This window comes from Vibrio hyugaensis, from assembly GCF_002906655.1.
GTDB lineage: Bacteria > Pseudomonadota > Gammaproteobacteria > Enterobacterales > Vibrionaceae > Vibrio > Vibrio hyugaensis.
On record NZ_CP025794.1, the window covers coordinates 3,339,928 to 3,397,598 of the forward strand.

At 46.2% G+C, this 57,671-nt stretch carries 46 protein-coding genes (1 of these 46 running past the window's edge); 22 read left to right on the forward strand and 24 right to left on the reverse strand.

Annotation, left to right across the window (positions count from 1 at the left end; all coding sequences use genetic code 11):
• The first annotated feature begins 99 nt into the window (after positions 1-99).
• Together cydH and C1S74_RS16415 are read left to right on the forward strand one after the other, a co-directional pair.
• Positions 100-192: a cytochrome bd-I oxidase subunit CydH gene (gene cydH, locus C1S74_RS16410; protein WP_005444835.1), complete on the forward strand. Its 93-nt coding sequence runs from the start codon at positions 100-102 to the stop codon at positions 190-192.
• Positions 193-214: 22 nt separating this feature from the next.
• Entirely contained in the window at positions 215-1,360 is a 1,146-nt protein-coding gene (locus C1S74_RS16415) for a patatin-like phospholipase family protein (RefSeq protein ID WP_038881635.1), read from the forward strand.
• A 60-nt stretch (positions 1,361-1,420) separates the two neighbouring features.
• On the opposite strand, the gene C1S74_RS16420 is transcribed toward C1S74_RS16415, so the two are convergent.
• A complete protein-coding gene (locus C1S74_RS16420) occupies positions 1,421-2,800 on the reverse strand; it encodes an IS4 family transposase (RefSeq protein WP_103415304.1) in 1,380 nt (459 codons plus the stop codon).
• 145 nt (positions 2,801-2,945) lie between these two features.
• Positions 2,946-4,388 (reverse strand): pyruvate kinase, encoded by a 1,443-nt coding sequence (gene pyk, locus C1S74_RS16425; protein ID WP_038881636.1) that lies wholly within the window; start codon positions 4,386-4,388, stop codon positions 2,946-2,948.
• Between the two features lie 319 nt (positions 4,389-4,707).
• Between pyk and mlc the strand changes: the two genes are divergently transcribed.
• On the forward strand, positions 4,708-5,925 hold the full coding sequence (gene mlc / locus C1S74_RS16430) for a sugar metabolism global transcriptional regulator Mlc (RefSeq protein WP_038869476.1): 1,218 nt from the start codon (positions 4,708-4,710) through the stop codon (positions 5,923-5,925).
• 214 nt (positions 5,926-6,139) lie between these two features.
• A complete protein-coding gene (locus C1S74_RS16435) occupies positions 6,140-7,081 on the forward strand; it encodes a chemotaxis protein CheV (protein WP_038869478.1) in 942 nt (313 codons plus the stop codon).
• Positions 7,082-7,437: 356 nt separating this feature from the next.
• Here the strand turns inward: C1S74_RS16435 and C1S74_RS16440 are convergent, their stop codons facing one another.
• The 4 genes from C1S74_RS16440 to C1S74_RS16455 form a co-directional block, all read right to left on the reverse strand.
• The gene (locus C1S74_RS16440) at positions 7,438-10,512 is read right to left on the reverse strand and encodes an error-prone DNA polymerase (protein WP_045395644.1); all 3,075 of its coding nucleotides are present in this window, start codon (positions 10,510-10,512) and stop codon (positions 7,438-7,440) included.
• 27 nt (positions 10,513-10,539) lie between these two features.
• Positions 10,540-11,943, reverse strand: a complete 1,404-nt coding sequence (locus tag C1S74_RS16445) for a Y-family DNA polymerase (protein WP_045395647.1) — start codon at positions 11,941-11,943, stop codon at positions 10,540-10,542.
• Positions 11,944-11,947: 4 nt separating this feature from the next.
• Complete coding sequence (imuA, locus tag C1S74_RS16450; RefSeq protein ID WP_038869483.1) at positions 11,948-12,640, reverse strand: translesion DNA synthesis-associated protein ImuA; 693 nt, start codon at positions 12,638-12,640, stop codon at positions 11,948-11,950.
• Between the two features lie 130 nt (positions 12,641-12,770).
• Positions 12,771-13,517: a YciK family oxidoreductase gene (locus tag C1S74_RS16455; protein ID WP_045395650.1), complete on the reverse strand. Its 747-nt coding sequence runs from the start codon at positions 13,515-13,517 to the stop codon at positions 12,771-12,773.
• 274 nt (positions 13,518-13,791) lie between these two features.
• Between C1S74_RS16455 and sohB the strand changes: the two genes are divergently transcribed.
• Positions 13,792-14,853, forward strand: a complete 1,062-nt coding sequence (sohB, locus tag C1S74_RS16460; RefSeq protein ID WP_045395653.1) for a protease SohB — start codon at positions 13,792-13,794, stop codon at positions 14,851-14,853.
• 82 nt (positions 14,854-14,935) lie between these two features.
• Here sohB and C1S74_RS16465 read toward each other — a convergent pair whose 3' ends face one another.
• Positions 14,936-15,979 carry a polysaccharide lyase family 7 protein gene (locus C1S74_RS16465; RefSeq protein ID WP_045395656.1) on the reverse strand — a complete coding sequence of 348 codons (1,044 nt, stop codon included), beginning with the start codon at positions 15,977-15,979 and terminating at the stop codon, positions 14,936-14,938.
• Positions 15,980-16,271: 292 nt separating this feature from the next.
• Here C1S74_RS16465 and cmk point away from each other — a divergent pair, with 292 nt between their 5' ends.
• The 7 genes from cmk (at position 16,272) to C1S74_RS16500 (ending at position 23,922) form a co-directional block, all read left to right on the forward strand.
• A complete protein-coding gene (gene cmk / locus C1S74_RS16470) occupies positions 16,272-16,952 on the forward strand; it encodes a (d)CMP kinase (protein WP_038869490.1) in 681 nt (226 codons plus the stop codon).
• Between the two features lie 110 nt (positions 16,953-17,062).
• The gene (rpsA, locus tag C1S74_RS16475; RefSeq protein ID WP_005533588.1) at positions 17,063-18,733 is read left to right on the forward strand and encodes a 30S ribosomal protein S1; all 1,671 of its coding nucleotides are present in this window, start codon (positions 17,063-17,065) and stop codon (positions 18,731-18,733) included.
• Between the two features lie 213 nt (positions 18,734-18,946).
• Positions 18,947-19,231, forward strand: a complete 285-nt coding sequence (ihfB, locus tag C1S74_RS16480; RefSeq protein ID WP_038869491.1) for an integration host factor subunit beta — start codon at positions 18,947-18,949, stop codon at positions 19,229-19,231.
• 140 nt (positions 19,232-19,371) lie between these two features.
• Entirely contained in the window at positions 19,372-19,665 is a 294-nt protein-coding gene (locus C1S74_RS16485; RefSeq protein WP_045395658.1) for a LapA family protein, read from the forward strand.
• Between the two features lie 18 nt (positions 19,666-19,683).
• Positions 19,684-20,859 (forward strand): lipopolysaccharide assembly protein LapB, encoded by a 1,176-nt coding sequence (lapB, locus tag C1S74_RS16490; RefSeq protein WP_045395661.1) that lies wholly within the window; start codon positions 19,684-19,686, stop codon positions 20,857-20,859.
• A gap of 84 nt (positions 20,860-20,943) precedes the next feature.
• Positions 20,944-21,645 carry an orotidine-5'-phosphate decarboxylase gene (gene pyrF, locus C1S74_RS16495; RefSeq protein WP_045395664.1) on the forward strand — a complete coding sequence of 234 codons (702 nt, stop codon included), beginning with the start codon at positions 20,944-20,946 and terminating at the stop codon, positions 21,643-21,645.
• A 429-nt stretch (positions 21,646-22,074) separates the two neighbouring features.
• A complete protein-coding gene (locus C1S74_RS16500; protein ID WP_045395667.1) occupies positions 22,075-23,922 on the forward strand; it encodes an extracellular solute-binding protein in 1,848 nt (615 codons plus the stop codon).
• A gap of 70 nt (positions 23,923-23,992) precedes the next feature.
• Here the strand turns inward: C1S74_RS16500 and C1S74_RS16505 are convergent, their stop codons facing one another.
• The 3 genes from C1S74_RS16505 to C1S74_RS16515 form a co-directional block, all read right to left on the reverse strand.
• Complete coding sequence (locus tag C1S74_RS16505) at positions 23,993-24,232, reverse strand: hypothetical protein (protein ID WP_045395670.1); 240 nt, start codon at positions 24,230-24,232, stop codon at positions 23,993-23,995.
• Positions 24,233-24,391: 159 nt separating this feature from the next.
• On the reverse strand, positions 24,392-24,865 hold the full coding sequence (locus C1S74_RS16510; RefSeq protein ID WP_045395673.1) for an SRPBCC domain-containing protein: 474 nt from the start codon (positions 24,863-24,865) through the stop codon (positions 24,392-24,394).
• 80 nt (positions 24,866-24,945) lie between these two features.
• The gene (locus C1S74_RS16515; protein WP_045395676.1) at positions 24,946-25,725 is read right to left on the reverse strand and encodes a hypothetical protein; all 780 of its coding nucleotides are present in this window, start codon (positions 25,723-25,725) and stop codon (positions 24,946-24,948) included.
• A gap of 440 nt (positions 25,726-26,165) precedes the next feature.
• Between C1S74_RS16515 and C1S74_RS16520 the strand changes: the two genes are divergently transcribed.
• Together C1S74_RS16520 and C1S74_RS16525 are read left to right on the forward strand one after the other, a co-directional pair.
• On the forward strand, positions 26,166-26,552 hold the full coding sequence (locus tag C1S74_RS16520; protein WP_020197185.1) for a DUF4345 domain-containing protein: 387 nt from the start codon (positions 26,166-26,168) through the stop codon (positions 26,550-26,552).
• A gap of 9 nt (positions 26,553-26,561) precedes the next feature.
• Positions 26,562-28,064 (forward strand): arylsulfatase, encoded by a 1,503-nt coding sequence (locus tag C1S74_RS16525; protein ID WP_038895312.1) that lies wholly within the window; start codon positions 26,562-26,564, stop codon positions 28,062-28,064.
• A 114-nt stretch (positions 28,065-28,178) separates the two neighbouring features.
• Here the strand turns inward: C1S74_RS16525 and C1S74_RS16530 are convergent, their stop codons facing one another.
• From C1S74_RS16530 to dsrO, 10 genes are all read right to left on the reverse strand, one after another.
• Positions 28,179-28,751, reverse strand: coding sequence for a TetR/AcrR family transcriptional regulator (locus tag C1S74_RS16530; protein ID WP_045395679.1), 573 nt, complete (start codon positions 28,749-28,751; stop codon positions 28,179-28,181).
• Between the two features lie 95 nt (positions 28,752-28,846).
• Positions 28,847-29,416 carry a PqiC family protein gene (locus C1S74_RS16535; protein ID WP_045395681.1) on the reverse strand — a complete coding sequence of 190 codons (570 nt, stop codon included), beginning with the start codon at positions 29,414-29,416 and terminating at the stop codon, positions 28,847-28,849.
• The gene (gene pqiB, locus C1S74_RS16540; protein WP_045395683.1) at positions 29,416-31,062 is read right to left on the reverse strand and encodes an intermembrane transport protein PqiB; all 1,647 of its coding nucleotides are present in this window, start codon (positions 31,060-31,062) and stop codon (positions 29,416-29,418) included. The genes C1S74_RS16535 and pqiB overlap by 1 nt, the downstream gene beginning before the upstream one ends.
• Positions 31,055-32,386 (reverse strand): paraquat-inducible protein A, encoded by a 1,332-nt coding sequence (locus C1S74_RS16545; protein WP_045395684.1) that lies wholly within the window; start codon positions 32,384-32,386, stop codon positions 31,055-31,057. Before C1S74_RS16545 ends, pqiB begins: the two co-directional genes overlap by 8 nt.
• Positions 32,387-32,518: 132 nt before the next feature.
• Positions 32,519-33,523 carry a substrate-binding domain-containing protein gene (locus tag C1S74_RS16550; RefSeq protein WP_045395783.1) on the reverse strand — a complete coding sequence of 335 codons (1,005 nt, stop codon included), beginning with the start codon at positions 33,521-33,523 and terminating at the stop codon, positions 32,519-32,521.
• A 150-nt stretch (positions 33,524-33,673) separates the two neighbouring features.
• Positions 33,674-34,735, reverse strand: coding sequence for a c-type cytochrome (locus C1S74_RS16555; RefSeq protein ID WP_103415305.1), 1,062 nt, complete (start codon positions 34,733-34,735; stop codon positions 33,674-33,676).
• The gene (locus C1S74_RS16560) at positions 34,732-35,355 is read right to left on the reverse strand and encodes a c-type cytochrome (RefSeq protein WP_045395685.1); all 624 of its coding nucleotides are present in this window, start codon (positions 35,353-35,355) and stop codon (positions 34,732-34,734) included. The genes C1S74_RS16555 and C1S74_RS16560 overlap by 4 nt, the downstream gene beginning before the upstream one ends.
• 181 nt (positions 35,356-35,536) lie before the next feature.
• The gene (locus C1S74_RS16565; protein WP_045395688.1) at positions 35,537-38,629 is read right to left on the reverse strand and encodes a tetrathionate reductase subunit A; all 3,093 of its coding nucleotides are present in this window, start codon (positions 38,627-38,629) and stop codon (positions 35,537-35,539) included.
• Positions 38,630-38,646: 17 nt separating this feature from the next.
• A complete protein-coding gene (gene nrfD / locus C1S74_RS16570; protein WP_045395690.1) occupies positions 38,647-39,744 on the reverse strand; it encodes an NrfD/PsrC family molybdoenzyme membrane anchor subunit in 1,098 nt (365 codons plus the stop codon).
• The gene (gene dsrO / locus C1S74_RS16575) at positions 39,741-40,508 is read right to left on the reverse strand and encodes a sulfate reduction electron transfer complex DsrMKJOP subunit DsrO (protein WP_045395693.1); all 768 of its coding nucleotides are present in this window, start codon (positions 40,506-40,508) and stop codon (positions 39,741-39,743) included. The genes nrfD and dsrO overlap by 4 nt, the downstream gene beginning before the upstream one ends.
• Positions 40,509-40,679: 171 nt before the next feature.
• Between dsrO and C1S74_RS16580 the strand changes: the two genes are divergently transcribed.
• Both C1S74_RS16580 and C1S74_RS16585 read left to right on the forward strand, forming a co-directional pair.
• Positions 40,680-42,572, forward strand: a complete 1,893-nt coding sequence (locus C1S74_RS16580) for a sensor histidine kinase (RefSeq protein WP_045395696.1) — start codon at positions 40,680-40,682, stop codon at positions 42,570-42,572.
• Positions 42,565-43,164: a response regulator transcription factor gene (locus C1S74_RS16585; protein WP_045395699.1), complete on the forward strand. Its 600-nt coding sequence runs from the start codon at positions 42,565-42,567 to the stop codon at positions 43,162-43,164. Before C1S74_RS16580 ends, C1S74_RS16585 begins: the two co-directional genes overlap by 8 nt.
• A 96-nt stretch (positions 43,165-43,260) precedes the next feature.
• Here the strand turns inward: C1S74_RS16585 and C1S74_RS16590 are convergent, their stop codons facing one another.
• From C1S74_RS16590 to C1S74_RS16600, 3 genes are all read right to left on the reverse strand, one after another.
• Entirely contained in the window at positions 43,261-46,353 is a 3,093-nt protein-coding gene (locus C1S74_RS16590) for a beta-galactosidase (protein WP_045395702.1), read from the reverse strand.
• Positions 46,354-46,443: 90 nt separating this feature from the next.
• Entirely contained in the window at positions 46,444-47,319 is an 876-nt protein-coding gene (locus tag C1S74_RS16595) for a MalM family protein (RefSeq protein ID WP_045395705.1), read from the reverse strand.
• Between the two features lie 69 nt (positions 47,320-47,388).
• Positions 47,389-48,630: a carbohydrate porin gene (locus C1S74_RS16600; protein WP_045395707.1), complete on the reverse strand. Its 1,242-nt coding sequence runs from the start codon at positions 48,628-48,630 to the stop codon at positions 47,389-47,391.
• 838 nt (positions 48,631-49,468) lie between these two features.
• Here C1S74_RS16600 and C1S74_RS16605 point away from each other — a divergent pair.
• Complete coding sequence (locus C1S74_RS16605; protein ID WP_045395710.1) at positions 49,469-51,586, forward strand: alpha-galactosidase; 2,118 nt, start codon at positions 49,469-49,471, stop codon at positions 51,584-51,586.
• 363 nt (positions 51,587-51,949) lie between these two features.
• The gene (melB, locus tag C1S74_RS16610) at positions 51,950-53,323 is read left to right on the forward strand and encodes a melibiose:sodium transporter MelB (RefSeq protein ID WP_005438913.1); all 1,374 of its coding nucleotides are present in this window, start codon (positions 51,950-51,952) and stop codon (positions 53,321-53,323) included.
• A gap of 103 nt (positions 53,324-53,426) precedes the next feature.
• Here melB and C1S74_RS16615 read toward each other — a convergent pair whose 3' ends face one another.
• Positions 53,427-54,326 carry a LysR family transcriptional regulator gene (locus C1S74_RS16615; RefSeq protein WP_045395713.1) on the reverse strand — a complete coding sequence of 300 codons (900 nt, stop codon included), beginning with the start codon at positions 54,324-54,326 and terminating at the stop codon, positions 53,427-53,429.
• 139 nt (positions 54,327-54,465) lie between these two features.
• Here C1S74_RS16615 and C1S74_RS16620 point away from each other — a divergent pair, with 139 nt between their 5' ends.
• The 4 genes from C1S74_RS16620 to C1S74_RS16635 all read left to right on the forward strand — a co-directional run.
• Complete coding sequence (locus C1S74_RS16620; protein WP_045395716.1) at positions 54,466-54,864, forward strand: hypothetical protein; 399 nt, start codon at positions 54,466-54,468, stop codon at positions 54,862-54,864.
• 67 nt (positions 54,865-54,931) lie between these two features.
• The gene (locus tag C1S74_RS16625; RefSeq protein ID WP_045395719.1) at positions 54,932-57,043 is read left to right on the forward strand and encodes a protein-disulfide reductase DsbD family protein; all 2,112 of its coding nucleotides are present in this window, start codon (positions 54,932-54,934) and stop codon (positions 57,041-57,043) included.
• Positions 57,040-57,552: a protein disulfide oxidoreductase gene (locus C1S74_RS16630; RefSeq protein ID WP_045395721.1), complete on the forward strand. Its 513-nt coding sequence runs from the start codon at positions 57,040-57,042 to the stop codon at positions 57,550-57,552. The genes C1S74_RS16625 and C1S74_RS16630 overlap by 4 nt, the downstream gene beginning before the upstream one ends.
• A gap of 106 nt (positions 57,553-57,658) precedes the next feature.
• Positions 57,659-57,671, forward strand: partial view of a class I SAM-dependent DNA methyltransferase gene (locus tag C1S74_RS16635; RefSeq protein WP_045395724.1) — the 5' portion only. The gene runs 617 nt beyond the window's last position; the window shows 13 of its 630 coding nt (coding positions 1-13); the start codon lies at positions 57,659-57,661; the stop codon falls past the right edge of the window.

Below are 57,671 nucleotides of genomic sequence, written 5' to 3' on the forward strand. Positions count from 1 at the left end.
ATTGTGATGCCTTAGTCAAAATCGTGCGACTAAATTAGGCAATTCTTGAACATAATTCACACTGGTGTTATTAATTTGTTACAACTAAAGGAGGTGTCTATGGAACACGATCTAAAATCCGCCCTACTCATTGTCGTCACGGTGTTCGCAGTTTTACTGTCTTTTGGCATAATTGCGATTACTACGGCTTAACTAACATACTGGCATTACGCCTATGATACGTAACAGCGGTATAATCACCGACAGCCATGCAGAGCTTGATGTAGATGTTTACGAGCGCTTTAGAAATGGCAAAACTGCCCTTGTCGCACAAGGTGGAGGGCAGAGAGGGATTTTTACCGCTGGTGTATTGGATGCATTTCTTCTTTCCAATTTCGACCCGTTTGATGAGTTCTATGGTACTTCAGCCGGCGCGCTTAACCTCTGTGCTTATCTCTGCCGACAACACGGAATGGGGAAAGCTTTCATTACTGATCTCACGACATCTGACGAATTCTTCAATCTCTTCCGCTACATCCGTAAAAAGCAGTATTTGGGGCTAGAATGGGCCTTAGAGCGGATTCAGGATTACCCTTACAAACTTGACTTAGATATGGGGAAAAGTGTGTTAGGAGCCCGTAACGCCTTCGCAGCGGTCACTAACGCCGACACTCTCTCAGATCAATACCTGCCGATTTTGAGCCAAAATTGGGTTAATACCATGGTAGCGACGTGCGCCATACCAAAATTGTACCAAAGCCCTGTGAGCATTAATGGTCAGCAGTTTGTGGATGGAGGTGTGTCTGCGTCTATCCCAGTGCAAGAAGCATGGCGACAAAATGCACGTAATATTATTGTGATTCGTACCGAGCCTTTTTCTGAATCAGAAGCTAAAGCGCAAAGTGAGATTGGTGATGGTGGCGTTGAGTGGTATCGAGAATCTATTAATTCAGTACAAGAATCTTGGCAACAAAAAGTTACTCAATGGAAAGATGATTGGAGTGACTTCCTTCAACAAAAAATCAATGCCGCTCATGACTCTAAGTTAACTGGCCACAAACTGCTGAATGGCGGACGTTGGTTGTTTGGGGCGGACAATTTGTATCGTTTGAGTCATTTGATCGGGGAGAACTTCGACTCCGGGCTGGCAGATATGTTGATGATTCACTATCAAACGTTCGAACTGACACAAGCTTTCTTGTCTGCACCACCGGATGATACCTTTATCCTCCAGTTGGCTCCTAAAGAAGAGCTCCAATCCTCTTCGCTACTTAGTGACCCAGAAGCGCTAGAGCATGACTACCAACTCGGACTACAAGCGGGTTTTAACCTGATTCAGCTCTATGATAAGTTAAACGTAGATGGCCGAGAGACCGCTTAGGTTTGAATCCGTAATTCGATAAAAGAAAAGGCTCCGTTTGGCTGTCTCTTGATCACAAGTCTAGTGATCAAGAGACATTGCGAGTTCGTAGCCTTCAAGGATGGTTTGTAGTTTAAACCATCCTTCCCAAAGCACCTTTATTGAAGCTCTACCCGTCCTCTTGGTATCTTTCCAACCGCCTAATTTAGCGAGATTTTTGTACGCCCAGCTCATATCGGGCACTTCTTTAGGTAATGTCTTACTTTCTAGTTTCAACCACAGTAGCTTCCAAGCTTTTTTGCCCAATACCTTTTCACAACTTTCTTTCGTTAGCTCATCAACTTCTTTAATGAAGCGTAACGCCAATAAACGCGTAGCAACAAAGGCATAGATGACACTTAATCTCTCTAAGTTATCTTTACTTTGTAGCCTGAGTGACTCCACATCTGTCCCTTCACTTTTCCAGACTTTATGGAAATCTTCAATCAGCCATCGGCGCTCGTAATAACCGATAATTCTCATAGCGTCTTCAACGTTGTTTATTGGCTCCGACGTCAAGAGGTGCCATGCTAACTTGTCTTTTGATGTCCCTTGCTCAAGGCAACCAACATAATAAACAGGTATGCCTGCGTGCTCTTTTTTGTTTGCCGGAGCCTTTAATGTCACCTGACCATATTTAACATCAAGCTTTACATCTCTCGCTTTTCTCCCTCCTTTTTGGGGGATGGTAAGCTCTTTTGTCTCGACGCTTGGTAACGCTTGCGCATAGTCGTAAAGCTTTTGATGATGAGCTTCTAGGCAGCGACTTTGCATTGAGCGAACGACAAAGCGCTGCTGATGTTGACGTTTATAAGTCAAGTATTCGAATAGGTCAGCTTCTCGGTCACAGACCGAGATAACATCTAACATTTTATCCCCTAGGCGTTCAACGACACGGCGAGAAGCTTGCTCCCATTTGTAACTCTCTTTCTCCTTATAAGGACGAGTCGCGTGTTGGTGCTTTTGCCCACGCTTAGTAATATCTCGGCTCCATCGTTGTTGCTCTATAAGCCCAACAATGGTCTGACTTTGTGGAGCGAAAAGTAGAGTTGAATGTACGTGGAGCGCTCGGGTTCTGTCACCTTGATTCGTGTGCCCGAGCTCCTCTTTTATACTTCGATGCGGGAAACTAAGCGTTGTTGTATCTTCAATCGCGAGTAACTCCTCATGCTCGTTAGCTCGAGATACAGTTGATTGAAAACCTGCTTCAGCGATGTCTTTTGCATCAATGTTTTCATTGCGGATAAAGCGATATGCACCTTCCATATCAGCGGGAGAAAAAGGAAGTTTAGCCACGGAAACTCCTGGTTGATTAGCAATGGAAGTCGCTAAACTGATAAGGCGTTGTGTTCTTCGAGGGTCTTTAAGTTGTGCTTGTCCAAATTGTTCTTGTGCCCAAAGCTTAGCGTCTGAATGTGTCATCTTAGTGTTTCAGTAAGGATTACTAAGTGATCAGATCACACACACGTGAAAGAGTTCAAAAAAAAAATCCCCAAGCTACAAGCTTGGGGATTTGTGTATAAGAGACAGCCGAGCTGGAGCCTTTGTCATGTATTCGAGTCAAATGCTACGCAGATAGGATTCGCATACAGTTCGTTGAACCAACCACATCCATGACATCACCTTGAGTGAAGATCACGAGATCCCCTTCATCGAGCAATCCTTGTTCTTTAAGCGTTACAATTGCCGCATGAGCGGTCGTCAATCCAGCGCCACCCTTAGAATCAAAGAACACTGGTGTTACACCACGGTATAGTGCAGCACGGTTCAATGTGGACTCGTTACGAGAGAGTGCGAAAATCGGTAGACCAGAACTCAAACGTGACATCATCAATGCTGTGCGGCCTGATTCTGTTAATGAAATCATCGCTTTTACGCCTTCCATATGATTGGCAGCATACATGGTCGACATTGCAATGGTCTCTTCTGCGGTCGCAAACGTGCGGTCCAATCGGTAAGTCGAGAGGCTTGCTTCTGACATTTTTTCTGCGCCCATACAGACTTCTGCCATGGATTTAACGGTTTCTACTGGGTATAAACCCGCAGCTGTTTCACCTGAAAGCATCACGGCGTCTGTACCATCAAGCACGGCGTTGGCAACGTCCATCACTTCTGCACGAGTTGGCATCGGTGCGGCCATCATAGATTCCATCATTTGGGTTGCAGTGATAACAATGCGGTTTAAGCTACGCGCACGGCGGATCAGCTTTTTCTGTACGCCGATAAGCTCTGGATCGCCAATTTCTACCCCTAAGTCACCACGAGCCACCATCACCACATCGGAAGCGAGGATGATGTCATCAATTGATTCATTGTTCGCTACCGTCTCTGCTCGCTCGACTTTAGCGACAAGCTTCGCTTCTAAGCCAGCGTCACGCGCTAAACGACGTGCGTAGTTCATGTCTTCCCCGTTGCGAGGGAATGAGATGGCTAAGTAATCCACTTTGATTTCTGCTGCGGTTAGGATGTCGGCCTTATCTTTTTCTGTTAGAGCATCCGCAGAAAGACCGCCACCTTTTTTGTTGATGCCTTTGTTGTTGGACAATGGACCACCAACAGTGACTCGGGTGTGAACTTTATTTCCTTCAACGCTGGTAACTTGGAGCTGCACTCGGCCATCATCGAGTAACAGGATGTCGTTGGTTGAGACGTCCTGTGGAAGTTCTTTGTAATCTAAGCCAACCGATTCTTGGTTGCCTTCGCCTTTAGGTAAGTCACTATCTAAAGTGAACTTGTCTCCGACACTGAGGATGATCTTACCATCTTGGAAAGTTGAGACTCGTATTTTAGGACCTTGTAAATCGCCGAGAATAGCAACTTGTCGACCCAGTTTAGCCGCAATCGCACGGACTTTATTGGCTCGTTGAATATGGTCTTCGCTCGTACCGTGGGAAAAGTTCATACGTACGACGTTTGCGCCAGCTTTGATGATTTCTTCAAGGACATTGTCTTTGTCGGTTGAAGGGCCTAGCGTTGTGACGATTTTTGTTCTTCTCAATATAGAAGTCATAGATTCTCCGAAGAATGCAGGTGTAGGACGAGATAACTGGAATTCTATTCTCGCTAAGTATATGCACACTATGTACATATTGTTCGTATTTAGGTCAAAGTGCTGAAAAAACGCTGAGTCTCAGGCTTTGCTTCCTAATTTGATGAATAAAATAAGTCAATTTTCAAACAATTTAACAGGAGTAGATTTCTCGTTATTTGATTGAATACACAAACAAACATGTTTATACGTGATGCTTGTCACGGGGATTTATCAATTCACTTCACAATTACTTCGCAAAGTAAAAAAATTATCCCGTTATAGAATTTCGGAGTGCAAGATGTACATGGCTCAACCGGGCCATATTGATCATATCAAACAGGTCAATGCTGGTCGTGTATACAAACTAATTGACCTGAAGGGTCCAATTTCTCGAATCGATTTATCCAAGAAAAGTGAGCTCGCACCTGCGAGTATCACTAAGATCACCCGAGAGTTGATTGAAGCACATCTGATTCATGAAACTACCGTGCAAGAGGCGACCAGTCGTGGCCGTCCAGCGGTAGGTTTGCAAGTCAATAATGAAGGCTGGCAATTCTTATCGATGCGTTTAGGGCGAGGGTATTTGACCATTGCTTTGCATGAACTTGGTGGGGATGTGCTTATCGATACCAAAATCGATATCCATGAACGCGACCAAGACGATGTACTTGAACGCTTACTCTATGAAATTGATGAATTCTTCCAAACCTACGCCGATCAACTTGATCGTGTGACTAGTATTGCTATCACGTTGCCTGGTCTGGTGAACTCAGAGCAGGGTATTGTGCTGCAAATGCCGCATTACAATGTTGAGAACCTTGCTCTAGGGCCTGAGATCTACAAAGCAACAGGTTTACCAGTGTTTATTGCCAACGATACACGTGCGTGGGCATTGGCTGAGAAGCTGTTTGGTCACTCACAAGAGAACGATAACTCGGTTCTGATTTCGATTCACCACGGCTTGGGGGCCGGTATCATCTTAGATGGGCGTGTCCTACAAGGCCGTCATGGTAACATTGGTGAACTTGGCCATATTCAAATTGACCCGAATGGTAAGCGTTGTCACTGTGGTAACATTGGCTGCTTAGAGACCGTTGCGAGTTCACAAGCTATTCGTGAAGAAGTGGTGACTCGTATTGCTGATGGCGAACCCTCGATTCTTGCTGATCAGGAAGAAATGAGCATCGAAAGTATTTGTGAGGCGGCGGCAAATGGCGATCCTTTGGCTGTCGATGTTATCGAGAAGCTTGGTCGTTACTTGGGATCTGCAATTGCTATTGTGATCAACTTGTTTAACCCAGAGAAGATTTTGATTGGTGGGGTAATCAACCAAGCGAAAGAGGTGCTTTATCCTGCCGTTCGCCGCTGCATTGAAGAGCAGAGTTTACCGGTCTACCACCAAGATCTTGAGCTGGTGGAATCTCGTTTCTACAAACAAGCGACCATGCCGGGTGCCGCGCTTATCAAACAAGCTTTGTATGATGGTCAGTTACTGATGAAGGTAATTGAAGGCTAATTTCCCGCATTGTTGTGGTGTAGTTTTAAAGGGTGAGCTCTAAGAGTTCACCCTTTTTTGATCGCCAATCTGAGCTTTGCTTCATTGCTATATCAATAGCATTAATGTAATTTCCCTAAGTAATGTAAAACACTCATACAAAAGTTTTACTTTGTTGTTTCAGCACGGTTTTCTTTAAAGAGTGAAGGATAGTTATTCAGAGTTAGGTAGTGGTATGTCCGGAGTGTTAAATACAGTGGATCAGCGTACGAATCTAGTGGGTGAGAACCGACTGGAGCTTTTGCTGTTCACATTAAATAGTCGCCAGTTATTTGCGATCAACGTTTTCAAAGTGAAAGAGGTGATCAAACTGCCGCCACTGACCAAGCTACCTGGTTCACACTACAATATTCGTGGTGTCGCTTCTCTCCGTGGTGAAGCAGTACCTGTGATTGATTTGCGTGGTTCAATTGGCTTTCCCCCTTTGCGTGGTGAAGCGGAAGAAGAAAACCTGATCATCACGGAATATAACCGCTCAGTTCAAGGCTTCCTTGTTGGGCCTGTACGAAACATCATCAATACAGCTTGGACCGAAATTCAGCCTCCACCTTCCACATCTGGCCGCTCTAACTACCTCACGGCAATTACCCAAGTGAAAGAAGGGGATAGCTCTCAAATCGTCGAAATCATCGATGTAGAAAAGGTGTTAGCGGAAATCATCCATTACGATGTCACGATTTCTGAAGGCGTGTTAGACCACGAACTTGCTCAAGCTATGATTGGTCGTAATGTGCTGATTGTGGATGACTCCTCAACAGCTCGTAACCAAGTACGTGATACCTTGTCTCAATTAGGTTTGAATATTATTGAGTGCCGAGATGGCCTTGAAGCATTGACGGTATTAAAACGTTGGTGTGACGAAGGTAAAGATGTCGCGAACGAGTTACTGATGATGATTACTGATGCTGAAATGCCGGAAATGGATGGCTATCGACTGACGCATGAAGTCCGTAGTGATCCGAGAATGTCCAAACTGTTCATCACGCTAAATACTTCTTTAAGTGGGAGTTTTAATGAAGCCATGGTGCAAAAGGTGGGCTGTGACCGCTTTATATCTAAGTTTCAACCAGATCTTCTTGTTGAAGTCGCACAAGAACGTTTGCGTCAGGTGGTTTAGGTTATCCAAGGTATAATTATCTTGTTACAAACTCATTCATAAGTTTTGATGATGTCTGCTTCATGAGTTGCTATACTTTAATGACATATTTTTTACAGTGAAATATGTCAGGTATATCACGTTACTTTTCACCTACGAGTCAACTCGACTCATTAGTATAGGGTACTTCCTTTTAATGATATGGCTAACATCTAAAGTTATTATGACTTTATCCTTGTTACTGTATAGGGAATACAAGAAAAAACGTACGGAAGCGGAAGCTGATGACTAATTTCAGCGGAATTGAAAAGGGAGGGTCGACCTCCCTTTATTTTATTCAGTTTACCCTGTGTCAATCTGTCTCTATTCTCATTTTTTTAATGAAAATCCCGCGATTTATTTTGCAGTCCCGCAAGGTGTTGAGTGCAATCAATGAGCCTACCTGCAATGATGTGCGTGACTTCTCCCTCTCTTTCTAAAATTCCTTTTACCATTAACACCTTTGAGGTGAGATAAGCTTGTTTCTGCGCGCGTGCTGTTGCTCGCCATACAACCACATTAATGTTACCAGTGTCGTCTTCTAACGTGAAAAAGGTGACGCCAGCTGCAGTGCCAGGGGATTGCCTGCCTGTGACGACGCCGACAACCGTCACCAAGGACTTGTGTTCTTTTTCTACGAGCTGCTTCATACGAGTAAAGCGTGGTAGTTTGCCAGCTTCCTCCAGTAGGGTAATTGGGTGACGGCTAAGTGATAACCCTGTACTGGCGTAATCTTCAATGAGATTTTCGTACTCAGAAGGCTGAGGTTGATAGCTCACCTCAGGCTCTTCAATTTGATTAAATAAGGGCAAGTCTGATAACGAATCCATAGCTGACCAACGTGCGTTATATCGGTTACCTGAGAGTATTTGAAAAGCATTCGCAGAAGCTAATAACTCAATATCACGACGACTTCTCAGAATTTGTTTTACCTCTTGGATAGAACGATAACCATGAGTTGGGCGGTGTTCAACCAAGCGGATAGCGTTTTCTTCATTAAGGCTTTTGACTAACCGCAAGCCTAGTTGGATACCAAGGCGTCCATTGGGACGTTTCACCAAGTGATGCTGGTAGTGTGAGTGGTTCACGCAAGTAGGCAGTACTTCCACTCCGTGTCGACGTGCATCCTGAACCAACTGTGAAGGGCTATAAAAGCCCATGGGTTGGCTATTCAGTAGCGAAGTATAGAACTCAGCGGGATAGTAGAACTTTAGCCATGCAGAGCAATAAGCCAGTACCGCGAAAGAGGCGGAATGGCTCTCAGGAAAACCATACTCACCAAAGCCACAAATCTGATCAAAGATACGTTCGGCAAACTCAAGATCGTAGCCGCGTTCAAGCATCCCATCGATAAGCTTCGGTTTGAATTTAGCGAGATCGCCGTTCTTCTTCCATGCTGCCATTGCTCTACGCAATTGATCCGCTTCACCGCCGCTAAAACCAGCCGCTACCATTGCCAACTTGATCACTTGTTCTTGGAAAATCGGTACGCCCATGGTGCGCTCTAGTACGTTTTTCACTTCTTCCGATGGGTAGCTGATCGGTTCTTCACCATTTCGTCTTTTTAAAAACGGGTGCACCATATCTCCTTGGATTGGGCCCGGACGAACAATGGCAATCTGTACGACTAAGTCGTAGTAACGCGCGGGTTTTAAACGTGGCAGCATGCTCATTTGAGCGCGCGACTCAATTTGGAATACCCCCACTGTATCGGCTTTTTGGATCATTCGGTACACATGCGGATCATCTTGCAAACGCGTGATCTCGGCAATAGAGAGTGATCGTTGGTGGTGTTTTTCAACCAGTTGAAAGCACTTACGGATTGCATTCAACATGCCTAGCGCGAGTACATCGACTTTCAATAGTTTTAAGCTTTCTAAATCGTCTTTGTCCCATTGAATAATGGTTCGATCGATCATTGAAGCATTTTCGACGGGCACCAGTTCATACAAAGGACCAGATGAAATAACAAAGCCCCCAACATGCTGAGATAAATGGCGTGGAAACCCAATGATCTCGTTCACTAACTGGATAAACTGCTGTCCCTTCAAGGAATCCGGTTGTAATCCCAGCTCAATGATTTGTGCTTGCCAGCCTTGGCTTCGATCGCGGCGATTGACGTTTTTAATGAAAAAGTCGAGTTGAGTTTCTTCAATCCCCAACGCTTTCCCTACTTCACGCACCGCACTTTTAAAGCGATAACTGATCACGGTGGCTGCCAGAGCAGCACGTTCGCGCCCGTATTTTTTGTAGATGTATTGAATCACTTCTTCACGACGCTCGTGCTCGAAATCCACGTCGATATCTGGCGGCTCGTCTCGCTCTTTACTAATAAAACGCTCGAACAAGACAGAGATTTGCCTCGGGTCAACCGCGGTGATTTCTAAGCAGTAGCACACCACGGAGTTAGCCGCGGATCCACGTCCTTGATAGAGGATGCCTTGCTGCTTAGCGAACATCACAATGTCGTGAATGGTTAGAAAATAATAATGGTACTCCAGCTCTTTAATGAGTGTGAGTTCACGCTCAATCGTTTGATTGATGTCTGTTGGAGCCCCTTCGGGAAAGCGTCGTTGCTTACCTCGATCAACTAAAAAACGTAAGTAAGAGTCTGGTGTGTAACCATCTGGAATGAGTTCGGTTGGGTATTCGTATTTCAGGTCAGACAGCTCGAATTCGCACAAATCTGCGATGGTTTTGCTTTCTGCAAGCCACTCTGGTTTATAGATGCGGAGTAGCTTATTCATTGGGCGCAACGCTCTTTCTGCATTGGATAGGCGATCAAAACCAAGTTTATCGACATTGCATCCATGCTTAACGGCAGTGAGCACATGCTGTAGAGGTAGGCGTTCGACAGCATGCATCAAAACACCACCACAAGCGGTAATAGGAAGCTGAAATTCATTAGCCAATAACTCACAATGAGTTGTGTATGCTTCATCACTTCCACTGAGGTGACGTTGAATCGCGACCCATAATCGTTCGGAATGGTGTTGATTAAGCCAACGTCCCCAGTAGTGATCACTTTCCTGATGTGCAGGTAACCACAGCACGAAACAGTGACGAATCGACATTAAATCCCATTCGGAAAGTTGGTAGCTGCCTTTCTCGCTGCGTCTTCTTGAATTGGTGATGATACGGCACAGCTCAGCGTAGGCTTTTCGACAAGGGCAAAGCAGCACGACTTGGCATTCCTCGTTCAACCAAAACATGCTGCCGACGATTTGTTTAATATCAAGCTTGTGCTGTTTAATGGTCGCGTACGCTTTGACGACACCGGCAACAGAGCATTCATCAGTAATCGCAATAGCTTGATAACGATAAAAAGCGGCTTGCAGTACTAACTCTTCCGCATGAGAAGCCCCAGTGAGAAAGGAAAAATTGGACTGACAAAATAGTTCTGCGTAACTCATAACGACCTAACAAAAATAACTGCCGATTTAACAAAAATAGCCATGAAGAAACCAATGCTTGTGTTGATCGCGAAAGACCCATAACCAGCGCCCTTGCTTGGTATGTGCTACGTAGTAATCACGCATGATTTCATCGCCATCCCACCATCCAGAGACAATTCGCTCTGGTCCATGAATGAGAGATACTTGCTCTTGTAGCGCGATAGGTTCGGGTAATTGCATCGCTGGGCGTAACAACGCAGGGATGGCGTTAATCGACACATCCGGCTCATCGGCTGGGCGATATTGACTGGCTTTCTCTGGTCTTGGGTCGCAGGCGATATTCGGTTTGAGTACTGCGCTTTTACCCAATTTAGCTTGCAGTAGAGAGAGCAACTCTAATGCATTCATTTGGCCCTTTTGCCCAGCAAAGAGATCACGTGTTGCGCTTAAAGGCTCTCCTTGACGGACGATTTTTAACGTTAAGCCCATCACTGGGCCGTTTAAGGTCAGTGATTCCAGATTCAAACTGGCCAGTTGTTGCCAACGCTGACATAAGTAATCGCCCTGCGCTGAAGTCAATTGAAGATGTTGTTCTTGCTTATCTCGCTGGTGGAGCGTCAAGCACAGCTCAAACGCGACTTTATCGCGCAGCTTGAGGAAGGTTTCGAGCTGCTGAAGGAGCTTGGCTAACGGTCTTTCCACCCATTGCACGTTTTCAATTTCAAACAGCAATTCTAGATATACTTGGAATGATTCCGTTGGATGATAAAAATCAACAGGATGTTTGAACTGGCCTGTTAACCGCCCAACGTAGTTGACTAAATCGATATCAAATCGGCGTGCAATATCTTGCAACGGCAACTCAAGCAAACTTTCGAGTGTTGTAACTCCAACGCGCTGTAGCTTATCGACAGTTGAGGTCGACAAATCGGTCAATGTCAGTGGCAAAGGTTGTAACGCTTGTAGCATGAAGGCTTTATCTTCACTCAAACAATTACTGCCAGATAAGGCCATCAATTTGGCTGATAAGGGTGAAAAGCCGCAGCCGAACTGAAAGCTCAGCTTGAGCGTTGCTAGGTGAGTCGTGACTTTTTGCCAGTAATTTTGCAGCCCTTCATATAAGTTAAGCATAGGGGTTGCACGTAGTAGAATCCCTTGGCTTGGCATCAAGACAACATCAGAGGTAATCAAATACAGCCATTGAGCGATTTCTTGTAACTTATTTAATTCGGTTTGTGGATGATAAGGGTGCACTTGTAAATCTCGGCATAATGACGCAGCGCTGCCTAAGCCCATATCCGGCTTAATACCTTGTTGCTCGGCAATCTCGTTGTATTGAATGATCCGACAACGTTGGCTTTCTACAATCACCACGGGCTGCTCTTGGTTATCACCAAAGAGTGCATCTAACTGTAGGCGAGGGAAGTGCAAGTATATCCACAAAGCCATATCACTAACCTTGATTCGCCAATGGGAAATTGACCACCGTGGATGGAATACGAGTTGTGCTTGGCATCACCAGTTGCGGGTAGTGGTGCTGGAAGTTGATATCGACGCTGCCTTTGCTCCAACCGCCTTTTCTTTTAAGCACTTCCACGCTGACACCTTGCTCGTGACCGTGAAGTTTTAAGCTGAGTGATACAGGCAAAGACAAGCGATTTGTCATGTTAGGTTTGAGCATAAACAGAGGGCAAGCGCCTTGCTCACTCGCCACTTGCAGACGCTTAACCTGATGGATTTCTAACTCATCTTGCCATAACAATACATTGGTGCAGACGCCGCTTTTGAGGCATTGCTCTGCTGCCCATAAGGCATCGCGTTGATGTTCCGGTGTGACAACCCATACTTGGTTTATGTCCAACCCAATGCTGTGTAGGAACAATGAATTCATCAATGCGGGAGGCTGAATGAATGCCGTTACTCCTCTTGCCAGAGAAGCTTTTAAATAAGGCGCTAAAAGACGCAATTCACCAATACTGCCAACGGACTCCATTTCCACGACGCCATGAGGAGGAAAACCGCCCCCAAGCAAGGTATCTAACTCGGGAAAACCTGAGCTATGGAGAGTCTGGTGTGTATCAGCTTTGGTTAAATTTGCTTGCCAAACAAGATGTTGGCTTTTTAAATTCTGGATAATGTCTTGCATAATAAAATACCTGTATATATGTACAGTATATTTCTGTGATGGAAAGTCGCAAGATTTTTATAGGCAGAAATACGAAAAAAGGCAGCGTTTGCTGCCTTTTCAATCGATTATGCGAGGTCGTGAGAATTTATCACTTACGCTTTGGTTGTGCATCAATACACTGACCGTTGACATCAGTGACGGCTGGATCCATTAAATGCAGGTACAACGGCATAATATCTAAAGGTGTTTTTAATGTATTTGAATCTTCACCAGGGTAGGCTTTTTCACGCATACGAGTACGGGTTGCACCAGGGTTAATGGCATTAACTCGCATTGGTGTGTCACTCAGTTCGTCGGCGAGAACCTGCATCATGCCTTCGACGGCAAATTTAGAAATAGCGTAGGAACCCCAGAAAGCGCGGCCTGAATGGCCAACCGTTGAAGAGGTAAAGACAATACGACCAGCATCTGATTTGCGCATGATAGGCAGCAGTGCCTGAGTCATCAAGACTTCTGCTTTCACGTTGATTTGCATGATGTCGTCAAAATCTTCTTCATTGATTTGCTCAAACGGACACAGAGTGCTTAAAACACCGGCGTTGTGCAGCAGACCATCCAAACGACCAAACTGACCTTCGATGGTTTCTGCCATATCGATGTAGTGCTGCTTAGTTGCGCCTTTTAGATCAAGTGGAATGATCGCGGGTTGAGGGTAACCTGCAGATTCGATTTCATCGTAGATGGATTCAAGGTTTTGAACGTTTCGACCAAGTAGAATCACAGTCGCACCGTGCTGAGCGTAAGAAAGTGCCGCTTGGCGACCAATACCATTGCCTGCACCAGTGACAAGAATGACTTTACCTTTTAGGGCATCTGCTGAAACGGAGTAGTTCACGGTAGTTAATCCTTATTATTGTATCTAATTCCGACGAACAGACGTCATCTTGGTGTAGAAATGCGCCTGTTTCTCAATGGAAAATCTTGGTAATCGTGACAAGTTGGTTACAATACACCAATTCATGTGTTATACCAATTCCAGAACGGTTGTCCGGTATGTTATTTGAACACCATCAATCAGAACAAGAGGTTACTGATTTTCTTGCCTTCTCTCTGATTTTTCTACGTAACATATTGATGACTATTACTGGTATGAGATAGAGGAACTCTCATTGGAATTTTTATTAGATTATGGTCTGTTTTTAGCCAAGATTATCACCGTTGTTGCGGCCGTGGTTGTGCTGCTGATTATTGCAAAATCGGCGGGTGGTAAATCGGGTGCTGCGAAAGGCGAATTGGAAGTCACCAATCTTTCTGAGCGTCATAAAGATGCAATCGAACAGTTAGAACATCACCTGCACGATGACGCTTTCATCAAAGCTCGTGATAAAGCGGCTAAGAAGGAAGAGAAAGAAAAGAACAAATCTCGTGGGAAAGAAATCAAACAAGCGAGCAAAGAAGGTTCTCTTGATAGCAAGCGCGAACCGCATCTGTTCGTGTTGGACTTCAACGGAAGTATTGATGCAAAAGAAGTGGGCTCTCTACGTGAAGAGATCACTGCAGTATTAGCGGTAGCTCGTGAAGGCGATGAAGTGCTGCTTCGTCTAGAGTCTGGTGGTGGTATGGTCCATGGCTATGGCTTAGCATCTTCTCAACTTGATCGAATCAAAGCTGCAGGTCTGCCTCTGACGATTTCTGTCGACAAAGTGGCAGCAAGTGGTGGCTACATGATGGCATGTGTGGCAGACAAGATTGTGTCTGCGCCGTTTGCGATTGTAGGTTCTATCGGCGTTATCGCGCAGATCCCTAACTTCAACAAACTGTTGAAAAAACACGATATCGAATATGAGCAGCTAACAGCTGGTGAGTACAAGCGTACACTAACGATGTTTGGTGAGAACACCGACAAAGCGCGTGATAAGTTCAAACAAGAACTTGAAGGAACACACGTACTGTTCAAAGATTTCATCAGTGAACGTCGCCCAGCGCTAGAACTTGAAAAAGTCGCAACCGGTGAGCACTGGTTTGGTACGCAAGCGAAAGAGCTAGGGCTGGTGGATGAAATCAGCACTTCTGACGATCTGGTTGTTGCGGCATGCAAAGAGAAAACCGTACTAGCAGTGCATTACGTACAGAAGAAAAAACTGGCAGACAAGCTTGCCGGTGTTGCAGGCAAAGTAGCAGACAGTGTTGTGCTTAAACTTGCAGAGCGTGGTCAAAAGCCAATTGTGTAATGTTTAAGAAATAACAAAAAAAACCAACTGTTTAGTTGGTTTTTTTTGTTTCCGCTGAGGGTTGTTAGTTCAGCTCTAACCGTTATTGGTTCAGTTCTAACTGATAGAAGCTTGCTTGAGCATAATCACCCGCTTCCATGCCGCGCCATTCACAGTCTGAACTACTCTTCTTCGTGTTACATTGGTTGTAAGCACCGGCTTTGTAATACATCCAATCGTTACCATAGCCTTGGTCTACTTCATGACCTTGGTATTTGCCTTCTGCTAGATTCACATCAAATGTCTTAGTGACTTCATTTTTCTCACCAGGGTTCTTAGTGAAAGTCAGGTGCATGATCTCACCTTCCACATTCACGCTGTATGAGAAGATTTCACCCAGTTTGATGCCGTCTTGTGGGTCTGCGTCGCCTTTACGTAAGTTGTATTGTCCGAACACGTTGTGGCGGATGTCTTGGCGAAGTTTCTTACCATTTTCATCTTTCGCGTCTTGAAGTTCTTTGGTTGGGTTTAACTCGTAGTTCCACGAAAGAGAGCCGTATTCATGCTCAGGCAGTTTTCGGTAAGAAATCTTTAAAGGCTCATTGTCAGAGCCATGAATTTGGCCAATCACGACAGCGAATGCGCCATTCTTTTTGTAGTTGCCACTTGTACTTACTTGGTCAACAGATAGGGTCGCGTTTAGCTCGCCACCAATCGCACCATACTCAGCAGCATTTGGGTGAGAAGCGACGACAAAGTTGTTTTTTGGCTCACCGTAGTGCGTAGCAAGCATGGCACGAAGTTCACTACGGGTGTTCTTACTATTAGGAGTGGTCGGTGCTTCATTTGGTGCAACAAAAACCACGGCGCCTGTTTCTTTGTTGGTATAGAACCACTCAGGGTGAACATAAGGGTTTTCTGTATTGCCCAGCTCATCTTTGGCTATTTCTAATGCTTTACCCTTGCGTTCACCTTCTTTAGTTAGTTCAGGCAAGGTAATTTTCCAATTCGTCATATCAAAGTTTTGAGCTGGAGCCTTTGTCGGATCTAGCTCATATTTGCTCGCTAATTCATTGGACGAAGTTGCAGCCATAGCAGACGCAGAGGCAATGCTGGCAGCAAGAAAAGTAAGCGCTAATTTCTTCATATTGTGTTCTCAATTTTTATAGGGTCGTCGATAAGATGATTTAATATACAATAATATTGTATTACTAATATGTGATCGGGTCGGAAAAATGAAACTTAGAGAAAATTAGTCATTTGGTATTGCGCTTAAAGAGAAAGAATCAAAACAGAGAAAACGGCAAATTCTGAGCCGAGGAGAGGGCAAAGAAATGGTATCCTGAGGCTATTAGGTATATACTCCCGCACCGTAAAATTAAGAATGAAATGAATTTGGGTGGAAGCACCGAAATTCGCACATCAACGTGGAGAAAAACATGTCCTCTCAAACTCCGGTTGTTACCGTAGATGGACCTAGTGGTGCAGGTAAAGGCACTTTATGTATGTTGCTGGCGAAGAAGTTGGGCTTTCATCTTCTTGATTCTGGCGCAATTTATCGTGTACTTGCACTCGCAGCGATTCACCACGGCGTAGACACTGAGTCAGAAGATGCGCTTGTTCCACTTGCTACTCATCTAGACGTTCAGTTTATTGCTGAAGGTGACCTAGTAAAAGTGATTCTAGAAGGCGAAGACGTCTCTGGTGAGCTTCGTAAAGAAGAAACGGGGATGGCGGCGTCTAAAGTAGCAGCTCTGCCACGCGTTCGTGAAGCATTATTGCGCCGTCAGCGTGCATTTGAGACCGCTCCGGGTCTGGTTGCTGATGGCCGTGATATGGGTACGGTCGTATTCACGAATGCACAAGCGAAAATTTTCCTTGATGCGAGCGCAGAAGAGCGTGCAAATCGACGCCTTAAACAGTTGCAAGAGAAAGGGTTAGATGTTAGATTTGCTGACCTTTTGAGCGAGATCCAAGAGCGTGACGATCGCGATCGTAACCGCCCAGTGGCACCACTACGCCCTGCAGAGGATGCGCTTGTGCTAGATTCTACGTCGATGAGTATCGACGAAGTAGTAGAAAAGGCACTACAATATATCGAATCGAAGCTAGCTGAGTAATAACACTCGGCTAGACTAAGAGCGTTGGTCGCAAGGATGATGACTGGCGAATTTAATAACCCCATGCGGTAGGATACCCGTGGACGTTTAATTTATTGAAGATTAAATAAATGACTGAATCTTTTGCTCAACTCTTTGAAGAGTTTCTAAACGAAACAGAATTCCAACAAGGCAGCATCGTTAAAGGTACTGTAGTAGCTATCGAGAACGGTTTCGTTCTTGTTGACGCTGGTCTTAAGTCTGAATCTGCTATCCCTGCTGAACAGTTCAAGAACGCTGCTGGCGAACTTGAAGTTGAAGTTGGTGCTGAAGTAGACGTAGCTCTAGACGCTGTTGAAGATGGTTTCGGTGAAACTCAACTTTCTCGTGAGAAAGCTAAGCGTCACGAAGCTTGGATCGTTCTTGAGAAAGCTTACGAAGAAGCTGAAACTGTTGTTGGTATCATCAACGGTAAAGTTAAAGGCGGTTTCACTGTTGAACTAAACGGTATCCGTGCTTTCCTTCCTGGCTCTCTAGTAGACGTACGTCCAATCCGCGACACTGCTCACCTAGAAAACAAAGAGCTAGAGTTCAAAGTTATCAAACTTGACCAAAAACGTAACAACGTAGTTGTTTCACGTCGTGCAGTTATCGAATCTGAGAACAGCGTTGAGCGTGACGAGCTTCTAGAAACTCTACAAGAAGGTTCTGAAGTTAAAGGTATCGTTAAGAACCTTACTGACTACGGTGCGTTCGTTGACCTAGGTGGCGTTGACGGTCTTCTACATATCACAGATATGGCTTGGAAGCGCGTTAAGCACCCATCTGAAATCGTTAACGTTGGTGACGAGATCCAAGTTAAAGTTCTTAAGTTCGACCGTGAGCGTACTCGCGTATCACTAGGTCTTAAGCAACTAGGCGAAGATCCATGGGTAGCAATCGCTAAGCGTTACCCAGAAGGTCACAAACTAACTGGTCGCGTAACTAACCTAACTGACTACGGCTGCTTCGTTGAAATCGAAGAAGGCGTTGAAGGTCTAGTACACGTTTCAGAAATGGATTGGACTAACAAGAACATCCACCCATCTAAAGTTGTTAATGTTGGCGACGAAGTTGAGGTTATGGTTCTTGAGATCGACGAAGAACGTCGTCGTATTTCTCTAGGTCTGAAACAGTGTAAAGCTAACCCATGGCAGTCATTCGCTGAAGCACAAGCTAAAGGCGACAAAGTTACTGGTAAGATCAAGTCTATCACTGACTTCGGTATCTTCATCGGTCTAGAAGGCGGCATCGACGGTCTAGTTCACCTATCTGACATTTCTTGGAATGTTGCTGGCGAAGAAGCTGTACGTGAGTACAAGAAAGGCGACGAGATCTCTGCAGTTGTTCTAGCAGTAGACGCTGAGCGTGAGCGCATTTCTCTAGGCGTTAAGCAAATGGAAAACGACCCATTCAATGCTTACGTTGCTGACAACAAGAAAGGTGTTCTAGTTAACGCTACTGTAACTGCTGTTGACGCTAAAGGCGCTACAGTTGAAATCGCAGAAGGCGTTGAAGGTTACATCCGTGCTTCTGAAGTATCACGCGACCGCGTAGAAGATGCTTCTCTAATCCTAAGTGCTGGTGATGTTGTTGAAGCGAAGTTCACAGGTGTAGACCGTAAGAACCGCGTAATCAACCTATCTATCAAAGCTAAAGATGAAGCTGATGAGCAAGAAGCAATGGCATCTATCAACAAGCAAGACGAAGCTGCTTTTGGTAATGCAATGGCTGACGCTTTCAAAGCTGCTAAAGGCGAATAATTTACTCGCTTAAGCTAAAAAGGGGCCGCAAGGCTCCTTTTTTATGCTTGCTATAAACTAAGTAGTAATACTAATGTTGATAAACTATGCTAAAAAAAGACATTTTTTGATTGCACATTTTGTGTAAAATTTGTCTAGAATTGATAGCAAGTGTTTGTTGGAATTAGTATTACTTACTATAATGAGTGATAAAGATACTCAAAGAGGGCAACTATGACTAAGTCTGAACTGATTGAAAGACTCTGCGCTGAGCAAACACATTTATCAGCGAAAGAGGTAGAAGATGCTGTAAAAGATATTTTAGAGCACATGGCCTCTACACTAGAGACCGGTGACCGTATTGAGATCCGTGGCTTTGGTAGTTTTTCTCTTCATTACCGCGAGCCTCGCGTAGGTCGCAACCCTAAAACGGGCGACAAGGTGGAGTTGGAAGGTAAATACGTTCCTCACTTCAAACCAGGCAAAGAGCTTCGTGAACGCGTAAATATGGATAGCTAAGGCTCTCTTATTAGTTTGAAAAAGCGGCATACTCTCGTGTATGCCGCTTTTTTATAACTAGATTATTGGTAATATACATGGTCTGAAGAAACATTTTACTGCATAATCTTACCTACTTACTCCTCGAAGGGTGATGTAACATGAAAATTATAAAAATCATTGCTGTTTTAGCTCTCTTTTTAATTGCACTGGCTTTAGGTTCTCAAAACCAAGAGATCGTTACCTTTAATTATCTTCTGGCGAAAGGTGAGTTCCACCTATCAACCCTGCTGGGTGTAGTGTTTGTCGTTGGTTTTGGCATAGCTTGGGTTATCTTTGCTAGTGTTCAGTTCAAAACTCAACTGCAAGTGCGTCGTCTGAAAAAGAAACTTAAAAAGTATGAGCCCGCTGAAGCAGAACAACCTGCAAAACCAGCAGTAGAAAAACAGGCATAAGGATAAGGCTTAACTTTAATGCTTGAACTACTCTTCTTGTTATTGCCAATAGCCGCCGCCTATGGCTGGTACATGGGCCACCGTAGCGCTCAGCAAGACAAGCAGAAGCAATCTCATCAGATATCCCGTCAGTATGTGACGGGTCTTAACCTGCTTCTATCTGATCAATCAGATAAGGCGGTTGACCACTTCATTGAATTGCTCCAAGTTGATAACGAAACGATAGATACTCACCTAGCGTTGGGTAATCTTTTCCGTTCTCGTGGTGAAGTCGACCGAGCAATTCGAATCCACCAAAATCTCATTTCTCGTTCTGGCCTCACGCTAGACCAGAAGAATCTCGCACTTCAGCAGCTCGCTAAAGATTACATGGCCTCTGGTTTCTTAGACCGTGCAGAAAAAATCTTTGAACAGTTAGTGGAGGAGCCAGACCATCGTGAAAGTGCACTTCAGCAGCTTGTCACCATCTACCAGCAAACGCGTGAGTGGGAAAAAGCCATTCATTACGCAAACCAGTTGGCGAAGATGGGTAAGAAGCGCACTCGTATTCGTGCCAACATTGCACATTTCTGGTGTGAGTTAGCCATGCTTGACCAAGCCGATGGTAACATCAGTAAAGCGATTCAACATTTCAAGAAAGCACTGTCAGAAGACCCTAAATGCGTTCGTGCGAGCATTGCCCTTGGCCGGGTGTATTTAGAGTCAGAAGATTACAAGCACACCATCAAGTACCTGACAGGCGTGCTTGAGCAAGATAAAGACTTTATTAGTGATGTCCTACCAACGATTGCTGAGTGTTACCACCACTTAGGTCAGGAAGATGAACTCGTAGAATTCTTACGTGCCTGTATCGATAAAAAGGCGGGTGTATCGTCCGAATTAATGTTGGCGCAACTTGTCGCGCATCATGAGAGTGTTGGTGCCGCGCAAGAGCTGTTGACGAAACAACTACTGAAAAACCCAACCATGAAAGGCTTTTACCGCCTTATTGATTACCATATTGCAGAAGCAGAAGACGGTCGTGCAAAGGACAGTCTATCGACACTGCAAGCCATGGTTGGTGAACAGTTAAAAGTGAAGCCACATTACCGATGCAGGAAGTGTGGCTTCTCAACCCATTCCCTTTACTGGCATTGTCCATCTTGTAAAGGATGGGGGACGATCAAGCCAATCCGCGGATTGGACGGTGAATAATTTTAATGCAGCTGGCAGAGTTTCTGTCCGCTGCATTTTTTTAAGCTTTATTTTATAAGAACCAAAAAATAGTTAGGAGATGAAATGATCGACCAAAAAGTTATTGTCGCACTGGATTATGATAACCAAGCTGATGCGCTTGCATTCGTAGATAGAATTGATCCTGCGTCATGTCGCCTAAAAGTAGGCAAGGAAATGTTTACACTATTTGGTCCTGATTTCGTACGTGAACTTCATAAACGTAGGTTCTCTGTGTTCCTAGACCTGAAATTTCACGATATCCCGAATACGTGTTCAAAAGCCGTGCGAGCAGCCGCTGAGTTGGGTGTATGGATGGTAAACGTTCACGCAAGCGGTGGTGAGCGTATGATGGCAGCTTCCCGTGAAATCCTAGAGCCGTATGGTACAGATCGCCCGTTATTGATTGGTGTAACGGTACTGACCAGTATGGAACAAAGCGACTTAGCTGGGATTGGCTTAAACGTGGCTCCTCAGGAGCAGGTGGTCCGCCTTGCAACGCTAACTAAGAACTCTGGCCTAGACGGCGTAGTCTGTTCAGCTCAGGAATCTTCAATGCTTAAGAGTGAGCTTGGTAAAGAGTTTAAGCTCATTACTCCTGGGATTCGTCCTGCAGGTTCTGAACAAGGCGACCAACGTCGTATTATGACACCAGTCGATGCGATTCAAGCAGGCTCAGACTACCTAGTGATTGGTCGTCCTATTACTCAAGCTACCGACCCAGCAGCAGTGCTTAAATCCATCAACGATAACTTGGCGAATATGTAAACATTGTTGAAATGGAAGATGGAAAGGTGAAGTGGAAATGCTTCACCTTTTTTGTTTTTGTAACGCAGAAAATCTGAGGTGTAAGCTTGAATTGAATATCGTCGGATAGTGTTAGATTAGGCGATAGGACTGCTACGATCACACTTTGGTAACATAACTCGCTGTGATGATGTGAAATTGCAAGCATGTGTTATGGATGGGTTGCGTTACAAATGTGTAACGAATACTATGAGGTTGATGCATTCACTGCGTTGTAAGGTCTAGGATGACCTCGTGAAACTCTCTGATATTAATATGTAAAGTGGATAGGAATTCACTTGGTATTAGCGCTTATTATTTCCTTTACTGTGCCTTGGCATAGCCTCTCCGAGATTCACTTGTTGTCGCTCCATTTAGTCTTACCGCGTAAACACAACAAGGAAGAATACAATGATAAAAACCCTGCCATTTGCAGCACTGGCAACATTGATGGCAACCAGCTTTCAAGTTAGCGCGGCTGAGCTACCAGCAGAGGTAGAATGGATTTCAAACAATAATGAGCCTCTGTTTGCTTCAGAAGAAGCGGTACGAGGTGGAACATACCGCACCTATATTCCGAGTTTTCCTCAAACTTTGCGTAGTGTCGGTCCTGATGCTAACTCAGGCCTGCGTCAATACTTAATGGACGGAACGCCAAAGCTTGCTCAGCGCCATCCTAATACTGGCAAGTGGATCCCTCAATTGGCGAAAGCATGGGCATTTGGTGACGACTTTAAGACGGTTTATTTTCAGCTAGATGAAGCGGCAAAATGGTCTGATGGTGAGAAGATAACTGCCGATGACTACGTGTTTATGATGAAGTACTACACGTCAGAAGACATCATTGATCCGTGGTACAACGATTTCTTTAAAACAAGCATTGTAAGCGTAGAGAAAATCGATGACTACACCATCCAAGTAAACCTTGCTGTGGAACAGAGCCAAGATGCTTTGATGGTTCTGATCAACATGCCAAGTAATGGTTTTCAGCCTCGCCCAGAGCACTTTTTTGAAGGGGAAAAAGACGAAAACAAAGATGGTATGCCGGACAACTTTGTTCGTAAGTTCAACTTCAAATCAGAGCCTACCGCGGCACCTTATTACATTGATAAAGTAAAGAAAGGTAAGAGCGTGACGTTTAAACACGTTGGTGAAGATTGGTGGGGTTATAACAACCGTTACTACAAAAATCGTTACAATGTAGACAAGGTTCGTATTACCGTGATTCGTGATGAAGACATCGCGATGAAGCACTTCGAGAAGGGCAATTTAGACTACTTCGAGATGGTGTTACCTAACTTCTGGCATGATAAAACAGACAGTGAAGTGTACAAGAAAGGCTATGTACAGAAATACTGGGGCTTCAACCAGTCGCCTCAGGGGGCGGGTGGTCTGTGGATGAACACGGCAATGCCGATGCTAGACAACTTAGAAGTGCGTAAAGGTGTGATGGCAGCAACAGACTACGACGGTATGATCGCAAACATCATGCGTGGTGACTACTCTCGTAAGCCACATGGTCTTGGTTTTGGCCACGGTGAGTATGATGATCCAAGCAACACACCACCGAAGTTTGATGCTGCAGAGGCAGTAAAACATTTCGAGAAAGCCGGCTTTGATAAAATTGGTTCGGATGGTATCCGCGTCAATGATAAAGGTGAGCGTTTGAGTTTTGCGATTACCTACGGTTACAACTCACACACTCCACGTATTGCGTACTTAAAAGAGCAAGCGAAGTTGGCAGGTTTGGAGTTTACCTTAAACCTTGTTGATGGTTCTTCGGCGTTTAAATACATTCTGGAGAAAAAACACCAACTAGCTTTCTTGAATATGGGCTCTGGTGAGATTCCTGCTTACTGGGAATATTTCCATTCAGATAACGCAAACAAACCACAAACGAACGCGCACACCAACTACAGCAGCCCAGAGCTAGATAAGCTGATTGAAGCATATGATAATGAGTTTGAACAACAAAAACGCTACGACTTGTCTCGTCAGATCCAAAAATACATCGGCGATGCGAATGTGATTGTTCCAGGCTACATGGTGCCATATACACGTTATGCTCACTGGCGTTGGGTTAAGATTGCTAGCGACGGTATGACAAAAAATACCGAATGGATTTTGCATCCGATGGACATTGGTAACTTTTGGTTAGATACATCGGTTAAGAAAGAAACAGAGAAAGCGATGAAGAGCCGCAAAGCGTTCCCTGAAGTAACGGTTATCGACGATCGTTATAAGCTTTCAGCAAATTAGTTATTTAGTAAGTAGTTAGTAAAAAGCCCCGAAACTCGATTGAGTCGGGGCTTTTTTATTCTCGAGGTGTTTAGCTTACTAGGAAAGAAGCTTCCAGCAAGTAAGTTTTCACATCACCGAGCGGAGCAAATTCTTTATCGATGGTCTTAAAGCGTTCATCGATAGAATCGCTAGAGACGATTTGGCTAAATGTTTCCACTGAGAAAGTCTCATTAGCTTTAAAGAATTGATGCACATTCTCTAATTGAACTTTATGGATATGTTCCACTTTACTCAGTGCTGTAGTTAGATCTGAAATATTAATCGACATTGCTGCTCAAGCGCCTTATCTATTGACCATGTGACTGGGTTTTATAATTTTCGCTAAGGGTATCTCAAGCTAAGTGCCACAAACATGATTGAGATCAGGTGGAGCGTATTTATTGAGCATGAAAGGAAAGGCGAACAAAGGGAGAGTCTAACCTAGAGGCTATTTATTACCATTCTCATGAGATTGCATACACAATTCTTCTAACCATTTTCGATGGTAGTTTTTTAGGCTACTTTGGGAAAAGTATTTGGTCAGCCAAGTCATACCTCCTCGCTGCGTGCTTTCGGTAATAATGTTACAGCCAATGTTGGTTGGTTCAAGTACCCATGCATGATACATGTTTACATCGCCTTTCTTTCCTCTCCAAGCTAAGCGTTGATTCGGAACGTATTCAACGACAGTACAGTGAAAGTCAACGGTAGAGGTTTTCCAACGGAACATCGTATTTTTACATAAGGTATGGTCACCATTAAGTATTTGTACCATCGTTTTGGTATGTCGCCATGCTGGTGCTCGTACTAAATGTTGCCAAACCTTTTCTGGTGATTCAGGGATTTCTATCTGGTTACATACGTGCATATGAGAGTGCTTAGGGTGGTAATAGTCCGGCCAGATAATTTCCAATTTGCTCATCTAACGATACTGTGTTGTTTCATCCTTTTTAGCTTAGGTGAGTTCAGGGCGAAGTGCCGAAACACTTCGCCCTAAAGTGATTAAAAGTACAAACCAAGACCGATTAAGAAGCCATGCGAGGCGGTATCGTATTCAAAAGTTCCTTTGTTTACGTAATCAACCCAAGTGGATTTGTAAGCGAGGTTAACGTCTGACCAATCATTAATGTGGTAACGCAAACCAAATTGGGTCGCATAGGTAAAGTTGGTGTCTTTACCTAAACCGGCATCCAAGCTGGCATGAAAGCGCCAATCTTTGGTTAGGTCATTGATCCATCGAACACCCATTAGAAAATCAACCCAGTCTTCTTTGATGTTGAGTCTATCCACCAGAATACGATTATCGTTGCGGTAAACCTTGCCCTTGATGTCGTTATCCCACCAACGTAAGCCAAACATGTAATCGATCATGCCGAAGGAGTAGGTTTCACGCTGAAATGCTTTTGCTTCGAGAACGCCTTGGCGGATTTCCAAATCAGCACGATAACTGACATTTGGGAGAATACCTGACAGGTTATTTACGTCACCACTGAGGTCCATAAAACTGTAATCGATGTAGTAACCCCATTTGTTTTGATATACCCCTTCAAGTCTTGCCATAGCGCCAATATCGAGATGATCCATGATGAACTTTGGATCGACATCGAGACTGGAAGAGAAGTTACCCATGGTGGTATCACCATTGATATTTAAGGCGAGCATGTAGATCTCGACACTGTGTTGCCAGTTGCTTGGTGGGGATTGCGTATCTTCTGCTATTGCGTTTGGAGCCACTGCAAGCGAGGAAATAAGGGCGATAGAAGGGAAGGTCATCTTAGCCATATCAACGTCCGTGTTTGTAATCGTTATTAAATGAATTGCACAAAATTAGCGTAGAGCATGGATTGCAGTAATTCAAAATCTCAGGTTTATGGATAACTTTCTTTTCAATTCAGCGTGATACCGATTCTCTATGATCGAGCTGAGATCTTTTTTGTAAATAACTCTAGACCGACCGGTTTGTATTGTGTATTCTTTAACCATCGAAGAGCGTGGTAACGCGTTCAACATTCAACGTCGATGGAATGACATTTGACGGAGAATCCCAGATGAAAATCGAAAACGTACTGCTATCCGGTTTGTGTATTTTGGCGCCTTTATTGATGTTTGCTTAAAGACACACAGGCTTCATCAAGCCTCTTTCAAAAATGCATTAATTATGCAACTTGTTTAATTTGTTAATTTAACTACGCTGTATGTGAAACAGCGAATCAGGAGACGTCATGAAAATTCAAAGTATTTTTCTTCTCTTAGCTGCGGCAGGTCTTACCCCAATTGCACTTTCTTATGGTTTTTCACCGGTTGACTCGCTCTCATTTTTATTTGGGATTGATGCATCCTCGGTGAATGTTAGCCACATTTTCCGAGCGGTCATGGGATTGTATTTAGCGCTCGCTATGTTTTGGGTAATGGGGGCGATGAGCACCAAATATCGTCTACCTGCACTGTATAGCTTGGTCATTTTTATGTGGGGCTTAGCGATGGGAAGGCTCTTGAGTTTGCTAGTAGACGGAATGCCGCATTGGTTGTTAGTCGTGTATCTATTTTTGGAGTTCGGCTTTGGCTTGGTGGGGCTGAAGATGATCAGAAAAGAAGAGCAAACAGCATAAGGAAAATCTATGAAAGGGATACTTCGTCGTATAGCGCTAGGGTTGGCTTCATTGATGTCCTTCGCTGCAACTGCAGCGCAGGACCAACCCAATATCTTCGTGATATTTACTGATGATATTGGTGTCTCTAACGTCAGCGCTTATCACCGTGGGTTGATGAGTAGCCAGACGCCAAACATCGATAGCATTGCTGAAAAAGGCATGTTACTTACCGATTATTACGCCCAGCCATCTTGTACTGCTGGGCGTTCTGCTTTTCTAACTGGGCAATTACCAGTAAGAACAGGCATGCACACAGTCGGGCTACCTGGTGGTCCTGTTGGGCTTAACCAAAATACTCCAACTCTCCCTGAGTTACTTAAAGAGCTTGGCTACGTTACGGGGCAGTTTGGAAAAAACCATTTAGGTGACCGCGATGAGTTTCTTCCAACCATGCACGGCTTTGACGAGTATTGGGGTTGGCTTTACCACCTAAACGCAATGGAATACACAGAAGATCCTGATTGGCCGAAGGATGAAGCTTTCCAAAAGTTTGCGCCACGTAATGTCATTCATGCGAAAGCCGATGGAAAAGGTGGCCAGTCGATTAAAGATGATGGCGCTCTCACCATTGAGCGAATGCGTACTCTTGATGATGAGGTCAACAAGCATGCGATCGATTTTATTGAACGTGCGGTGAAGGCTGAAAAACCTTTCTTTACTTGGTACTGCCCATCAAGAGGTCATGTATGGACGCATCTCTCTCCGAAATATGAAGCGATGCTTGGCACTAACGGTTGGGGTTTGCAAGAGGTCGTAATGAAAGACCTCGATGACCACGTTGGAGAAATGCTTGCGAAGCTTGAAGAGCTCGGCGTTGCTGACAACACCATAGTGATCTTCACCGCCGATAATGGGCCTGAGATCATGACATGGCCAGACGGTGGTATGACGCCATTCCATGGTGAGAAAGGCACAACATGGGAGGGTGGGGTTAGAGCACCTTTCTTGATCAGTTGGCCTGAAAAAATCCCAGCAAATAAAGTCAGCAATGGTATGTTTGATGGGATGGATCTACTGCCTACCTTGGTCGAAGCAGCTGGTGGTCCTGCTGATTTAAAACAGCAAATGCTGAAAGGTTACAAAGGCCACAAAGCACACCTTGATGGCTACAACCAAATGGAAATGCTAACCAACAACGGCAAATCTAATCGCAATGAAATCTTTTACTATGAGCGCGATAAACTGCAAGCCGTTCGTGTGGGGGATTGGAAAGCGCATTTTGTGGTACAAAACCATGGTTGGAGTGGTCCGAAAGAAGAGTTGAATGCGCCACTGTTATTCAACCTACGCCAAGATCCTTATGAACGAGCGGAAGAAGAATCCGGTATGTACTTAAAATGGATGGGGCAGAAAATGTGGGCCTTTGGGCCTGCCCAAGCCGCTGTTCAGCAGCATTTGGAAACCTTCAAAAAGTGGCCTCCAGTGACGCCAGAAACACCTGCAGAAACCGTCGGTGGGGTCGGGAATTAGCATTACCCATTTAATAAACATAAAGCCAGCGAAATGCTGGCTTTGTTGTCTTTATCTTGATGATTTCTACTGACGTGCTGCGCTGTGTTTTGCCGAGTATGTGAGAGGTTCTGCTTACTCGTTTAGAAGCTTGACGGTGGTTTGCATTGCATCATCTAAAATTGCGCGATCCTTTTGCATTGCCGCAAGCAAGGTATAACCCAACCACAAGCTAAACAGTGTTTTTGCTGTTTGTTCCGGAACAGACAAACAAAGCGTGCCTTCTTGATTGCTGCGCTCAAAGAAAGTCGTCATTTTCTCAATCATTTTCTTAGTGCCGGCAGCCATTTCACTTTGCATTTCAGTGTCGTGACCAGAGACTTCACCAGCGAGTTTGACGACCAAGCATTGAATACGAAAATCGTCGGTCAACTTAACGACGCACCAATCATCAAAGTAGGCTTGTACGCGTTCGCTTGGCGCTTTGGATTCGTCACTCAAAAAACGTTCGAGACGCTCAAGGTGCGTTTCAAAGTAGTCGTGAAGCAAAATCGCACCGAAGTGTTCTTTTGATTTGAAGTAGTGATAAAACGACCCTTTAGTACCTTCTGCTTCGTTAATGATCTTCATTAAACCCACACCAGCAAAGCCGTGTTCATTGATCAAATGCAATCCGGCATCGAGCAACGCTTGTCGCATGTCTTTCATTCTTTATCACTCACTAAAAGGGCAGGGTTACAGTGTATCGGGAAAACAAGGGGAGAAACAGTCGCCCACTCAGAGAACTGAATGGGCGAGGAGCGTTATAGCTGAGCGGCGATTTGATCTGTCAGATTGTTCAAACCCACCGATAGTGCATCGACAAGCGCATCGTAGCCTTCATCTTGTAAAGGCATGCTGATTTTGACCGGTGCGCTAGTCTTCACTTTGCCGTTAGCATCAACAATGAGCCATTCACCTTCGATTTCAGCGTTGCCTTCATAGCTGCCATTGAACTTACTTAGTGACAATTGAAGCTTGCTCTCGTCACTCTGGTCGAGCAGGTTATTCACTTCTACCGGCCAGTATTGGCTTTGCTTGCTACGTAGTTCGTCGATTACACGCGTCGTGATTTGCTCAGAGATGCTGTGCGCCCACTGATTGTGTTTCGCTTGGATGATCTGAGTCTCTGAAGCGCGATACACAATGCCACTGTCGGCAAGATAGCTTGCCAATTCAACTGGGCGAACCACAAGTTGTGGGCGCTGTGCAATCATGGTATCGCTTACCTTTGCTGAGCTTGCTTCCGGTAAGACATACAAAGCGCCTGTGTCTTCAGGAGCACTACTACAGCCTGCCAATAGGGCAGAAATCAATAACAGTCCGCGTTTCATTATTTTTGCCCTCTCGCTGGAATTGGATCGCTCACTTCATCTTCACCAAACACCAATGAGTTTGGTTTTTCATTCAATTGTTTTAGAACTGGTTTGAACTCAGTCATTACTTTTTCAAGCTCTTTCAGTGTTGATTCCATTTCACTGTACATGGTGGAGTTCGGACCGTAGCCATCTAATGTTCTTTGCAGCTGTTCTAGGCTCTTACGAATGTCGGCTGGAATCGCTTTGGTGTCTTCTTGGTTGAGAAGACGATCCACACTGCTCGCAACACGCTCTGCTGAAGCAAGCGTTTTTTCCGAGTTCTTCAATGTCTTGTTCAGTGAGTTCAATGTGTCTTCCATTGGTAAGCTGTTTAGCTTGGTTAGGAAGTCATTCACTTGGCGTTGAACCTGAGCAAAGCCACCTTGTTTGGTTGGGAAGACATCTAAATCTTCAAATTGGCTCGGCACGTAAGGTTCATCATCAGGATAGAAATCCGCATCGATGTACAGCGCACCCGTTAACAAGTTACCCGTTTTCAGCGTACCGCGAAGACCTTTGGCAAACTCTTCTTTTAGTTTCTCTTTGAACCTCGGAAGTTGGCTTGATGGTAAATTTTCATAAACTCGGCCAAGCTCAATACGTACAAGCACTGGGATTTTCTTCGCGGAGAAGTCTTCTTCTGGCGTTGGCATTCGCATAGGCACTTTGATAACGGTACCAATGCGTAAACCACGGTATTCAACGGGTGCTTTAGCTTTCAGACCACGAACAGACTCTTCAAACATCATCACAAACTGAATGTATTCATCGTACATGCCTTCGCGCACTTGTTTGACATCATCGAACAAGCGGAAGTGTGTCATGTCTTCTTTAAGCTCATTTCCTGCGCCCATTCCTGGCAGGGTATCGAAGGTTACGCCGCCCGTAATCATGCTTTCTAGTGAACCGAACTTCACCTCAAATCCTTCCGCATTAAGCTGTAAATCGACACCTGAGCTCAACCAAAAATGAGTTTTGGTACGCACAAGACTGTCATATGGCTTGAAGATAAACAGTTGGTACAAAGCGCGGCGAGTGTCGACATCGAAACTAGTGGTTTCAACTCGACCAACGGTAAAGCCTTTGTAGATCACTGGGTCACCAACGCCAAGTTTTCCAGCTTCGCGGTGCGTCAAAACAATGCGTAGACCTTCTGCGTCAGGGGAAGCGACAGGTGGCACATCGAGAACATCAAAATGCTCTTTTTCGACCTGAGAATTGCCTGGTTGAAGTTGAATGTAGGCACCAGATAACAGGGTTTCTAAACCTGACACGCCCTCACGACCAATACGAGGCTTAACGACCCAGAACATGGAGTCTTCACGCAGCATGCGTTTCGCGTCTTTGTTCATTTGTGCTGTAGCGATGATGTGGTCATAGTCTTCGCTGAGTTTAACGTCAGTAACCACGCCCACTTTTACGTTCAGTGCTTTGATCTCCGTTTTACCGACTTCAATACCTTCTGCCGTTGGTAATTTCAGTGTGATCTCTGGCCCTGTGCTGTTGATGTATTGGAACAGCATCCACGCTCCCATCGCTAACGCAAGGATCGGAATGATCCAAATCGCAGAGACCTGCTTTTGCGGTTTTATTTGAGCGGTTGCCTTGTTCTCATCACTCATATTTGGCTTTCTCATTTAAGTTATTAGTCATTGGCTCCTGCGCTTCGTTTTGTGGTAATTGCCACAACAAACGCGAGTCAAAAATCATTGCAGAGAGCATGGTGAGTATGACCACAGCAGCAAATGAAAGCGCTGCTGGACCAGGGTAAATCGCCATTAGGTTTTGCAACTGAACGAGCGCAACCAGAATAGCGACAACAAAAATATCAATCATCGACCAACGACCGATAAATTCTGTAATTCGGTAGATTTTCAAGCGTGAAATACTTTCTTCAGGAGGCAAGTATTGTGCTTTTTGAGCGTTGAAATACAGCCAAGCGAGTGCCAGCATTTTTGCCATTGGGATAAACACACTGGCGAAGAAGATAACCGCTGCAATAGGGTAGGAGCCCAGTTGCCACAGAAGAACCACACCTTCCATGATGGTCGAGCCTTCAGAATGACCGAGGCTGACGGTATACATCATCGGATAAAGGTTCGCTGGAACGTAGAAAATGATTGCCGCAAATAGTAAAGCCCATGCTTTCTGCATGCTGTCTGTAGGGTTGTATTTGTGTATTGGGCTATCACAACGAAGACACTTTTGATGTTTTTTATCTTCAATAGGGTTGAGTTGATGACAGGTGTGACAACCAATGTGGTTTTCATTGTGGTGCGTATCACCTTCTTTCACATTTGGCAGCTCAATCGCAGGAATGAAGTGTCCCCACAGCCAGCTCTTATCGACCATTGAAATACATTTCACGACCAGTACGGTGTAGACACAGAATGCCCAAAACGAACTACCCATCCCAATTTCTGCTAGAGAGGCGATTTTAATTAAGCTCACTAAGACACCGATCAGGAACACATCGACCATCAACCATGGTTCAACACGGAATAAGATCCGGCACAGGGTTTTCGCCATGTGAATCTGCTTCTTACCCAATGGGTGCTTGAGTGACTTCAAGGCTTCAAGGTGTAAGAACAGAATTAACCCGACGTAGATTGCGGGCAGCACCACGACGGTCGCCAGAAGCAAAGCCCCGAGTAATGCGTTATGAAACTCGGCTAACATCTTAGCTGCATGCATCAAGGTAATCTCTTGAGATAATCCTTGAACACTGAATGACATAAACGGGAAGGAGATACTTAAAACTAAGGTGATCAAGCAAGCCACCGATACAGCAATGACGCTTTGATACGGTTTCGCGTTCACTTTGGTAAGCGAATGTTCGCAACGAGGGCACTGCGCTTTTTGACCTTGCTCGATATCTGGGATACGAACGACCAAGCCGCACTCCTCACAGGAGACTAATTGGCGTGAATTGGGTTGAATGCTCATTCAGTTATTATTTCGTACTTTTAATCACTAAGAATAACCCTTTTTCAAGATATGCGCTTGTTTTTGCGGGGATGTTTTACAAGCTTCTTACCTGTTTAATAGAAAAAACCAGCCGGTGAGGCTGGTTTGAGGTTATTTGATATTGCCAACAGAAGCACGTCTGACCAGAATTGGCATGAACAATTTGTGTTCTGTGCGTTCGGCTTCTTCGTTATTGACTAACTGAAGTGAGAGTTTGACCGCTTCATTTGCCATGACTTGAATTGGGTAACGAATGGTCGTCAAGCGAGGGTAAATATAGCGCGCGATATGGCCATCATCGAATCCAATCACTGACATGTCTTCAGGAATACGGATGCCGTTTTCTTGCAGTAACGTCATGCAACCTGCGGCCATGTAGTCATTGTAGGTAGCAACAGCAGTGATTGGTGTGTTCTTCGCCATCAGGTTTACCATGCCTTGTTCACCGCCGGTTTCGTCTGGCTCGCCGTATTCGATGTATTCTTCACGAATCTCAATGCCGTTATCTCGCAGAGCATCAAGATAACCCTCGCGGCGATCGCGTGCATCTTCGATATCGTGCCCTGAACAGATATAGCCAATGTGTTTGTGTCCATTGCGAATCAAATGCTCAGTGGCAATGTAAGAGCCTTTGCGGTTATCCAAAGCAATACAGCGCGAAGCGATGTCTGGCACGATACGGTTGATCAACACCATGCCCGGAATTTCATTGGCAAGCGTGGTTAACTCGGCATCCGTCATGCCTTTGCTGTGCACGACTAAAGATTCACAGCGGCTGTTGATCAACAAGTTGATCGCGTTGCGCTCTTTCACGGCATCATGATAGCCGCTGCCAATCAGAAGCTGTTTCTCTTGCTCACTGGCAATGGTGTCGATGGCTTTAACCATGGTGCCAAAAAAGGGCGCAGAAACGTCGTTGACCAATACCCCGATCGCATTGGACGATTTACTGACCAGTGCGCGCGCATTGGCATTCGGACGGTAGCCTAGTTTCTTCATCGCTTCTTTGACGGCGACAATCGCGGAGTCACTGGTGTGAGGTGCGTTATTGATGACGCGAGACGCGGTTGCAATGGATACGCCAGCTTCTTTTGCGACGTCTTTGATGGTAGCCATAGGGAACTCAGGATCTGAAATTTGCTTCATTTAACAATGCGTGGCGGATGAACTCAAACACCCAATTGAGAATAGCGGCGGTGTATCAAGGTTTTAAAACAAAAAAGCGTGCTCAGGTGAACACGCTTTTAGTCGAATTGAAGCTCTTGCTTAATCTACCGTAGTTGGCGGGAAGGCCTTGCTGCCTAAAACATGACCATTCACTTTTTTGCCGTAGTACCCTTGGTGGTTGTGGTACTTCGCTGCGTTTGCTTGTAAATCACCTTTGTAGCGAGGGTCTTGTGGTCGTTCGTGGCTGTTGATATAAGCCGCGACATCCCATGCATCTTGTTTACTCAATTGAACGCTTTTGCCCAAAGGCATGTTCTCGTAGATGAAGTAAGCCGCAGTGTTGATGCGGTGCATGCCTGCGCCCCAGTTGTAAGCGTATTCACCCCATAAAGGTGGAATGTAAGAGCGGCCGTTTTCATCGTGAATACCTTGTCCGCTCTCTCCATGACATGCCGCGCAGTTGTCGACGTAAACTTGCGCGCCACGCTTTGGAGAAGGATCTAAGTCTGGATTCTCAATTTTTGGATAACCTCGGCCCGCTAGGGTGCCACGTTTATCTGTTGGTAACGCGTTGGCGATTTTCTCTGGCAAAGGGAAGTTTTCTGTTTTACCACCCGTCAGTAATTGCTTGGTGCTAATGGCAGGTACAGGTGTCTCCTGCATACCATATTGATCCAGTAACCCTCCCATGGCTAACCAATATGCGTAAGCGCTAAGTGCTTCGAGTTCTTTTGAATCTTTTGTTGGTGGTTTGCCGTTCATTGAGTAAGTAAAGCAACCTTGAATACGATCGGCGTAACTGTTCACTTTATCGTTCTTTTTTCGATAAGCAGGGTAAGCCATGTACGCAGCCCAGAGTGGTGCGGCATTGGCTTTTCGTCCGGCTTCCATGTGGCAGTTTACACAGTTTTGCTCGTTACCCACATAACGCCCACGCATTTGCTGGGAGTTTACAAACAATGAATAGCCATACTTCACTTTTTGACCGAATTCATCATTAGTAATCGTGCTGAGATCGCGCGGTTTTAGATATTTGGTATCCGCGTGTTTTTCTGTTGCTGGCAATTCTGTTTGGCGGTCTGGGAGCTCATTGTTTTTTGTACTTGCTGCGCTTACAGCAGTCGACATGCCAGCAAGAAGTAGGGAATAAATCAGTTTCATTTCGACTCCTCATAACGCAAAGAAGCGAAGTAGTAAGACAGGTTTTCGATTTCTTTATCGGTGAGCTTTTTCGCGATGCTGCCCATCATATTGAGTGGGTCACCGCTTCGTGTGCCGTTCTTCCAAGCATGAAGTTGGTTTTGCAGGTAATCGGCTTGTTGGCTAGCAAGACGTGGGAACTTATCTACACCTATGCCACTTGCGCCATGGCAAGTTGAACAGGCGGGAATATTTCGATCCCAATCGCCTTGATAGACTAATTTTCGGTAAGGGTTCGCGATATCGGCTTGATCGCCACGCTGTTCAAGGTCAGTAAATTCCCATGTTGGCAATTGAGCAAAGTATTTCAGTACCTCTGCTCGAAGCTTGGGAGCAGCAAGTTCATCTGCCATGCCTTTCATGATGATATTGTGGCGTCTATCGCTAGAGAAAAGTTCCAGTTGGTTTTCCATGTAATCGGGTTGAAGTCCGGCAAGCATAGGCGCAATACCAGCTTGGCCTTTACCATCAACACCATGACATCCGGTGCAAATCTCACCGTGTTCTGGAACAGGGGCAGAATAGGCTGCAAAACTGGCGGTACTCCAGAAAAGTACAACCAAAGAAATGCTACGAAACATGCTGACTCACTTTTGATTATTATTTGAGCGCAGTATTGTGAGTATTGTTATTAGTTGTGGCTATTGTGGAAATCCACATAAATTATGTGAAGAGCAATTTTGAGAATGGGCATTCAGTACAAAACAGGCTTCTTCCCTGTAACAGAAAGAAGCCTGATGATTGTGTTTCGTTTTGAGTGGATTATACTTTGCGAATTTTCGCAGGTAGAGATTGACGTGCCGCCGCGCCGACAACCCAATCCAGCATTACGCCTTTGCCTTCACGTGTTGGGTCAATCAAACCAATGTCGTTGATGTTGACGCCATCATGACCGCTGGTTTTCACTGGTTGCTGTTTATCACCAATCCAGTGCGCGCGCTGACCAAGCTCTGTATGACCAAAGCCATGTTCAAAACCTAGGGTACCTTGGCGAATACCAGACACCACCATCGCAAGCGCTTTGGTGCTGGCTCCTGGTGTTTCAATCACGAAATGATCACCGGTTTGAATGCCAGCCACTGCTGCATCCGCTGGATGGATGTAGACCGGGTTAACGCCTTTAATCGAACTTAAACGAGGGGATAGGTTGGAGACCGCGCTGTGAATGTTCGATTTAAAATTGGTCAAACTGAACGGCCACTCGGTTTTCGGGTATTGAGTCTCAAGTGGCGTGCCATCTGCGAGCTTTTGTGGATGCCAAGTCGGACAGCCGCTGTAGAACTCTCCCGTCATGGTGTTTCTTGCGCTGCCAACACGCTCGTTCCAAATCGCGACAGGACGTGTCCACTTGTACTTCATTTGCTCGCCTTTATAGGCTTCTGTGGCGTTTTCAAAACGACCACCACGAGCAAAAATGTACGCCACGCGCTTCATCTCATCTGGTGTTAGTGCTTTTTGCATACTCGGCAATAGGCGTTCAAGGCCAGACCAAGCGATGTCTTCTGCGCTCACTTCTGGTACACCGCCTTTAACGTAGGCAAGGTTGGCTGCTGAGCGAAGATAGAAGTCTTCAGCAGAGTGAATACCGTGTAAACGACCTTCCGTGTCTTTGATGGCGTTGTCACCAAAGCCGCCCAGTTGCATCTTTTTGGCGATATCAATCAGGAAGTTCTCCAGACAAATACTGCGACCATCGGCGGTTTTTTCTGTGCGAGCTTCCACGATTGGCCAGCGAGCCGTCACTGCTTTTACTGGAACATCATGCCAAGGCGATGCCATGCCCCAGCTTTCGTAAGTGACGGTATCTGGCACGATGTAGTCCGATAGTGCCGTTGTCTCGTTGATGAAGGCATCGACAGAAACAATCAAACCAAGCTGCTTTGGATCTTTTAGCTTGTCTTCAAGCAGCGTTTTTAAACCCGGTACGCCATAGATTGGGTTCGCCATATGGTTGATCCACGCTTTCACTCGGTATGGATAACCATCGATCGCCGCCGATAGATGCTCGGTAAGCAAAGGTGCTGCAAACGGATACCAAGGTGCACGAGTAGGGTAAGGGGATTCTCCCGCCTCCACGCGACGTTTGTATTCGCTAGTTTTCTGGTAAGGGAATTTACTGCGTGAAAGGAACACGCCTTTTGGTCCCACTTTGCCTTCAAACTTAGTGAAGTCGTAGCGAGGGCCTGCCGCAGATGTTGGATAACCACCTGCTTTTGCCATCGCGCCGCCTTTCATGTTGATGTTACCAATCAAGGCATTAAGCATCATGATGGTGAAGGCGTTGTAGAAACCATTGGTGTGCATGTTGCCGCCGTGGGTATCAACAACCGCTTTAGTGCCATGACTGGTAAAGCGTTTTGCTAGCGCGATGATTTGGTCCACAGGGATCTCACATTGCTCGCTGTAGAAGTCCAGATCGTATTTAAACGCTTCTTCTTTCAAACGTTGCAATGATGATTTGACACGAACGACACCAGAAGCCAATTCAACATCTTGGTCGACAAATAATGCCGCTTCTCCAGCTTGTTTGTGCATGCTCAAATCGCCGCTTTGCGCATCGACAATCACGTATGGATCTGTCTCTGACAGTGCTTCCCCTTCAAATGGCATGCCCATTTCAGATGCACGCAAGAAATGCCCGTGACGTGGGTGAGATTCATCGCTGATCACAAGGTGAGTGGCATTACACCAATGTGCCGTGCCCACTCTTTGTATCGCCGTTGCTCCTGGCTGAGCAAGGAAGGTTTTGTTGTAGCGTTCGTTGGCGATGATCCACTGAATCATGCCAAGAACCAAGGCAGAGTCGGTGCCCGGTTTGATTGGCATCCAATGGTTGTTGTCGCCTGCGGCAAGGCTTGATGAACCTGCTGGCAAGCTCGGCGTGATGATGGTGTATTCCAGTTTACCTTCGGTGCGCGCTTTGGCTAGCTGACGAGCCTGACGTTTGAACGGGTTACCCGCCTGTGCTGGCGACATGCCAATAAAAATAACGTATTCGGCATTATCGAAGTCCGGCTTTAAGTGAGCGTTCTTATCCAAATCATTCATGAAAGCACCGCTGCCTGCACGGAATGCGTAGCCACAATAAGATCCGTGGTGACCGAAGTTACGCGTACCAAAGCTGTTAAAAGCAAAGCGCTTGAAGATATCATCACGACCTTCGTTACCTGCGTTGGTCACCAGAAGTTGGTTAGCTTTCGGGCCGTATTCTGGGTTTTGCGGATCAACAGGGGTAGTGAGGTCGCGAATGTCTTTCAAACCTTCAACATGACCTTCGCCAAACAGATCGCCGCCGTTGACCACTTCATCCACCAATTGCTCGTAGCTGATTGGTTCCCATTTGCCTTCACCACGTTTACCCACACGTTTCAGTGGTTGGGTAATACGGTAAGGGCTATTACGAATTTCCATCATGCCGTTACCACGAGCACACGCTGTGGAACGGCCTTCTAAACCGTTTTCACCCGCCATGCTCAAGTAAGCGTCTTTTACTGGCGTCTCAAATGGAATGTGCTGTTGATGTGATAGCGGGTGGTATGGGTTACCCGAAATGCGCAGGATCTCGTCGTTACGATTGTCGATACGAACGCGCAAGCCACATAAGCTCCAACAACCAAAACACATTGATGGGGCAACACGCTGATTTGGGTTTGGAATTAAGTTGCCCTTGTCGTTCACCTTGTATTCGGGCTCAAGTGAGTTGCCGTGGTGAATATCACGGGTTTTCTCACCCGCAGTGCCGTGAATAGCTCCTTCTACCATGTGTTTTGTGGTAGTTGCATAACCAGCAGCAAAGGCACCAAGCCCGCCCACTGCAATGCCAGATTTCAAAAACTGACGGCGTTTGTTATCCATAATGAAATCCTCTTATATCAGTGTTGAGTTAGGGTTGAAGGTGCCGATTCACGCTTTGGTTGAATCAGTTCCGAGCCAAGCAATGCAAGCGCAATCCATAGGCCAAACATGCCGATGATGCCAAGCAAACCGTTACTGCCCATAGGCAAATCGTATGGGTAAGGGCCGACGTCGAACTTGGCGATGGTTTGTACTTCCATCATGGTGATCCAACGAACAGTCCACGCTGTGGTCAGTGCCATCCCAGACATGAATAACACTCGAATGAAGTGACGATTGGTATCGCGCAGTGTAAACAGTGCAAGCAGCACACTACCCAACAGCAAAGACGTTAGCAATGCGATGTGCTGTACCCATAATGGAGAAGCGTAAAGGGATGAGCTGGCATTGTTAGATGCCCAGATAGGAATCAACAACAGCGATAATGCACCACTAATTGCGGTAGTTTGGCGCAGCAAGCGAGTATCACCAAAGGTAAAGCGTTCAGATTTTAAAGGGATCAGAAGCCAAAGGAGCAATGTAAAACCAACCGCACCAATAAACGCGGTAACGAACCAAAGCACAGGTGATGCGGGTTGATGCCAAAGTGAACGTGATTCCACCACAGCAATCTCTGCACCTGTGTAAAGTGCGATAGTTAGGCCAGACAACACAGTGACTATCGCTGTGGTAATCATCAGTTTACGGCTAGTTTTCCAACGGCCCAATGACAACTTAGCAAGTAGCGGAAATACTTTGCCCGGATGGTTTTCTAGGTTTATCAGATCATTACGCAGATACAACCATGCCGTTGCCACAGCCAAGCCAGAGAACAGTGGTAAGAACAACGAACCTAATGACATCCAAGACCATGGGGTTAAATGTGCGTAGAAATGCCACGCGCGCCCCGGCTGGTGGAGGTCGCCTGTTAACGCGAGAGGGCCAACGATCGCGCCAATCGCAAGAGTAAGCACCAAGGCAGCACGCAGACGATGGCTAGTGTGAGATTCAAACAACAGCGCGATTAAGAACAAAATAGCTGCCGCATAAGCCGACCCGATGTAGAAGAAATATTGCACCGCCCACGGAAGCCAAGCGATGGCCTGAGGCTGTACGAGCACTTCGGTTATGTTCATGCTTTTTCTCCTTGTGGATCGTAAATCGCAGGCTGACCTTCAATGTGTTGAGTGAAGCGTTCATTCATGCCGATGTAGAACACGTGGGGTTTGGTGCCTTCGTTTGGCTTAAGCACCTTGATGTCGTCTTGGTGCTCAGTCACCAAGCGGCGAACTTCGCTGTTCGGATCGTTGATATCACCAATTACACGGGCACCACCGACGCACGTTTCCACGCAAGCAGGCAGCAAACCTTCTTCGAGGCGATGTGCGCAGAAAGTACATTTGTCCGCAGTTAGGGTCTCTTCGTTGATGAAGCGCGCATCGTAAGGACAAGCCTGAACGCAGTATGCACACGCCACGCAGCGACTGTTATCGACCATCACGATGCCGTCTTCTCGTTGGAAGGTGGCTTGCACCGGACAAACGGCCACACACGGCGGGTTATCACAGTGGTTACACAAGCGCGGCAGCATGAAAGATTTCACTTCTTCTGTTGCGGTTGAGCCATCATCGAGGGTGACTTCATACTGCTTTACTGTGGTTCGGAACTGGCCAATAGGGGCTTGGTTCTCGATGCTGCAACCGACGGTACAAGCCTGACAGCCAACGCATTTACGCAAGTCGACAACCATGGCGTAGCGTTTACCGACTTGGCCTTTTCGGTCGGGTTCATTGTTGTTTCTGATCACAGTGCCTGCTGTGGCTGTGCCAATTCCGGCGATCGGAATCAGCGCAGCGCCTGCGGTAACGGCACTGAGAAAACGGCGTTTGGTGGAATCCATAACTCACCTGCTAAGATTGATTAGAGCTTGTTTTCATTGTCAGAATTGCAGCCCTTTGCCGATATAGTGGATTTCCACATACCGAGAGCAAAGTTGATCTAAAACAAATGTGGATTCCGCTATGTTGCTGTTATTCTGATGCTCCCAATACCGAGGATTAAGAAACAATTCATGCTGAACAAATCGCTAAACTTCATTCGCTTATGGATTGTTTTTATCAGTCTTATGCTCGGCTGCTTCACGGTTTCTTTTGCACATGCAGCACCAACGCAGACATTAGATTCCAGCGCTTTCTCTAAACCGCAAGTCGATGTGGGTGTGCTAGCCATACGCGGCCATTTATATGCGGAGCAGCGTTGGCAACCGACGATTTACTGGCTCAATCAACAGATCCCTGAAGTGCGGTTTGTTCTCCATCCGTTAGATCTCGATGGCATGACCAAAGCAGTCGAAAACCAAAGCATGGACTTCATTCTCACCAACCCAGGACAAGCAGTGCGCTTGGGGCGTCAGTACGCGCTGTCTTGGATAGCGACGTTGACCAGCCAAGCGCCAGAGAACTCCAATTACGGCATCGGTTCTGCGCTGGTGGTGCGTTCTGATTCGCCTTATTCCACACTCAATGATGTTTCCGGTTTGCCGATTGCAGCGGTGTCAGAGAAAGCGTTTGGTGGCTACCTCACATTGCGTTATCAAGTGATAGAGAAAGGGTTAGATCCGAACGATTTCTTCTCGGATGTGCGCTTTTTAGGCTTCCCAATTGATGCCAACTTGTACCAACTGCGTGACCACAATGTGGAGGCCGCTGTTGTTCCAGCTTGTTTGGTTGAGCAAATGGAAGGTGAAGGGCTATTGGAAGAGGGGCAACTGCGGGTTTTAAGTCCGCTTAAACTTCCTCAAACCGAGTGTGCAGTATCGACGCCCCTATATCCAAATTGGTCCTTTGCGAAAACGGAGCGTGGATCGTCTCAATTAGCCAAGAAGATCAGTCGAGCCTTACTTGCGATGCCTGCCGATAATCCCGCTGCGATTGCAGCCAAAGCATCCGGTTGGACATCACCAGTCAGTTTGTTGTCGATAGATAAACTCTACCAAGCGATGGACTTGCACCCACTGCAGCAACCTTGGTGGAAAGAGGCGTTACGCTGGCTACGTTTCCATCAAGAATGGGCGTGGGCGTTGTTTCTGTTTGTTATTGTGTTGAACATTTACCACTTCTGGCTGGAGTATCGTTTCAGCAAGAGTAAACAAGCGCTAGAGAAAACCTTACTGCGCTTAAAAGAGAAGAGCGAGATGCTAGAGCACTCACAACGAGTGGCTATTGTGGGCGAATTAGGCAGCAGTCTTGCGCACGAGATAAACCAACCTTTAGCGGCGATCCGAAACTACAGCGAAGGTGGCTTGTTACGATTAGCTAAGAAGCGTCCTCATGAAGATATCGTGCCGGTATTAGAAAAGATTCAGACGCAAGTAGAACGCGCCGACGCGATCGTTTGTCGCCTGCGAACCTTGATTAAAAAGCGCAGTGTCGACATGACGGCGTGCGATGTGGAGCAACTGATCTCTGATACGGTTGAGTTGCTGAATTTCCGCTTGCAGAAGCAAGGCATTGAAGTGGTTCGCAGCACCGAAGGACAACCCCAATGGGTCGAAGCTGATGCCGTCGGTTTACAGCAAGTGTTGGTGAACGTGATGAACAACTCGATAGATGCTTGTGTGATGTACGCAGAAAATCATCCTAACAATTACCAAGGCAAAATTGCGCTTCACACGGATTATCAAGCTGGAAGTATGTCGATTCGAGTGTTGGATAACGGTACGGGTTTGGAGCATGAGAACCCAACCGCCGCCTTTGTGAGTACAAAACAGGAAGGGCTAGGGCTGGGCTTGGCGATCTGTCGTGATGTGATGGAGATGCATGGTGGTGAATTCGTTATCCAATCTACTCAGCCACACGGTTGCTTGGTGGTATTAACCTTGCCGTATCAAACCATGAAAACAACCGATGCAAAACGCAACGACGAAGAACAAACAAAAAGAAACACAGGAGAAGTGAATGAGTGATAAGCAACTGCCCGTATTTGTGGTCGACGATGATGAGTCGGTGCGAGATTCGTTGGCGTTTATGCTCGAAGAACATGACTTCTCTGTGACGACGTTTGCCGATGGGCAGGCGTTTCTCGATGGCGTGGATATCCATCAAGCAGGCTGCGTGATTCTGGATAGCCGAATGCCGTATTTACGTGGCCAACAAGTGCATCAAATCCTCAATGAAGCCAAAAGTCCACTGGCGGTGATTTACTTAACCGGGCATGGCGATGTGCCAATGGCGGTGGATGCGCTGCAAGCTGGTGCGGTGAATTTCTTCCAAAAGCCCGTAAAAGGGGATGAGCTGGCACAAGCGATTTTGAAAGGCCAAGTTCAATCTGCGGCGAATCTGGATATCGCAGGTGCTAAAGCGGCGTATGAATCGCTGACGCCAAGAGAGAAAGACATTCTGCGTTTGATCATCGCGGGAAAGCGCAATATTCGCATTGCCGATGAGCTGTGTATTGCGATGCGAACGGTGGAAGTACATCGCGCAAGCCTGTTGAAAAAGTTCTCGGCAAAAACCGTGGCAGAGCTGGCTTACATCTACGGCAAACTGGCGCAATAAATCAGGCATAAAACTTATGCTCAAACAAAAAATCCCCAAGCCGAAACTTGGGGACTAAGCCACACTGACGTGTTTTATGTGCAGGTTATGAATCGATTACTGAGCTGGTTTAAACGTCACTTTGTAAGCGTATTGATTGTCCGTTAACTGGAATTCCTTGTGCACACTTGGACTCCAAGAGTCATCACCGCCAACGCCCATGTGTTTATGGTCTAGGCGCACGTAAATCTTCTCTTCTGCGACCAAATCGTTGGTGTGTTTCGCTGCTGCTAAGTGCTGCTGAGCGTATTGACTCACACTGAACTGGAAGTCACCCGAGATTTCTAATTCATTTACCTTCAACCATTGCGTACCGCAGCGCAGACCACTGTCGGTTGGGAAAATGTATGGCGTGTGCATTTGCTCAAGTGTTTGTGTGTGCTGGCCGAAGCGCGCTGCTGCCAAACGGTCAGGGTAGTTTTCAAATGGGCCTAAGCCTTGCCATGTTATCGGCGCGTTTTGCTCATTCAACGGCAGTTCGAATTCCAAACCGATGCGTGGCATTGGGGGTAAATCATCAGCCAGCTTCACGTCGACAGCCAATGCCATCTCACCGTTATTGCTTAGTGTGTGCGTCCAAGTCGTGATCACCTGAACTTCATCATTAAAGTGGTAAGCGAACGTCGAGGTCACTTTCACCGCATGTGCCAGAGTTTCACTGTGGCAAGCGACGCATTGGCGTTCCCACTGGCCGATACCCGCCATATCCCAACGACACATCCAAGCGTTTGGATCGACGTTGTCGATTTCGCTCACACCGATGTCGTTATCCAGTGGTGCACGGAAGAAGTTATCTTGTGGTGCCGCAAGCATTTGTGCTTCACCATCGATACGCCAATCGGTCATCAAGCCAGTTTGACTATCCCAACGCCATTGATGTTTTTCATCCAAACTAGACACCAAAATGCTGTTGTCTTGCTGCGTTAGCATTGGCGCTGGTTGCGTTTCTAATGTTGGCAGAGCAAGGCCAGCTGTATTGCGTAGTGACATTTGCTCAGAAGCGACTAGGTACTCTGCGTCTGCCCAAGGCGTTGCAGCAATCAGAGTAATGTCGGTATTTAAGTGATATTGCGCTTCCGCTTTTGGCGTGAAATTAAGGGCAATCTCAATACTTGCTTGGCTGTCCGCTTCTACCTTAAGCGCCAATGAACCGGTTTGAATCACTTTGCCATTTTCCAACAGAGACCAGTTCAATTGCTCGTTATCGGTCGCGCGGAACAAGTTCTCGTTAGTAACCAACAGTGTGCAAGCTTCTTTGGTTTGTTCTTGCAGTGATACGGTGATCATGCGTTGGCAGTATTTTGCTTCTTCCAACGTTGGATGAACCGTGCGATCTGGGAAGATCAAACCATTGATGCAGAACTGACGGTCATTGATTTCATCACCAAAGTCGCCGCCGTAAGCCCAGAAGTGTTGACCGTTTTCATCCCATTGGCTCAAGCCTTGATCCACCCAATCCCAAATAAAGCCGCCTTGTAGGCGAGGGTAATCGCGGAACGCATCCCAGTAGTCATTAAAGCTACCCAGACTGTTGCCCATCGCGTGTGCGTATTCACACAAAATCAGAGGACGAGTTTCGTTTGGTAGTGATACCCATTTCTTGATTGCCCATTTAGGCACGGCTTCGTCTTCGATGACCGTATTAACACGCGCGTACATTGGCGCAATGATGTCGGTTGCCGTGGTGTTTGAACCGCCGCCTTCGTATTGTACTGGGCGAGACGGGTCGTAGTTTTTAGACCAAGCGTACATCGCATTGTGGTTGCTGCCGTGACCGGATTCGTTACCTAAAGACCAGATGATGATCGAAGGGTGGTTCTTATCGCGCATCACCATTTGGGTGTAGCGGCTCATGTAAGCGTGCGCCCATTGTGGATCGCTCGATAGGCGGTTCATTGGCTGCATGCCATGCGTTTCGATGTTCGCTTCATCGCACACGTACAAGCCGTATTGGTCACAAAGTTCGTACCAACGAGGGTGGTTCGGGTAGTGCGCCGTACGTACCGCGTTGAAGTTGTATTGCTTCATCAAACAGATGTCACGGATCATGTCTTCTTCCGTCATCACATGACCAAGCTCTGGGTGATGTTCGTGACGGTTCACGCCGCGGATCAACAAAGGCTTACCGTTTAGCTTCAATTGGCCATCGGTGATTTCGACTTTACGGAAGCCCACAGGGTACGCTTCGCTTTCTAAGTGCGTGCCATTTTCATCCAACAGTGAAACAACTAAGCGGTAAAGGTTCGGTGTTTCCGCTGTCCATTTCTTTGGCTCGCGTACGTGCAATGTTTGAAATACCACGTCATCCCACGTACCACGTTCGTCAATGCGACGGTTGTGCGGACGGTCGATGCGAGGCTCTGTCACGGCTTGCTCGCCATCAAACAGCTGCACTTGAACTTGGTAGGTGTCCGGCGCAGAAATCGAAGTCACAACCGACAGTGAACCATCGCGGTAACATGCGTCTAAATCTGGCGTGATGAACACATCTTCAATACAGTGTTGTGGTTTAGATAGCAGAGTCACGTCGCGGAAGATGCCACTTAGCCACCACATATCTTGGTCTTCTAGGTAGCTGCCATCACTCCAACGAATCACCATGACGGCTAGGCTGTTGTCACCCGCAACAAGGTAAGGCGTTAGGTCGAATTCAGAAGGCAGGCGGCTATCTTGGCTGTAGCCAACCCAAGTGCCGTTACACCAAAGGTGGAAAGCCGAGTTCACGCCATCAAAGATAATGCGCTGCGTATTGGCTAAATCTTCTGCTGAAAGTGACACGGTAGTGCGGTAGCAACCCGTTGGGTTATCACTTGGTACAAACGGCGGGTTTACTTCGAATGGGTATTTCACGTTGGCGTAGATAGGCTTGTCGTAACCTTGCATTTGCCAGTTTGAAGGGACAGTAATCTCATCCCAGTCTTTGTCATTGAATTGTGACTCGATGAACTCGCCGTCAACTTGCTCTGGCGTATCAAACAGTTTGAATTTCCATTGTCCGTTCAGCGATTGACGCTGGGCTTGAATACCGTCGCGGGCATGGTCAATATCGCGGAAACTGGAAAGAGGGCTGTGAGCCTTAAGACAGTGAATGTTCACTGATTGCGGGTTTTCCCAGTCGCGTCTTTGGAGAATTTCTGAAAATGCCTTCATGGTTTTCCTACTTAACTTTTTGTTTCTAATCTTGTTTCGCTACGGAGTTTGAGCCCGTAGCGAGAGTGTCTTTGTTCTTGTTGTGAAGCGTTATTTCGCTAATTGCTTCACGAGATAATCTTTTGCTTGGGTAAAGCCTTGCTCAGCTGCTTGGTTGGCAATCGCCGCAGCTTGTTTTACGTCGTTGTCTTTGAGCGCTGCATCGATTTGAGATTGGTACAACGTCCATTCATCTTGTGCTTCAGGCGATGCGGCAGGAGTTAACTCTGCTTTTGCGGTGTCGTTGGTTTGTGTGCCCAATTCCGCCAAAAGCGTTAATACCGCGTTATTGTCGGAGGCACTCGCCGTAACATCAATAACGCCAAAAGGTTGGAACTGAGCAGTGAGGGGAAGCTGTTTACTGCCAATGACGTTTTGTGTTTCTGCGTAAACTTCTTCTGGGTGCTTGCGAGTCAATTCGGTGCCAAGCAGTGTCGAATCTGAAGCGATGACCACGTATTTCGCGCCATTAAGTTGTGGGTTCACCGTGATCACTTGTTCAACACGCTCTAGGCCACGCATGCCCGTTGTGTGGTAGTTAAAGTCTTTTGCTGAGTAATCGGATAGAAGCTGCCACTTCGCGTCATAAATAAGAACGTTCGCAGCAAATAACGCATTGTTATCAACATAAGAGCGAACAAGTAGCGAAAATGGCGCGTCAGAAGTGATTTGATAGCTCATCACAGGGAGCGGTTTGGATGAGGCAGAATCTGAAGAAAGTAAAACCGCACTGCTAACACTTGGCAGATTTGCATCTATAACCACTTGCTGGTGGAAAGGAATCGATAGGGCGGTCAGAGGCAAAGCACCTAACGTTGAGCAACATTGTGGTTGGCTCAAATCGGTATTAAAGGTTTGCTCTGGTAATCCACTGCACGCGCCAAGAGACAGAGCCATGAATAGAGTTGCTAGCGGTTTTAGTTTCATCTGCGTTGTCCTTTGTGGGGTGAGCGTATTACTCACCCCGTTGGGTTCATAAATAGTAGCGGGTTTGGATTACCACCATGTTTCGACGTTAAAGCCAAAGGTGATTTCATCGACGTTTTGTCCACCAGTGCTGCGAGCATGGCCGTAGACTTCGCCGCCACGGTTCCACTCATCGGTTTTCTCTGAGTAGGTCGCGAACAAGCGCAGTGATGGACGAGCCCAAACGCCTTTGCCTGCTTGGAACATTTGCGCCACCGTCACTTTGTACATGTCGTTAGTACCAGCGCCGTTTTGCGCTTCTACTGATTCGTAGCCAACTTCAAGTGCGGTTGCCATGTATTCTGTCCAACTGTATTGAGGACGAGCGCCCACGCTGAACCATTTCTCACCTTCGTTGTTATCTAGGTTTTTGTCTTGGTAAGCGATGGAGTACATCACTTGGAAATCTTCATTCACGTTAAGATCGCCAGAGTTGAAAATACGCCAGCTGTAACCATCGTGCTCAACGCCTGTGTTGTATTTACGGTTTGAGCCGCCTTCAGCACTCATCAAACCGCCCGCAAGCGCATCCGTACCGTATTGGAAAGCGAATGTGTTTGAACCATAGTTCCAAGCTTGACGGTAAAGTGCAGAAAGCATGGCGCCAGAAGTGGTGATGTCACTTTCGTCATAACTAGAGTTTTGTGTGAACACATAGTTCAAACCGACCGTAAGATCTGCACTGTCGCTCAGTTCAATGCCGCTCAAACGTGCGTCGATGTTGTGTAAGCTGCGGCCATCTGCGCTAGAGTTTGGCGCCATCCATGCGATGTGACCTTTAGCAAAGCCAAGATCCCAGTTTTCAATACCGATACCTGTGCTCGATGTGTCCCAGTATTTAATGTCGATCATGTGCACTTCATGCCGGCGGTAGAAACGTTCGCCCGCCCAAACAGTCGCATCCGCTTGGCCTTCAAACAGTCCATGACCTGCCGACCACATTTGGATCAAGCTAACGTCACCCCAGCTTTCGCCACTCCCAAGGTAAAGTGTGGTATCAAAGTACGCGTCGCCTTGTTGCCAAACGTCGGCTTTGAGGCCCGCTTCCCACCAGTTCAGTTCGTTACCCAAACGGTAGTTACCGTAACCTTGACCAGCACGAATCACATCGTTGCGTTCACCTTTGCCATCATTGTGTTCATCGTTATCGGTGTAAATGTTGCCCCACTTGGCGTAGCCGAAGTAAGTGATGTTCTCCACTGCAGCCATACCAGCAAGCGGTGCTAGGGCGAGGGTTAACCCAAGCGCTCTTACAAGCGTCTTTTGTTTCATGAAGTGTCTCCATTCTATTTTTATGGATTTATTTTTTATTGGTTTGAGTCCTAACTCGCTGCGCAGTGTAAATAAACTCTGGAAACGTTTTCATGATGAGGTTGGCATTTTTGTCGTAATGAGGGGGTTATTACTATTTTGTGTGATTGCGATCTCTTAAATTGAGGTTTTAAGCGCGATTTTAGATTGATTTCTAACCGCGTAAGTTGGAATCGTTTACTTTGGTTGGGCTGTGTTTGGGTTTAGATAATGGGGTCGATGTTATTTAAGGTGATGATTTAAATTGGATTTTTTCTAAGAAAAGGAAGTTATTAGGAAGAAGAGGAAAGAGAGCCCAATTGAAATCAACTGGGCATGTGAGACAAGGAAGCATATACAACAAGTGGTTCGCGGGCGCACTGCACACGAGCATTTGCGGTATCGTCAAACTGGGATTTTGAGTTAGGACCCAAGAGAGACACTTCATAAAGAATCTCGAAGCCTCAAGAATACGGTTGTCGGTTAACCACTTCAAGAGGTGAGGAGTTCAACTGAGCGGTCTGTAACCTTATTTATGATTTTGTTGTTGTAAGGCGATGAATTAAATAACGAAAAATTCTTTATAAATCAGTTTGGTATTCGAATTTACGTGCAGTGCTTTAAAGAACTCAATTACCAAAGAATCTGAGGTTTTTGGAGCTGATCGCTGCGTAATATAAGAAGGAATAAGGCGTAGCGGGCGATGGCACAAGTTTGAAAAATTAACTGTAAACGTTTCCATGATTTTGGTGTGGCTCACAGATTATTTTGTTTTTTTCATTATGATGCAGCGTAATTTCCAGTTTCAAGGTAAGACAAGATGACGGACAAAACACTGATTGAGCTAACCGGTCAGCAAACTCAATTGATTGTAGAGTTGGGCGAATATGCAGAGATTCTGCATTGGGGACAAAAAGTGAGTGGTGACCTTAATGGTTTCCGCATGGCTTTACATCGTCCCGTGCCATACGGTCGTTTGGACAGCGACGTATCCATGACTCTACACCCAGAGCTTGGTCGTGGCGTTTTCAGCAGCCCTGGTGTGGAAGGGCATCGCGATGGTCAAGATTGGGCTCCAGTGTTTGTCATCTCCCATATTGAACAACAGCAAGACAGTATTGTGATTGAGAGCGAAGATGCGATCGCAGGTCTTCGTTTACAAACCGAGCTTAAGCTTGATAGCAACGATGTAGTGAAAACGCGTCATACGCTCACCAACAAAAAAGCAGGCGTTTATCATGTGAACCGTCTTGCCAATACGTTGCCTTTACCAGCTCGTGCGAATGAGCTGATGACTTACTACGGCCGCTGGGTTCATGAGTTCCAAACGGTTCGCCAACCATTGCTGCAAGGCGGCTACCAACAAGAAAACCGTCGTGGACGTACTTCTCATGAGCATTATCCTGCGCTTGTTGCTGGTACGACTCACTTTGATGAAATGAATGGCGACGTGTGGGGCTTCCATTTCGCATGGAGTGGTAACCACAGATTGCGCGTAGACGTGAAAGCCGATGGCCGCCGTTACATGCAGGCTGAAGTTATTTACCTACCTGGTGAAGTTGCGCTAAAAGAAGGTGAGAGCATTACAACGCCTTGGCTGTACGCGAGCCATAGTAATTGTGGTTTGAATGGTATGAGCCATCACTTCCACTCTCATGTGCGTGAAACGATTTTGCCGAGTGATTTCACGGACAAACCTCGCCCGATCCACCTCAACACGTGGGAAGGCATCTACTTCGACCACGATCCAGAATACATCATGTCGATGGCAACTCAGTCCGCAGAGATGGGTGTAGAACGCTTTATCATTGATGATGGCTGGTTCAAAGGGCGTAATGGTGACAAAGCAGGGCTAGGGGACTGGTTCCTGTGTGAAGCCAAGTATCCAAATGGCTTGCACCCGATTGTGGAACACGTAAATAAATTGGGCATGGAATTTGGTTTGTGGTTTGAGCCAGAGATGATCAACAAAGATTCCGAATTGTTCCGTACTCATCCTGATTGGTTACTGGCTGTAAACGGTTACGATCAGCCAACTGGTCGCAACCAATACGTGATTAACCTACAAAACGATGAGGCGTTTAACTTCTTGTTTGAGCGATTGGATCACTTCCTCTCGACTTACAACATTGCTTACATCAAGTGGGATATGAACCGCGAAGTCGTTCAGCCAGCGCACTTAGGTCAGGCTGCGGCGCACAATCAAACCCAACGTTACTACCAGTTAGTTGATAAAGTTCGCGAAAAGCACCCGAAAGTCGAGATTGAATCTTGCGCGGCAGGTGGTGGTCGTATTGATTTTGAGGTTCTGAAACGCACGCATCGATTCTGGGCTTCAGACAATAACGACGCACTTGAGCGTCAAACCATTCAACGCGGTATGAGCTACTTCTTCCCGCCAGAAGTGATGGGCAGCCATATTGGTGCAAGCCATTGTCATAGCACGCGCCGTCGTCACAGCATCGAGTTCCGTGGGCTTACGGCACTGTTCGGTCACATGGGGATTGAGCTTGACCCAGTGAAAGAAGAACAAGCGGAAAAAGAAGGCTTTGAACGCTACATCAAGCTGCACAAGATGCTGCGCCCATTGCTACACAGCGGCAGAACTTGGCGAATTCCAACGGACGATAAAGCGCATCAAATTCATGCGGTTGTTTCAAACGATCAATCGGAAGCGGTGGTGATGATCGCTCAGCTCGCGATGCCAACGAACTCTTTAAGTGGGCATTTGCGCGTACCGGGTTTGGATCCACAAGCGACATATCGAGTGACGGTATTGGATAAACCGTCTAACTACGATGACATCGTGAATTACCAACCGCCTTGGACTGAATCTGGTTGTGAGCTTTCTGGCGCATGGTGTGAAGAGGTTGGCTTAACCATGCCAATCCTTGACGCGGAAAGTGCCATGTTGGTGAAGTTCGAACGTATTCACTAAGCCATATCTATTTAGACGATTTCATCGTTTCTCATTGGTTTTCTATTGCCGTACAGACATCAGGTTTGTACGGCTTTTTGCGTTGGTTTTAAATGGCCGTTTTGAAATCGTTCTCATGCTTAATGAGCGTAAAGTGTTGATAAAATGGCGTAAATAACACGATCTCCTTGCATTAATAGGTCTAAATATTGTTCGATGTCTCATTTTGAAAACTTGCCTGTAAACGTTTCCATAAAGCGGTTTTTGATCACAGTAAGGCATTCAGTGTGTGAGTAGCATTAGCATCGAAATATAAATAAAAGACGTCGACGTTATGAATTCTAGTTAGGGGAATGAATAGCAGTACGACACTAAGGAACTATTATGTCTGATAAAATTACGCTACAAACCAAGCTGTCCTACGGTCTTGGCGCACTCGGTAAAGACTTTGCCTGTGCACCTATCTACATCTTCTTAATGTTCTACTTCACTGACGTTGCCGGCTTGTCTGCTGCTTTCGTTGGTACCATCTTTTTAGCGGCTCGTATTATTGATGCGATTACTGACCCAATGATGGGTGTGATCGTGGACAACACGCGCTCAAAATTCGGTAAATTCCGCCCTTGGATTGTGATTGGTACGTTATTAAACGCAGTAGTACTGGTTGGCCTTTTCAGTACTCACATGTTTGAAGGTACTACGCTTTACATCTACGCAGCAGCGGCATACATCCTTTGGGGTCTAACGTACACCATTATGGATATCCCTTACTGGTCAATGATTCCAGCGCTATCAAGCTCTCGCCAAGAACGTGAAAAATTGGTGGTATGGCCACGTCTGTTCGCGAGCCTTGCATGGTTCATTACTGGTACTTACGGTCTGCACATCGTGGGTGAACTAGGTAACGGCAACCAAGGCGACGGTTTCTTCAATGTTGCGATGCTGATTGCGGTTCTGTTTGTAATGAGCGCATTCTTGATTGCTCGTAACGTAAAAGAGAAAGCAGCACCAGCTAACGCAAAACCAGCAGAGAAATTCAGCTTCAAAGACGTTTTGACTATCATCGGTAAAAACGACCAGCTTAAAGCGCTAATCGGCACGGTTCTGTCTTTCCAAATTGCGAACCTATTGGTTGGTGGCTTTGCGATTTACTACTTCTCTTACGCGTTGGGCAATGCGGAGCTATTCCCAGTTTACATGGCGGTTGCAGGCGCAGCAGAAGTGGCGGGTGTGTTCTTGTTCCCTCGTATCGCTTCTCTACTACCACGTAAGCTTCTATGGCCTATCGCTTGTGGCTTCCCAATTCTGTCTTGCGTACTTCTACTATTGATGGGCTTCATCGCTCCAGCTAACGCGCTAATGATTGGTATGGCGGGTGCGGCAATTAAATTCGGTGTAGGTATCGCGAACGCGCTGCAAACTGTAATGCTGGCTGACGTTGTGGACTACGGTGAGCACAAAACAGGTCGTCGTAGCGAGAGCGTTATCTTCTCTGTACAAACGATGCTTGTGAAATTCGCAGGCGCAGCAGGTGGCTTCATCGTGGGTGTTGGTCTGTCTGTTGTGGGTTACGTACCAAACGTAGAGCAATCAGCAAGCACCATTATGGGCTTAGAATTTATGATGATTGGTCTACCTGCAATCATGATGACCATCAGTGGCGTGATTTACCAACGTTACTACCATCTACACGAAGGCTTCAACAAAGAAGAAGCTGAGCAACAAACTCAAGTTGAAAGCGTGCCAGCACAAGCATAATTGTCACGTTTTCATTTAAGTACCCCAACTCAATTTAGTCACTAAGATAAAGCGCCTCCAGATGGAGGCGTTTTTGTGACTTAGTTTAGAGCTCGAAAGTGTACTAAAAGTCTTGTTCAAATTTGGTTTTGACGAAATCGATGAAGGTACGCAGACGCTTAGGTTGGTAGCGATCACGGTGGTAAATCGCTGATAGCGGTACAGACGGAATTTCCCATTCTGGCATTACTTTAACCAGTTTGCCTTGTTCGACCTCGTCATCACAATAACTGAGAGGGACACGGATGATGCCGTTATCGAATAGCGCGCCCATTACTAGCGCGCGTCCGTTTTTACAGCGTAGATTACCTTTCACGATGACATCGCTGTGCTCTTGTGGGTTAGCCACGTTACGGTAACTCCAGCGAGTGACTGAGCCTGTCAGAGTACGATGCTTCGCCAGTTCTTTTGGCGTGACAGGTTCGCCGTATGTTTTGAGATAGTTCGGACTTGCAAGCGTAACCATATCAATCATCATCAATTTGCGTGCGACGAATCCTGCGTCTTCCAACTCGCCCATGCGAATCGCGACATCGAATTGGTCTTCAATCAAATCAATACGTGGTGAAGAGAAATCCAAATCTACGGTGATGTTTGGATATTCCAACATGAACTCATTGACGTATTTAGCAATGATGTCTTCACCGATGTAGCCACCCACACAGTTTACTCTAATCAAGCCGCGCACTTCTTGAGTATCGTCAACAGCAGCGATTAACGCTTGGTCGATGTCGTGCAGCGCTTTTTCGCACTCTTGATAGAAATGCTCGCCAGCGTGAGTGAGGCGTAATGTTCTCGTGGTGCGAGTCAGTAAGGTCACACCCATTTGTGCTTCAAGTCCACTGATTTGGCGAGACACATGAGACCGAGAGACGGAAAGCGCTTCTGCCGCTTTGGTGAAGTTACCCAGTTGAGCGATCAAAACGAAGGAGCGAATATCAGCAAGATTAACTTTATTGAGCATGTTGAATTATTTACAGAAACGGTAGTCATAAGACTATCACAGTTAGTTACGAAAACGCGCTGTTCAAAAAATCATACTACTTGAGGTTTATATTAACTTGCGTATGATTTCCCGCGTTTCCACATTTATCGAAGTTAGAATGCACTCATCCACTCTACAATCTGCCGCGTCCCGACAACAGGGAAAATGGTTCCTAGCACTAATCGGCTGGGTGATTGTTGTGTGCTTGATGAAAAATTCTGGCTTGATGTTCAGTTGTGCTATGCAATATGACTCTAGCTCTGCCTCTGTGCTCATTGGCGATGAAGTTAAAATCGTAAAAGCAGAAAAAGGGCATGACACGAGTAAATGTGAATTGTCTGAAAAGCTGATTCAATTTGCTCAGCAACAACTGGAAACCTTGGTCGTTGTATTATTTGTTGGCATTCTTGCGCTTGTCGTGTGGCGCTGTTGTGCGTTCGCTAGCAAAAGACAATGGACCGAACCGATAGTCCAAAAGTATCGAGTCCATCTCACCCTGTGTGTATTCCGCGAATGACAAGTGATTTCTGACGAGTTTCGTATCGTCAGTTTTTCTCTACACTTGTTTTTAACTAGGAATAACTATGAACCACATGAAAAAAACGACTCAAGCCGCGTTGATGCTTATCATGACGCTGGCACTGAGCTTATTCTCGCTAATTGCCCAAGCACAAACGACAGACACGGGATGGCTGACCAACCCGCAGCATCCACCTGTGCAAACGCGCTTTGTCCTTACTGGCCAACACGATCCTAAAGCAAAAACGCTGACGGGATATCTCGATGTCAAATTGAGCGGCGACTGGAAAACCTACTGGCGTTCGCCGGGCGAGGGCGGTGTTGCGCCATCCATTGATTGGGAAAAATCACAAAACCTAACTAAGGTGGATTGGCAGTGGCCATATCCGCAGAAATATGAACTGCTTGGTATTGAAACGCTGGGTTACAAAGGCGACACGCTTTTCCCGATGACCTTGCACGTTGAAGATATGACTAAACCTGTGACGATTGATGCGACATTGACGCTTTCTTCGTGCACAACGATTTGTGTCCTGACGGATTACCATATTCAATTGTCCTTCATGCCTTCTGACTTACAAGTCGATGAAGGTGTGATGTTCAGCTATGCGCAAGCGGTGAGCAGTGTGCCTCAAGCTTCGCCATTTATTGATGTGACAGAAGCAAACTGGGATGCAAACCAATCTAAACTACAAATCAAACTGACCAATTCACAAGGTTGGCAAAAACCAGAGGTGCTGGTTGATGGTGTCGATGAAAACACCAGCGATTACAGTTTCAAACTGCTTGGGCTGCACCAAGAAGGCAATACCCTGACAGCAAACTACAAAGTAAACACGTGGCTGGGTGATGTGGAACTGGATAACCAATCGGTTTTTGTTTCAATTAAAGACAGCAACTTGCTAGCAGAAGAAGTGGCACCTGTTAAAACAGGATTGATCACAGAGACGTTGCCAAGTACATCACTGGTGAGCATCTTCCTATTTGCGTTGCTCGGTGGCTTGATTCTCAACATCATGCCTTGTGTGTTACCGGTTCTGGGCATGAAGCTAAGTAGTATTGTTGCTGCGCAGGGTGTAGAACGCCGCCAAATTCGCACGCAATTCATCGCGTCTTCATTAGGTATTTTGACTTCGTTCTGGATCTTAGCTGGCTTTATCTTGGTGCTTAAGCTTACAGGCAGCGCCATTGGCTGGGGGGTACAGTTCCAAAGCCCTTGGTTCCTTGGTGTGATGGTTTTAGTTACTGCGCTGTTCGGTGCCAATATGTTGGGCTTGTTTGAGATTCGTCTTTCTTCAGGTACCAATACTTGGTTGGCGTCAAAAGGTGATAACTCGTTAGTGGGGCATTACGTTCAAGGCATGTTTGCGACACTACTAGCAACGCCTTGTTCTGCACCTTTCCTTGGCACAGCGGTGGCTTTCGCATTAGGTGCTGATGTCATCACGTTATTCGCAGTCTTTACCGCACTTGCGATTGGTATGGCGCTGCCATGGATTTTAGTGGCGATCTTCCCAGGTATTGCCTTAAAACTGCCAAAACCGGGTCAGTGGATGAATGTCGTAAAAATCGTCTTTGGCATCATGATGCTGGCAACTAGCGTTTGGTTGTTGTCATTGATGGCAAACCACTTACCAATCTTCTGGGTTATCTTGATTGGCTTGGTAGCGTTTATCGTGATCATGGCACGTGTGAAGCATATTTATGGCAACAAAGCGTTAGCTATCTCAGGAAGCGCCTCTTTGATTCTGATCGCTGGTGGTTTGGTGTTAGGCAGTGTGACTGCAAATCATTGGGCTACGCCATTGCCAGAAGATTTGGCTTGGGAAAAACTCTCTAACGAAGCCATCACTGAGCACGTGAAAAATGGTCGTGTGGTATTTGTCGATGTGACGGCAGATTGGTGTGTGACCTGTAAAGCCAACAAGATTGGTGTGATCTGGCAAGATCCGGTTTACTCACTATTGCAAAGCCCTAACGTGGCGACGTTAAAAGGCGATTGGACGCATCCGAACAGCTCGGTAACGGACTTCCTACGTGCTCATGGTCGCTTTGGCGTGCCATTCAATATTGTCTATGGACCAGCAGCGCCAGAGGGTATTCCTTTGCCTGTGATTCTGACTGACGATGTAGTGGTGAAAGCAATCGAACAAGCAAGTGGAGGCGCAATTAAGTGAACACAGTAAAAAAGCGCAAGTCGCTCAAATACTGGCTCAGTCAAGCGCTACAACTCGTCCTTATGGTGACCGTGATTTCGGTCACCATGGATTGGTATCGCACTAAAGACATCCCTAAAGAGCAAGCACCGCCTCTGAGTGCGATCATGGCCGATGGCGAATTTGTCGATGTGATTGCCAAAAGCCATGAAGAACCCGTTGTGGTGTACTTTTGGGCAACGTGGTGTCCGGCGTGCAAGTTTGTTAGCCCAAGCGTGAGTTGGTTGAGTGATTACTATGAAGTGGTTGCGGTATCTGGTGCGTCTGGCCCGCAAGAACGGGTGCAAAAGTTCATGCAGTCTAAAGACTACCAGTTCGATAACATCAACGATCCGAAAAGCGCCATCATGCAAGAATGGAGTATCAGCGTGACCCCGACCATCTATGTGTTAAAAGATGGAGAGGTGAGCTCAATCACCACAGGCGTTACAACGCCAATGGGCATTCTAGCAAGGATCTGGATGGCCTAAATCAATGCGTAGCACGTCGACTTTTTTCACGTTTTTACAATGACATAAGTGTGCAGGTGAGTGTGGCGTGCTACATTGGCAAATGTTCAAAGATCAAGGAGGAATCATGGACGTTGCTA

Excerpts from the sequence above, each read along its gene's own strand:
- cydH (WP_005444835.1), top strand. The coding sequence starts at position 100 with ATGGAACACGATCTAAAATCCGCCCTACTCATTGTCGTCACGGTGTTC.
- C1S74_RS16415 (WP_038881635.1), top strand. The coding sequence starts at position 215 with ATGATACGTAACAGCGGTATAATCACCGACAGCCATGCAGAGCTTGAT.
- C1S74_RS16420 (WP_103415304.1), bottom strand. The coding sequence starts at position 2,800 with ATGACACATTCAGACGCTAAGCTTTGGGCACAAGAACAATTTGGACAA.
- pyk (WP_038881636.1), bottom strand. The coding sequence starts at position 4,388 with ATGACTTCTATATTGAGAAGAACAAAAATCGTCACAACGCTAGGCCCT.
- mlc (WP_038869476.1), top strand. The coding sequence starts at position 4,708 with ATGTACATGGCTCAACCGGGCCATATTGATCATATCAAACAGGTCAAT.
- C1S74_RS16435 (WP_038869478.1), top strand. The coding sequence starts at position 6,140 with ATGTCCGGAGTGTTAAATACAGTGGATCAGCGTACGAATCTAGTGGGT.
- C1S74_RS16440 (WP_045395644.1), bottom strand. The coding sequence starts at position 10,512 with ATGAGTTACGCAGAACTATTTTGTCAGTCCAATTTTTCCTTTCTCACT.
- C1S74_RS16445 (WP_045395647.1), bottom strand. The coding sequence starts at position 11,943 with ATGGCTTTGTGGATATACTTGCACTTCCCTCGCCTACAGTTAGATGCA.
- imuA (WP_038869483.1), bottom strand. The coding sequence starts at position 12,640 with ATGCAAGACATTATCCAGAATTTAAAAAGCCAACATCTTGTTTGGCAA.
- C1S74_RS16465 (WP_045395656.1), bottom strand. The coding sequence starts at position 15,979 with ATGAAGAAATTAGCGCTTACTTTTCTTGCTGCCAGCATTGCCTCTGCG.
- cmk (WP_038869490.1), top strand. The coding sequence starts at position 16,272 with ATGTCCTCTCAAACTCCGGTTGTTACCGTAGATGGACCTAGTGGTGCA.
- rpsA (WP_005533588.1), top strand. The coding sequence starts at position 17,063 with ATGACTGAATCTTTTGCTCAACTCTTTGAAGAGTTTCTAAACGAAACA.
- ihfB (WP_038869491.1), top strand. The coding sequence starts at position 18,947 with ATGACTAAGTCTGAACTGATTGAAAGACTCTGCGCTGAGCAAACACAT.
- C1S74_RS16485 (WP_045395658.1), top strand. The coding sequence starts at position 19,372 with ATGAAAATTATAAAAATCATTGCTGTTTTAGCTCTCTTTTTAATTGCA.
- lapB (WP_045395661.1), top strand. The coding sequence starts at position 19,684 with ATGCTTGAACTACTCTTCTTGTTATTGCCAATAGCCGCCGCCTATGGC.
- pyrF (WP_045395664.1), top strand. The coding sequence starts at position 20,944 with ATGATCGACCAAAAAGTTATTGTCGCACTGGATTATGATAACCAAGCT.
- C1S74_RS16500 (WP_045395667.1), top strand. The coding sequence starts at position 22,075 with ATGATAAAAACCCTGCCATTTGCAGCACTGGCAACATTGATGGCAACC.
- C1S74_RS16505 (WP_045395670.1), bottom strand. The coding sequence starts at position 24,232 with ATGTCGATTAATATTTCAGATCTAACTACAGCACTGAGTAAAGTGGAA.
- C1S74_RS16510 (WP_045395673.1), bottom strand. The coding sequence starts at position 24,865 with ATGAGCAAATTGGAAATTATCTGGCCGGACTATTACCACCCTAAGCAC.
- C1S74_RS16515 (WP_045395676.1), bottom strand. The coding sequence starts at position 25,725 with ATGGCTAAGATGACCTTCCCTTCTATCGCCCTTATTTCCTCGCTTGCA.
- C1S74_RS16520 (WP_020197185.1), top strand. The coding sequence starts at position 26,166 with ATGAAAATTCAAAGTATTTTTCTTCTCTTAGCTGCGGCAGGTCTTACC.
- C1S74_RS16525 (WP_038895312.1), top strand. The coding sequence starts at position 26,562 with ATGAAAGGGATACTTCGTCGTATAGCGCTAGGGTTGGCTTCATTGATG.
- C1S74_RS16530 (WP_045395679.1), bottom strand. The coding sequence starts at position 28,751 with ATGAAAGACATGCGACAAGCGTTGCTCGATGCCGGATTGCATTTGATC.
- C1S74_RS16535 (WP_045395681.1), bottom strand. The coding sequence starts at position 29,416 with ATGAAACGCGGACTGTTATTGATTTCTGCCCTATTGGCAGGCTGTAGT.
- pqiB (WP_045395683.1), bottom strand. The coding sequence starts at position 31,062 with ATGAGTGATGAGAACAAGGCAACCGCTCAAATAAAACCGCAAAAGCAG.
- C1S74_RS16545 (WP_045395684.1), bottom strand. The coding sequence starts at position 32,386 with ATGAGCATTCAACCCAATTCACGCCAATTAGTCTCCTGTGAGGAGTGC.
- C1S74_RS16550 (WP_045395783.1), bottom strand. The coding sequence starts at position 33,523 with ATGGCTACCATCAAAGACGTCGCAAAAGAAGCTGGCGTATCCATTGCA.
- C1S74_RS16555 (WP_103415305.1), bottom strand. The coding sequence starts at position 34,735 with ATGAAACTGATTTATTCCCTACTTCTTGCTGGCATGTCGACTGCTGTA.
- C1S74_RS16560 (WP_045395685.1), bottom strand. The coding sequence starts at position 35,355 with ATGTTTCGTAGCATTTCTTTGGTTGTACTTTTCTGGAGTACCGCCAGT.
- C1S74_RS16565 (WP_045395688.1), bottom strand. The coding sequence starts at position 38,629 with ATGGATAACAAACGCCGTCAGTTTTTGAAATCTGGCATTGCAGTGGGC.
- nrfD (WP_045395690.1), bottom strand. The coding sequence starts at position 39,744 with ATGAACATAACCGAAGTGCTCGTACAGCCTCAGGCCATCGCTTGGCTT.
- dsrO (WP_045395693.1), bottom strand. The coding sequence starts at position 40,508 with ATGGATTCCACCAAACGCCGTTTTCTCAGTGCCGTTACCGCAGGCGCT.
- C1S74_RS16580 (WP_045395696.1), top strand. The coding sequence starts at position 40,680 with ATGCTGAACAAATCGCTAAACTTCATTCGCTTATGGATTGTTTTTATC.
- C1S74_RS16585 (WP_045395699.1), top strand. The coding sequence starts at position 42,565 with ATGAGTGATAAGCAACTGCCCGTATTTGTGGTCGACGATGATGAGTCG.
- C1S74_RS16590 (WP_045395702.1), bottom strand. The coding sequence starts at position 46,353 with ATGAAGGCATTTTCAGAAATTCTCCAAAGACGCGACTGGGAAAACCCG.
- C1S74_RS16595 (WP_045395705.1), bottom strand. The coding sequence starts at position 47,319 with ATGAAACTAAAACCGCTAGCAACTCTATTCATGGCTCTGTCTCTTGGC.
- C1S74_RS16600 (WP_045395707.1), bottom strand. The coding sequence starts at position 48,630 with ATGAAACAAAAGACGCTTGTAAGAGCGCTTGGGTTAACCCTCGCCCTA.
- C1S74_RS16605 (WP_045395710.1), top strand. The coding sequence starts at position 49,469 with ATGACGGACAAAACACTGATTGAGCTAACCGGTCAGCAAACTCAATTG.
- melB (WP_005438913.1), top strand. The coding sequence starts at position 51,950 with ATGTCTGATAAAATTACGCTACAAACCAAGCTGTCCTACGGTCTTGGC.
- C1S74_RS16615 (WP_045395713.1), bottom strand. The coding sequence starts at position 54,326 with ATGCTCAATAAAGTTAATCTTGCTGATATTCGCTCCTTCGTTTTGATC.
- C1S74_RS16620 (WP_045395716.1), top strand. The coding sequence starts at position 54,466 with ATGCACTCATCCACTCTACAATCTGCCGCGTCCCGACAACAGGGAAAA.
- C1S74_RS16625 (WP_045395719.1), top strand. The coding sequence starts at position 54,932 with ATGAACCACATGAAAAAAACGACTCAAGCCGCGTTGATGCTTATCATG.